Origin of the sequence: Streptomyces sp. NPDC005374 (assembly GCF_042872225.1) — a bacterium.
Classification (GTDB): Bacteria; Actinomycetota; Actinomycetes; order Streptomycetales; family Streptomycetaceae; genus Streptomyces.
In genome coordinates this window covers 620,902-661,808 of record NZ_JBIAKA010000002.1, presented here as the reverse complement: position 1 = coordinate 661,808, position 40,907 = coordinate 620,902, and the positions used below count along the sequence as shown (strand labels likewise).

At 71.7% G+C, this 40,907-nt stretch carries 40 protein-coding genes (1 of these 40 running past the window's edge); 25 read left to right on the top strand and 15 right to left on the bottom strand.

Features of this window, described 5'->3' with window-relative positions; translation table 11 throughout:
• Positions 1–121 precede the first annotated feature (121 nt).
• Genes ACFYRX_RS08520 through ACFYRX_RS08510 form a run of 3 tightly spaced genes read right to left on the bottom strand, consistent with a single transcriptional unit; the run spans position 122 to position 2,817 of the window.
• Positions 122–892 carry an SDR family NAD(P)-dependent oxidoreductase gene (locus tag ACFYRX_RS08520; RefSeq protein WP_389097565.1) on the bottom strand — a complete coding sequence of 257 codons (771 nt, stop codon included), beginning with the start codon at positions 890–892 and terminating at the stop codon, positions 122–124.
• A gap of 10 nt (positions 893–902) precedes the next feature.
• Entirely contained in the window at positions 903–1,673 is a 771-nt protein-coding gene (locus ACFYRX_RS08515; RefSeq protein ID WP_389097564.1) for an SDR family NAD(P)-dependent oxidoreductase, read from the bottom strand.
• A gap of 19 nt (positions 1,674–1,692) precedes the next feature.
• Positions 1,693–2,817 carry an acyl-CoA dehydrogenase family protein gene (locus tag ACFYRX_RS08510; protein WP_389097563.1) on the bottom strand — a complete coding sequence of 375 codons (1,125 nt, stop codon included), beginning with the start codon at positions 2,815–2,817 and terminating at the stop codon, positions 1,693–1,695.
• An 85-nt stretch (positions 2,818–2,902) separates the two neighbouring features.
• Here ACFYRX_RS08510 and ACFYRX_RS08505 point away from each other — a divergent pair, with 85 nt between their 5' ends.
• The gene (locus ACFYRX_RS08505; RefSeq protein WP_389097562.1) at positions 2,903–4,075 is read left to right on the top strand and encodes a thiolase family protein; all 1,173 of its coding nucleotides are present in this window, start codon (positions 2,903–2,905) and stop codon (positions 4,073–4,075) included.
• Between the two features lie 71 nt (positions 4,076–4,146).
• Here ACFYRX_RS08505 and ACFYRX_RS08500 read toward each other — a convergent pair whose 3' ends face one another.
• Genes ACFYRX_RS08500 through ACFYRX_RS08490 form a run of 3 tightly spaced genes read right to left on the bottom strand, consistent with a single transcriptional unit; the run spans position 4,147 to position 7,488 of the window.
• Positions 4,147–5,625: an aldehyde dehydrogenase family protein gene (locus ACFYRX_RS08500; RefSeq protein WP_389097561.1), complete on the bottom strand. Its 1,479-nt coding sequence runs from the start codon at positions 5,623–5,625 to the stop codon at positions 4,147–4,149.
• 16 nt (positions 5,626–5,641) lie between these two features.
• Entirely contained in the window at positions 5,642–6,661 is a 1,020-nt protein-coding gene (locus ACFYRX_RS08495) for an LLM class flavin-dependent oxidoreductase (RefSeq protein WP_389097560.1), read from the bottom strand.
• A 53-nt stretch (positions 6,662–6,714) separates the two neighbouring features.
• Positions 6,715–7,488, bottom strand: a complete 774-nt coding sequence (locus ACFYRX_RS08490) for an enoyl-CoA hydratase/isomerase family protein (RefSeq protein WP_389097559.1) — start codon at positions 7,486–7,488, stop codon at positions 6,715–6,717.
• 187 nt (positions 7,489–7,675) lie between these two features.
• Here ACFYRX_RS08490 and ACFYRX_RS08485 point away from each other — a divergent pair, with 187 nt between their 5' ends.
• From ACFYRX_RS08485 to ACFYRX_RS08475, 3 genes are read left to right on the top strand one after another with little or no spacing between them, the layout of a single operon-like run.
• Complete coding sequence (locus ACFYRX_RS08485; protein WP_389097558.1) at positions 7,676–7,978, top strand: hypothetical protein; 303 nt, start codon at positions 7,676–7,678, stop codon at positions 7,976–7,978.
• A gap of 17 nt (positions 7,979–7,995) precedes the next feature.
• On the top strand, positions 7,996–9,513 hold the full coding sequence (locus ACFYRX_RS08480; RefSeq protein WP_389097557.1) for a class I adenylate-forming enzyme family protein: 1,518 nt from the start codon (positions 7,996–7,998) through the stop codon (positions 9,511–9,513).
• The gene (locus tag ACFYRX_RS08475; RefSeq protein WP_389097556.1) at positions 9,510–10,511 is read left to right on the top strand and encodes a phosphotransferase family protein; all 1,002 of its coding nucleotides are present in this window, start codon (positions 9,510–9,512) and stop codon (positions 10,509–10,511) included. The genes ACFYRX_RS08480 and ACFYRX_RS08475 overlap by 4 nt, the downstream gene beginning before the upstream one ends.
• A gap of 51 nt (positions 10,512–10,562) precedes the next feature.
• Here ACFYRX_RS08475 and ACFYRX_RS08470 read toward each other — a convergent pair whose 3' ends face one another.
• The 3 genes from ACFYRX_RS08470 to ACFYRX_RS08460 form a co-directional block, all read right to left on the bottom strand.
• A complete protein-coding gene (locus ACFYRX_RS08470; protein WP_389097555.1) occupies positions 10,563–11,843 on the bottom strand; it encodes an amidohydrolase family protein in 1,281 nt (426 codons plus the stop codon).
• A 135-nt stretch (positions 11,844–11,978) separates the two neighbouring features.
• A complete protein-coding gene (locus tag ACFYRX_RS08465; protein WP_389097554.1) occupies positions 11,979–13,394 on the bottom strand; it encodes an amidohydrolase family protein in 1,416 nt (471 codons plus the stop codon).
• The gene (locus ACFYRX_RS08460) at positions 13,388–14,410 is read right to left on the bottom strand and encodes a CoA transferase (RefSeq protein ID WP_389097553.1); all 1,023 of its coding nucleotides are present in this window, start codon (positions 14,408–14,410) and stop codon (positions 13,388–13,390) included. Before ACFYRX_RS08460 ends, ACFYRX_RS08465 begins: the two co-directional genes overlap by 7 nt.
• 49 nt (positions 14,411–14,459) lie before the next feature.
• On the opposite strand from ACFYRX_RS08460, the gene ACFYRX_RS08455 reads away from it, so the two are divergent.
• Positions 14,460–15,401, top strand: coding sequence for an enoyl-CoA hydratase/isomerase family protein (locus ACFYRX_RS08455; RefSeq protein ID WP_389097552.1), 942 nt, complete (start codon positions 14,460–14,462; stop codon positions 15,399–15,401).
• Here ACFYRX_RS08455 and ACFYRX_RS08450 read toward each other — a convergent pair.
• Positions 15,398–16,150: an SDR family NAD(P)-dependent oxidoreductase gene (locus ACFYRX_RS08450; RefSeq protein WP_389097551.1), complete on the bottom strand. Its 753-nt coding sequence runs from the start codon at positions 16,148–16,150 to the stop codon at positions 15,398–15,400. The two genes, ACFYRX_RS08455 and ACFYRX_RS08450, sit on opposite strands and share 4 nt — an antisense overlap.
• Complete coding sequence (locus ACFYRX_RS08445) at positions 16,147–17,466, bottom strand: acyl-CoA dehydrogenase family protein (RefSeq protein WP_389097550.1); 1,320 nt, start codon at positions 17,464–17,466, stop codon at positions 16,147–16,149. Before ACFYRX_RS08445 ends, ACFYRX_RS08450 begins: the two co-directional genes overlap by 4 nt.
• Positions 17,467–17,759: 293 nt before the next feature.
• On the opposite strand from ACFYRX_RS08445, the gene ACFYRX_RS08440 reads away from it, so the two are divergent.
• Genes ACFYRX_RS08440 through ACFYRX_RS08400 form a run of 9 tightly spaced genes read left to right on the top strand, consistent with a single transcriptional unit; the run spans position 17,760 to position 27,719 of the window.
• Complete coding sequence (locus ACFYRX_RS08440; protein ID WP_389097549.1) at positions 17,760–18,992, top strand: CaiB/BaiF CoA transferase family protein; 1,233 nt, start codon at positions 17,760–17,762, stop codon at positions 18,990–18,992.
• Between the two features lie 27 nt (positions 18,993–19,019).
• Positions 19,020–20,219: a cytochrome P450 gene (locus ACFYRX_RS08435; RefSeq protein WP_389097548.1), complete on the top strand. Its 1,200-nt coding sequence runs from the start codon at positions 19,020–19,022 to the stop codon at positions 20,217–20,219.
• Complete coding sequence (locus tag ACFYRX_RS08430; RefSeq protein WP_389097547.1) at positions 20,213–20,710, top strand: VOC family protein; 498 nt, start codon at positions 20,213–20,215, stop codon at positions 20,708–20,710. The genes ACFYRX_RS08435 and ACFYRX_RS08430 overlap by 7 nt, the downstream gene beginning before the upstream one ends.
• A gap of 22 nt (positions 20,711–20,732) precedes the next feature.
• Entirely contained in the window at positions 20,733–21,851 is a 1,119-nt protein-coding gene (locus ACFYRX_RS08425; RefSeq protein ID WP_389097546.1) for an acyl-CoA dehydrogenase family protein, read from the top strand.
• A 23-nt stretch (positions 21,852–21,874) separates the two neighbouring features.
• A complete protein-coding gene (locus ACFYRX_RS08420; protein WP_389097545.1) occupies positions 21,875–23,368 on the top strand; it encodes a class I adenylate-forming enzyme family protein in 1,494 nt (497 codons plus the stop codon).
• Positions 23,365–24,609 (top strand): MaoC family dehydratase N-terminal domain-containing protein, encoded by a 1,245-nt coding sequence (locus tag ACFYRX_RS08415; RefSeq protein WP_389097544.1) that lies wholly within the window; start codon positions 23,365–23,367, stop codon positions 24,607–24,609. Before ACFYRX_RS08420 ends, ACFYRX_RS08415 begins: the two co-directional genes overlap by 4 nt.
• A 16-nt stretch (positions 24,610–24,625) precedes the next feature.
• Positions 24,626–25,390: a crotonase/enoyl-CoA hydratase family protein gene (locus ACFYRX_RS08410; protein ID WP_389097543.1), complete on the top strand. Its 765-nt coding sequence runs from the start codon at positions 24,626–24,628 to the stop codon at positions 25,388–25,390.
• Positions 25,387–26,577 carry a CaiB/BaiF CoA transferase family protein gene (locus ACFYRX_RS08405; protein ID WP_389097542.1) on the top strand — a complete coding sequence of 397 codons (1,191 nt, stop codon included), beginning with the start codon at positions 25,387–25,389 and terminating at the stop codon, positions 26,575–26,577. The genes ACFYRX_RS08410 and ACFYRX_RS08405 overlap by 4 nt, the downstream gene beginning before the upstream one ends.
• Positions 26,574–27,719, top strand: a complete 1,146-nt coding sequence (locus ACFYRX_RS08400; protein ID WP_389097541.1) for a thiolase family protein — start codon at positions 26,574–26,576, stop codon at positions 27,717–27,719. Before ACFYRX_RS08405 ends, ACFYRX_RS08400 begins: the two co-directional genes overlap by 4 nt.
• Before the next feature lie 5 nt (positions 27,720–27,724).
• Here ACFYRX_RS08400 and ACFYRX_RS08395 read toward each other — a convergent pair whose 3' ends face one another.
• Entirely contained in the window at positions 27,725–28,879 is a 1,155-nt protein-coding gene (locus ACFYRX_RS08395; protein ID WP_389097540.1) for an acyl-CoA dehydrogenase family protein, read from the bottom strand.
• 195 nt (positions 28,880–29,074) lie between these two features.
• Between ACFYRX_RS08395 and ACFYRX_RS08390 the strand changes: the two genes are divergently transcribed.
• The 5 genes from ACFYRX_RS08390 to ACFYRX_RS08370 all read left to right on the top strand — a co-directional run bounded on the left by ACFYRX_RS08390 (position 29,075) and on the right by ACFYRX_RS08370 (position 34,664).
• Positions 29,075–30,541, top strand: a complete 1,467-nt coding sequence (locus tag ACFYRX_RS08390) for a FadR/GntR family transcriptional regulator (RefSeq protein WP_389097539.1) — start codon at positions 29,075–29,077, stop codon at positions 30,539–30,541.
• Positions 30,542–30,613: 72 nt separating this feature from the next.
• The gene (locus tag ACFYRX_RS08385) at positions 30,614–31,762 is read left to right on the top strand and encodes an acyl-CoA dehydrogenase family protein (protein ID WP_389097538.1); all 1,149 of its coding nucleotides are present in this window, start codon (positions 30,614–30,616) and stop codon (positions 31,760–31,762) included.
• A gap of 9 nt (positions 31,763–31,771) precedes the next feature.
• A complete protein-coding gene (locus ACFYRX_RS08380) occupies positions 31,772–32,539 on the top strand; it encodes an SDR family NAD(P)-dependent oxidoreductase (protein WP_389097537.1) in 768 nt (255 codons plus the stop codon).
• Complete coding sequence (locus ACFYRX_RS08375) at positions 32,536–33,693, top strand: acyl-CoA dehydrogenase family protein (RefSeq protein WP_389097536.1); 1,158 nt, start codon at positions 32,536–32,538, stop codon at positions 33,691–33,693. The genes ACFYRX_RS08380 and ACFYRX_RS08375 overlap by 4 nt, the downstream gene beginning before the upstream one ends.
• Positions 33,690–34,664 (top strand): NADPH:quinone oxidoreductase family protein, encoded by a 975-nt coding sequence (locus ACFYRX_RS08370; protein WP_389097535.1) that lies wholly within the window; start codon positions 33,690–33,692, stop codon positions 34,662–34,664. The genes ACFYRX_RS08375 and ACFYRX_RS08370 overlap by 4 nt, the downstream gene beginning before the upstream one ends.
• A gap of 17 nt (positions 34,665–34,681) precedes the next feature.
• Here ACFYRX_RS08370 and ACFYRX_RS08365 read toward each other — a convergent pair whose 3' ends face one another.
• A complete protein-coding gene (locus tag ACFYRX_RS08365; protein ID WP_389097534.1) occupies positions 34,682–35,545 on the bottom strand; it encodes a mycofactocin-coupled SDR family oxidoreductase in 864 nt (287 codons plus the stop codon).
• A 158-nt stretch (positions 35,546–35,703) separates the two neighbouring features.
• On the opposite strand from ACFYRX_RS08365, the gene ACFYRX_RS08360 reads away from it, so the two are divergent.
• The 4 genes from ACFYRX_RS08360 to ACFYRX_RS08345 are packed head-to-tail and all read left to right on the top strand — an operon-like array spanning position 35,704 to position 38,124.
• Positions 35,704–36,849, top strand: coding sequence for an amidohydrolase family protein (locus ACFYRX_RS08360; RefSeq protein ID WP_389097533.1), 1,146 nt, complete (start codon positions 35,704–35,706; stop codon positions 36,847–36,849).
• A complete protein-coding gene (locus ACFYRX_RS08355) occupies positions 36,846–37,067 on the top strand; it encodes a hypothetical protein (RefSeq protein ID WP_389097532.1) in 222 nt (73 codons plus the stop codon). Before ACFYRX_RS08360 ends, ACFYRX_RS08355 begins: the two co-directional genes overlap by 4 nt.
• Positions 37,068–37,074: 7 nt before the next feature.
• Positions 37,075–37,887, top strand: coding sequence for a mycofactocin-coupled SDR family oxidoreductase (locus ACFYRX_RS08350; RefSeq protein ID WP_389097531.1), 813 nt, complete (start codon positions 37,075–37,077; stop codon positions 37,885–37,887).
• Between the two features lie 48 nt (positions 37,888–37,935).
• Positions 37,936–38,124, top strand: coding sequence for a ferredoxin (locus ACFYRX_RS08345; RefSeq protein WP_389097530.1), 189 nt, complete (start codon positions 37,936–37,938; stop codon positions 38,122–38,124).
• 46 nt (positions 38,125–38,170) lie between these two features.
• Here the strand turns inward: ACFYRX_RS08345 and ACFYRX_RS08340 are convergent, their stop codons facing one another.
• Entirely contained in the window at positions 38,171–39,043 is an 873-nt protein-coding gene (locus ACFYRX_RS08340) for a VOC family protein (protein WP_389097529.1), read from the bottom strand.
• 184 nt (positions 39,044–39,227) lie between these two features.
• Here ACFYRX_RS08340 and ACFYRX_RS08335 point away from each other — a divergent pair, with 184 nt between their 5' ends.
• Both ACFYRX_RS08335 and ACFYRX_RS08330 read left to right on the top strand, forming a co-directional pair.
• Positions 39,228–40,088 carry an alpha/beta fold hydrolase gene (locus tag ACFYRX_RS08335; RefSeq protein ID WP_389097528.1) on the top strand — a complete coding sequence of 287 codons (861 nt, stop codon included), beginning with the start codon at positions 39,228–39,230 and terminating at the stop codon, positions 40,086–40,088.
• Between the two features lie 102 nt (positions 40,089–40,190).
• A complete protein-coding gene (locus tag ACFYRX_RS08330) occupies positions 40,191–40,742 on the top strand; it encodes a TetR/AcrR family transcriptional regulator (RefSeq protein WP_389097527.1) in 552 nt (183 codons plus the stop codon).
• A gap of 43 nt (positions 40,743–40,785) precedes the next feature.
• Here ACFYRX_RS08330 and dmpG read toward each other — a convergent pair whose 3' ends face one another.
• Positions 40,786–40,907, bottom strand: partial view of a 4-hydroxy-2-oxovalerate aldolase gene (gene dmpG / locus ACFYRX_RS08325; RefSeq protein ID WP_389097526.1) — the 3' end only. Its footprint extends 889 nt past the window's final position; 122 of the gene's 1,011 nt are visible here — the last part of the coding sequence; its start codon lies beyond the right edge, outside the window — the gene reads right to left on this strand; its stop codon occupies positions 40,786–40,788.

Sequence of the window (40,907 nt, the reverse complement as noted above, 5' to 3'; positions counted from 1 at the left end):
CTTGGGGGGGGGGCCGCCCCCCCCCCCCCCCCCCCGGGGGGGGGGGGGGGGGGGGGGGGGGGGCGGGGCCCCCCCCCCCCCCCCCCCCCCCCCTCCTGCTGTGCCCCCCACGGCTGCCGTGTCACACCGACAGCGCGAATCCCCCCGTCACCCGCAGCGTCTCCCCGGTGACGAAGGACGACCTGGGCGAGACCAGATACAGCAGCGCCTCCACGACATCCCGCTCCGCGCCCTCGCGGCGCAGGATCTGCTCGCCCACGACCCGCTCCGCCTCGGCCGGCGACAGCTGGGCGCGGACCGTGTCGGTGAGGATCAGCCCCGGCGCGATCGCGTTGACGCGGATGCCGTCGGGCGCGAACTCCCGCGCGAACGACACCGTCAGCCCGCGCACGGCGAGCTTCGAGACGCCGTACACCGTCCGGTTGGCGTAGGCCGCCGACGAGGAGATGTTGACGATCGTGGCGCCGGGGCGCCCGCGCATGGCCTCCCGTGCGGCGAGGGAGCAGATGACGACGCCCATGACGTTGACGTCGAAGACCCGCCGTACCTTGGACAGCCCGAGCTCCGCGAACGGCTTGTTGAACGCGGCGTGCAGTCCGGCGTTGTTGACCAGGATGTCGAGGCCGCCATGGCGTCGGACCACCTCCGCGACCGCCGCGTCGACCGCGGTCTCGTCGGCCACGTCGCAGGCCACCCCGGTGGCACTCCCGCCGAGCGCGGTGAGCTCCTCGGCGGCGGCCTCGGCGACATCACCGTCGATGTCGGCGAGCACGACATGCGCGCCCCGCCCGGACAGCGCGGCTCCGAACGCCTTGCCGAAACCGCGGCCGCCTCCGGTGACGAAGGCGACCTTTCCCTCGAACTCGTTGCCGGACATCGCGTTGTCGGACATGGGGCCTCCGTCATCTGGGGCCGAACCGCTGGCCCGCGTCGAGACGCAGGCACTGGCCGTTCAGCATGGGGTTGTCGATGATGGCCAGCGCGAGCTTGGCGTACTCCTCCGGACGCCCCAGCCGTCTGGGGAAAGCGGCGTCCTTCACCAGCGCGGCCCGCGACTCCGCCGGGATCTTTTCGGTCGCCCCGGTCTCGAACAGGCTGGGCGCGACGGCGAGCACTCGGATACCGAGCGAGCCGAGGTCACGGGCCATGGTGAGGGACATCCCGGCGATGGCGGCCTTGGCGGCCGAGTAGGCGACCTGGCCGACCTGCCCCTCGAACGCGGCGATCGACGAGGTGTTCACGATGACGCCGCGTTCGCCGGTGCTCTCCGGATCCTCGGGCTCGTTGCGGCTCATGTGCGCGGCCGCGAGCCGGCTGATGTTGAAGGTGGCCACGGCGTTCAGGTCGAGAACCTGGCGGAAGGCGTCCAGGTCGTGCGGGCCGCCCCTGCCGAGCGTGCGCTGCACGGTTCCGCCACCCGCCGTGGTGATCGAGACGTGCAGCCCGCCGAGCGAGGCGACGGCCGCGTCGAGCGCACGCTCGGTGCCCTCGAAGTCCATGACGTCGACGGGGTGGAAGCGCCCGCCGAACGCCGCCGCGACCTCGGCGCCCGCCGAACCGGGACGGTCGAGTACGACCACGTCGGCGCCGCGGGCCGCGAGCAGTTCGGCGGCGGCCCGGCCCATCCCGGAGGCGCCGCCGAACACGACGGCCTTCTTGCCCTTGATCTCCATCGGTTGCCTTTCCGTGCGCTCAGACGGTCGCGGGGGCCGGACGCAGCAGGGTGCAGAGCCGGGCGCGGTGGACGCCGGCGTCGCCGTACAGGACGCCGTCGGCCTTGGCCCGGCGCAGGTGGAGATGCAGGTCGTGCTCCCAGGTGAAACCGATGCCCCCGTGCAACTGGAGGGCCCGGGCGGCGACTTCACCGGCGCAGGCCGAGGCGTACGCGGCGGCCGCACAGGCCGACCGGGCGGCGTCGGGGCTGTCGGCATCGGCGGCCATCGCCGCGTAGTAGGTGGCGGCGCGGGTGCCGTGCACACGCAGCGCCATGTCGGCACACGCGTGCTTCACGGCCTGGAAGGCGCCGATCGGGCGCCCGAACTGCACGCGCCTCCCGACGTGTTCGACGGTGAGCTCCAGAATGCGCTCCATCACCCCCAACGCGTCGGCGCAGTGCAGCACCGCCGCGTCGTCGAGCAGCCGCTGGATTGCGGCGGGACCGGCGTCCAGGCGGCGGTCGGAGGGAACACGCACGGCCTCGAAGCCGACCTCGTGCAGGGCGCGCGTCGGATCCAGGACGCGTTGCCGTCGGACCGTCACGCCCGGGGTGTTCCGGGCGACCAGGAAGGACGCGGGTTCGTTCTCGTGCAGTGCGGTGACGAGCAGCCAGTCGGCTCCGGCGGCGTCCTGCACGGCGGTCTTGACTCCGTCGAGGACGAACTCGTCACCTTCGGCGCGGACGGTGGCCCGCACCGCGTCGAGTGTCCAGGGCGCGTGCGGTTCGGCGACCGCCCAGGTGGCCCAGCTCGATCCCGCGGCGAGGCCGGGCAGCACCTCTGCCCGGAGCCGGGGTGTGCCGGTGGCGGCGAGGGCACGGCCGACGATCACGGTCGGCAGGAACGGAACCCGGCCGAGCGCCCGCCCGGCCTCCTCGGCGACGAGGGCGAGTTCGACCAGCCCCTGCCCGGCACCGCCGTACTCCTCGGGCAGGGCCAGTCCCGGCCAGCCCAACCGCGCTGCCAGCGACCAGAGTTCGGGGTCGGCGTCCTCGTCCCGGTCGAGCCGGGCGCGTACCCGGTCGACGGGGGAGTGGTCCGAGAGCAGATCACGCGAGGCCGCACGCAGCATGGCCTGCTCGTCACTGAGCTCGAAGTTCATCCGAAGAGAGTATCCTCTTTTGCTGAAGCGGTCGAGATCTCTCCGCTTCATAAGCAGTGTTGGCCAATTTGGGTATCATCAATTCATGACTGATGCCGTTCTGCTCTCCGCGTGCCGCACCGCGATCGGAACCGCTCGACGAGGAACCCTGCGGGACACCAGCGCCTTCGACCTCGCCACCGTCGTCGTGCGTGAGGCGGCGCGCCGCAGTGGCCTCGCGCACGAGGAGTTCGACGACGTCGTCCTCGGCGAATCCCTGGCCGGGGGCGGGGACATCGCCCGGTACGCGGCGCTCCGGGCCGGTCTTGCACATGTGCCGGGCCTCGCGCACAACCGGCACTGCGCCTCCGGGCTCGCGAGCGTGGCGACCGCCGCGGGGAGTGTCCGGGCCGGCATGGACCGGGCGGTGATCGCGGGCGGGACGCAGTCGTCGTCCACGGCCCCGGTGGCCCGGCGCCGGGTGCCCGGCTCGGACGACTGGCAGGATCCGTGGATGTCGCCCTCCCATGCCCCGACGCCCGAGGCACCCAACGACGACATGGGGCTCCTCGTCGGCTGGAACACGGCCCGGATCGCCGGCATCTCCCGCGCGGAGATGGACGCATGGGCGCTGCGCTCGCATCAGCGGGCCGTGCGGGCCGTCCAGGAGGGCCGGTTCCTGGACGAGATCGTGCCGGTGGAGGTGACCGACCGCGGTGGTGTGACGTCGGTGTTCGAGGTGGACGAGCACCCGCGGCGCGACACCAGCGCGGAGAAGCTGGCCGCGCTGAAGCCCCTGCATCCGGAGATCGACGGGTTCTCCATCACCGCGGGGAACGCGAGCGGGGTGAACGACGGGGCGGCCGCGGTGGTCGTCGCCTCGGCGGATGTGGCCGCGCGGTACGGGGTCGCGCCGCTCGCCTCGGTGCGGGCCTGGGCGAGTGTGGGGGTCGATCCCGTACGGACCGGACTGGCGCCGGTCCTCGCGATACGCAAGGCGCTCGACCGGGCCGGGCTCGCGGTCGGGGACGTGGACCTGTTCGAGGTGAACGAGGCGTTCGCCGCGGTACCCATCGCCGCCGTACGGGAGTTGGGGCTGGACGAGGAGCGCGTCAACCCGTTCGGGAGCGGCTGCAGTCTCGGTCATCCGATCGCGACGACCGGAACGCGCATGGTCGTGACGCTGGCGCACGAGTTGCGGCGGCGGGGCGGGGGCGTGGCTGTCGCGGCCATGTGCGCGGGAGGCGGGATGGGGTCCGCGGTGGTGCTGGTGGGGTGAGCGGGCGCGGCGCGGTCGTGGCCGGTCCGCGCCCACGCGGACAGCCGCACCTGGACGCGACGGCACCTCGCTCAACGTGCCGCCCAGTTCACGCTCTTGGTCTGCAGATACTCATCGAGCCCGAACTCCCCCCACTCCCGGCCCAGTCCGCTCTGCTTGTACCCGCCGAACGGAGTCCGGGGACTGACCCCGGCACTTCCGCCGTTGATCGTGACGGTGCCGGTGCGGATCCGGGTGGCGAGCTCGTACGCCGTCACCGTGTCGGCGCTCCAGACGGCGCCGGACAGGCCGTAGGGACTGTCGTTGGCGATCCGCACGGCTTCCTCGTCGTCCCGGAAGGGGATGACCACGCCGACCGGGCCGAAGAACTCGGTCCGGGCGATCGTCATCGCGTTGTCGACGTCGACGAAGAGCGTCGGCTCGACGAAGTACCCGCGGTCGAGTCCCGTCGGGCGCCCCCCGCCGCACACGATCCCCGCCCCCTCCTCCTCGCCGGCGCGGATCAGCTTCTCCACCTTGTCGCGCTGGGCCTCGCTGATCAGCGGACCCATCGTGGTCGCCTCGTCGGCGGGGTCGCCGACCCGGACCGCGGCGAGGGCGGTGTGCAGCCGCTCGACGAACTCGTCGTGCACGGACGCGTGGACCAGCGAGCGGGTCAGCAGCGAACAGCCCTGCCCCGCATGGGTGGTGATGCCCGAGAACGCCGCCCGTACGGCGCCGTCGAGGTCGGCGTCCGCGCGGACGATGCTCGCGGACTTGCCGCCGAGCTCCAGGATCACCTTCTTCGTGGAGCCCGCCGCCTGGCTGTGCACCATCCGCCCGACCGCGTCCGACCCGGTGAAACTCACCAGGTCCACCATCGGGTGGGTGGTCAGCTCCCGCCCGGCCCCGGCGTCGCCGGTCACGATGTTCAACACCCCCGCCGGCAGCTCGGCGGCATCGGCGAAGTCACCCAGGAGCAGCGACTCCAGCGGGGTCGCGGGAGCCGGTTTCAGCACGACCGTGCAGCCCGCCGCGAGCGCCGGGATCAGCTTCATCATGCTGAGGAAGAAAGGGAAGTTGTACGCCGGGATCAGCGCGCACACCCCGAACGCCTCGCGCCGCACCACCCCTTGGAAGACGGCCGTGCCCGGCGCGAACGTGGGATCCATCGGCCGCTCCCAGGCGAAGGCCGGCATCACCCGCTCGGCCATGTCCCGCAGATGTGCGACCGGCATCCGGGTCTGAAGGCTCTCCGCGAGCCATCGCACCGAGCCCGCCTCGGCCATGTTCAGGGCCACCAGCTCGGGCAGCCGCCGCTCCAACTCCTCGGCCAGCCGCAGCAGTACGGCGGCCCGCTCGGCCCACCTCATGCGCGGCCACGGCCCCTCGTCGAAGGCCCGGCGCGCCGCCTCGATCGCCCGTCGCACATCGGCCACCGAGGACTGCGCCACCTCCGCGACCACTTCCTCCGTCGCCGGGTTGCGCACGACGACGCGCTTGTCCGATTCCCCGTCGGCGCGCCGCCCGTCGATGTAGAGCTGCGTGGAGAACGCGTACGGCTCGGGCATGTCCGTCTCCCTCTTCTCAATCTGCGGCGGTCTCGGCGGCGGCCCGTCCCGGCAGCGCCTCGATCAGCGCGAGGCTCGAACGGGCATAGGCGGCCCGGCGTTTGCGGCCCACGAGGAAGCTGGGCGGGGCGAAGTACCCGACGTCGCGGGGGAGCGCGTCGGCGCGCGCCGCGAGAGCCTTGCGGGCCTCGGCGGTGGTGCCGCAGAGGGCGATCGCGGCGACCATCTCGTCGGTGACGGCCTTGGCCATGCCGTCGGTGTCACCCGCGCGGAAGGCCGCCCGCAGTTGTTCGACGGGTCCCGCCCAGCCGTGGTGGGCGACGAACGGGTCGTACGTCCGCACGGTGAGATAGAAGGCGATCATGCGGCGGGCGTCCTCGACGGCCCGTTCGGGAGCGGTGTCGTCGATCGCCGTGATCACCCAACCGTGTTCCAGGGGGCGGGCGTTCGTGCCCGATCCGGTCCCGACGGCGGGCCGTACCACGTCGTTCCACCAGGAACGGGTGAACAGCCCGTGGCCGATGACCCCGTCGGCGACCCGGCCGGCGGTCCTGGCCATACCGGAGTTGAACGCGGCGAGCAGGACGGGGATGTCGAGCCGGCCGAGGACGGGGGCGCGTACGTCGGCGTCGATCGCGTAGAACTCCCCGGTGTGCCGTACCTTCTCGCCGTTCTCCGCGTGCAGCCAGGCGCGGACGGCCGAGACGGTGTCGGCGATCCGGGCCACGGGGCGTTCCGGGGGGACGCCCAGCCAGTCACGGTTGATGCGGAACGCGGCGCTGCCCAGGCCGAGGAACAGCCGGCCCGGGGCCTTCGCGTGCAGCTGACGCAGTGCGGTGGCGTGCGCGTACGGGGTGCGCGAGAAGGCGTAGGCGATGGCCGGGCCGACCAGGGCGTCCCTGGTGCCCGCGACGATCTCCGCCAGGGTGACGTAGGCGTCGTGGTCGGCGAACTCCGAGGCGCAGAAGGCGCTCACACCGGCCTCCTCCGCCTCCCGCGCGACCTCGGGGCCGGGCCATGGCATGCCGAACCGCATGAAATCTCCTGGTCGAATAGAGTGCCCTCTTCGTTTGGAGAGCATGGGAGGCGTCAGCGCAGAGTCCACCGGTCCCTGGGCACCGCCGCGCGGTCGACCTCGGCCTTGCCCAGGGGGTTGCCGATCTGTGTGTAGGACAGGCCGGTGCGCAGTGCCTGGGTGCGGGTCGCGTCCAGCGACTCCCAGATCGCCCGGACCGTGCCCTGGATCGCGGCGGGCGGCTTCGCGGCGATGATCCGGGCGATCCTGTCGGCGCGCTCGAAGAGTTCCTCGCCCGGCACGACCTCGCTGACCAGGCCGATCTGCAGGGCGCGCGCCGCCGACACCCGCTCGTCCAGGCCGAGCAGGGCGATGCGCAGGGCCTCGCCGAGAGGGATGCGCCGGGCCAGGCCGATCGGTTCCAGTGCGGCGGTGAGGCCGTAGCTGACGTGCGGATCGAAGAACGTCGCGTCCTCGGAGCAGATGATGATGTCGGCCTCGTTGAGCCAGTAGAACGCCCCGCCGGCGGCCATGCCGTGCACCGCGCACACCAGCGGCTTCCACACCTGGTTCAGCTTCGGCGACAGGAACTCCCCGGGGTCCGTCTGCGACCAGACGTTGGGATGCCGGTGGATCCCCTCCCTGACGTCCATGCCGGTGCAGAAGGCGCGGTCGCCCGCCCCGCGCAGGATGACCACGCGCACGTCGTCGTCCTGCTTGACGGTGTGCCAGACCAGGGAGAAGTCGTCGAGCATCTCCTGGGTGAAGCTGTTCATGGCGTGCGGCCGGTTCAGGGTGACGGTGGCGACGTGATCGGTCACCTCGTAGAGGACGGTGCTGAGGTCCATCGGGTCACCGTAGGCGGCTCCGTTCCCGCGGCCGCCGCACCCGCCCACTCACCGGGACTGCGACTCCGCCATCTCGACGTGATCCACATAATCCGTATACGCTTTTCGGCGCCGAGACGGCATGAGACGGCATGTGACGGCACGAAACAGCACGAGACGCACCCCGAGACTCGCGGAGGAAGCCGGAATGAAGCCACGCGTGGGGCAGATGCTCGCCAGTACGGTCGACTCGACGACGGTGGTCGTCGTGCGTGTCCCGGACGACGATCTGGAGATCACCTGCGCGGGCGCGGCGATGACCGACCCGGGCGGGCCGCGGACGGGCACGCCCGATCCCGGACTGATGAGCGGAACACAACTCGGCAAGCGCTACGCCGACGAGGCGACCGGCGTCGAGCTGCTGTGCACCAAGGCGGGGCAGGGCACCCTGGCGGTCAACGGCACCCCGCTCGCCCTCAAGGGCCCCAAACCGCTGCCGGCTTCGGACTGAGGGGCGGGACCGGCCCGATGAACGTGACGATGCTGCTGGACATGGCCGCCGACGGGTTCGGCGACCGGACCGTGATCGGACGCGCCGAGGGCGGACTGAACCCGGTGCGGCTGCGCGAACTCGCCGCCGGCGGCGCGCGGGCCGTCCGTGACGCGGACGCCGACGCGATCCTGTACCTCGCGGTGAACGGCCCCGCCTTCCCGGTCGCCCTGTTCGCCGCCGCCCGCGCCGGGGTGCCGCTGGTGCCCGTCAACTACCGCCTCGGAACAGACCAGTTGGACAGCCTGCTCGCCAACCATCCGCGCGCCCTCGGCATCGCCGACCCCGAGCAGTCCGAGGCACTGCGCCGGGCCGGGCTGCCGGTGCTGAGCCCCGCCCGATGGCTGGAGACGGCGGCCGGTGACGGCGGCTCCGACGATGCCGCGCACAACGACTCCCCGGCCGTCCTCATCTACACCAGCGGCACGACCTCGGCGCCCAAGGGCGTGGTGCTGCGGCACCGCAACCTGGTGTCGTACGTCCTCGGCACCGTGGAGTTCGCCGGAGCCGGCCCTGACGAGGCGGCCCTGGTGAGTGTGCCGCCGTACCACATAGCCGCCGTGTCGAACGTGCTCACCAACCTGTACGCGGGGCGCCGTGCCCTCACCCTCGAACAGTTCACGGCCCGGGGCTGGCTCGGCCTGGTCCGTGACGAGAGCATCACCCATGCGATGGTCGTACCGACGATGCTCGCCCGGATCATGGACACCGACGGTCTCGACCGGTCGGTGCCCTCGCTGCGCGCCCTCGCCTACGGTGGCGCGCGGATGCCGGTGCGGGTGATCGAGACCGCGCTCGGCGCATGGCCGCACGTGGACTTCGTGAACGCCTACGGGCTGACCGAGACCTCGTCCACGATCTCGGTGCTGGGTCCGCGGGAGCACCGGGACGCGCTCGCGAGCGACGCAGCCGGGTTGCGGGCGCGGCTCGGATCGGCCGGAGTGCCCTTGCCCGGCGTCGAGTTGGAGGTCCGGGACGAGGTCGGCGAGGTCGTCGGGGCGGGCGCGTCCGGGCAGATATGGGTGCGGGGCGAGCAGGTCTCGGGCGAGTACGCCGGGCAGGGCCCCGCGACCGACGAGCGGGGCTTCTTCCACACCCGCGACCGCGGGCGCCTCGACGCCGACGGCTACCTCTACATCGAGGGCCGGGCCGACGACACCATCATCCGCGGGGCGGAGAACATCGCCCCGGCCGAGATCGAGGACGTCCTGCTGCGCCACCCGGCCGTGCTCGACGCCGTCGTCGTGGGGGTGCCGGACGAGGAGTGGGGCCAGCGCATCGAGGCCGTCGTCGTGCCCCGCGACGGCACTCCGGTGGACGCCGGCGAGCTGCGTACGGCGGTGCGCGACACCCTGCGCGGGTCGAGGACGCCCGACCGCATCACGTACTGGACCGAACTGCCCCGCACCCCCACCGGCAAGCTGATCCGCCGCGACATCGTCGCCGCACTGACCACCGAGGACCGAGAGCGACACCGGGCGGGTGGAGCGACATGAACAGCCCTGACCTGCTGCGCGACCTGACCGCCCGCACCGCGGTCGCCGCCCGCCGCTGGGCACCCGACGCCGTGCTGGAGGGCATCGAGCCGCTCACCGGAGGCTCCTCCAGCCTGACCTACGTGGCCGAGCTGTCGGGTGTTCCGGCCGGGCACGAGCGCGTGGTCCTCAAGGTGGCCCCGCCCGGCCTGCCGCCGGTGCGCAACCGGGACGTCCTCAGACAGGGCCGGATCATGGTGGCGCTGTGGGGGCGGCCGGGCGTACGCGTACCCCGGGTGCTGTTCCACGACGGCGGCGCTCCGCCCTTCGTGGCGATGGAGCTGGTGCCGGGGGAGTGTGTGGAACCGGTCCTCGTGCCGCGCGGCCGGGTCCCCGCCGCACATGTCCGGGCCCGCGCCCTGGACGCCGCCCGCATGCTCGCCGCCCTGCACCGGGTCGACCCGGCGGACACAGCCGACACCGCGGAGCCCGTGGTGCGCCTCACCGACGAGATCGACCGCTGGACCCGCGCGTTCACGACCGTCCCCGACGACCTGCGCACAGGACACGAGAAGGTCGCGGAGCGGCTGCACGCCACGGTGCCGCCCGCCATGGCACCGGTGTTCACCCACGGCGACTACCGGCTCGGCAACACGCTGTGCGAGGCGGGCCGGGTCACCGCGGTCATCGACTGGGAGATCTGGACGCCGGGCGACCCCAGGGTCGACGTCACCTGGCTGACCTTCTTCACCGACGAGGCCCGCCATCCCGCGTCCGTCTCCGACGAGCCGACCGGGATGCCCGGCAAGGCGGAACTCCTGGAGGCCTACCAGGAGGAGCGTGGTGAACGCCTCGCCGACCTGGGCTGGTTCGAGGCGCTGACGAAGTACAAGGAGTCCGCGGCGACCGCCCTGCTCATCAAACGGGCGCGGAAGTCGGAGGAGTTGAAGGACATGCACCGCCGCATGCTGCCCGCGCTGCCGGTGCTGCTGGAGGAGGCGCTGGAACTGCTGGGCTGACGGTGCGCCCGGGGGTGACCACGTCCACGGTCACCCCCGGCCGTGTGCCGGTCAGGTGCCCTCGGTGACCTTCACCGGTGCCAGCTTCCTCGACTTGTCGAAGTGCACGACGTCCGCCAGCGTTCCGCCCAGGATCGCCGCCCGGTCCTCGTCGGAGACCGTCGCGTCGAAGTTGTACGCGATGCAGTCGGCGCTGCTGCGGAAGGTGCCCTCGGCGTGCGGGTAGTCGTTGCCCCACATGATCGTCGAGACGCCGGTGATGTTGCGGGCCTGGACCGCGGTGGGGTCGTCCGCGAACTGCACGTGGATCTGCCGCCGGATGTACTCGCTGGGCTTGAGCGGGTAGGGCCACTTCTCGTTGATCGTGAAGAGCCGCCCCATGGCCGGCTGGTCGTTCGGCGAGCGGTCGTCGTCCCAGAAGCCGAGCCACCAGTCGGCGTCCTGGCCGATGCCGGTCCGGAACGACTTGTCCATGAAGCCCATGTACGACACCAGCCAGCCGGCGCTGAACTCGATGAGGTTGAAGTGCAGTTCGGGGTAGCGCTCACAGACACCGCCGCCGACGAGGTCGGCGATGATGCGCTGCGGGCTGGAGAACCCGGCCGCGGCGTTCTGCAGCCGGCCCGACACCATGTCGTCGGTGAGCTGGCCCTTGCCCATGTTGACGGCCATCATCATCTGGCGGACCGTCGTCGCCGTCTGCGAGGTGTGTTCCTTCGTCTTCACGCCACCGGTGGCGACGTGGATGAACACCGGCATCCCGTGCGACTGGGCGGCGGCCCACAGCGGGTCGTACACCCGGGACGCGTACGGCACGTCCGGGGTCTCCGGGATCAGGATCGCGCCGAGCCCGAGGCGCGCGCACCGCTCGACCTCGGCGACGGCGTCCGGGATGTCGGTCACGGGGATCGCCGCCGTCGGGCGCAGGCGGTCCTTGTGCGTCAGGAAGCGTTCGGCGATGTAGTCGTTCCACACGCGCGCGTGCGCCATCGACAGCTCGTGGTCGTCGGTGAACAGGACGAACAGCGACAGGTTGGGGAACATCACCGAGGCGTCGACGCCGTCGAGGTTCATGTCCCGGAGGATGTGGTCCGGCTCGCCGTCCGGGGTCGCGCCACCGAACTGGCGGTACTTGGAGATGGTCCAGCCGTCGTAACCGATGGTGTGGAGCTTCTTGAACTCGGTGTGGCCGCCCTCCACGATCGGCTCGTCCAGGGTGAACTCCTCTTCCCACAGGGCTCGTTCCCTGAGGCTCCTGGGCAGCCGGGTCTTGAACAGATCTACCGGCTCGATGATGTGCGAGTCCCCCGACACGACGAATTCCTTGAACACGGGCCGAACCTCTTTTCGAGCTGCATCCTGAGGTGACTGGTGAGATGAATTGTGAGTACCGACCGGTCGTTCTACGATTACTTCGATCAGGTCTACCCGTCTTGATTGCGTGAGTCAAGGGAATGGACAGGGCGCTCAGCGCACCGGTCGTCCGGCGACGAAGGCGGCGCGGACGGTCTGCCCGGAGAGCGTGTCCAGAACCTCGCGCAGGGGCACGTGGAGCAGACACAGGTCGGCGGCCGTACCGACCGTCACCTGCCGGGCCCGGCCGGGGCGGGTCGGCTCCCCGAGGAACAGGCCCAGGGCCGCCCGGGGCGCGATCGACTCGCCGTCGTCCCGCCCGACCGCCGCCCGCATCACCGCCCAGGGGTCGGCCGTACCGTACGGCGCGTCCGTGCCCGCGGCGACGGGGATCCCGGCCTCGGCCAGGGTGCGGCAGCGGTACAGGTGCGGCCGGTCGTCGGAGTCGGTGTCCGTGGCGTAGGCCGCCGCCCGCTCCACGGGGAAGTGCGGCTGCGTCACCACCGTCAGCCCGAGCCGCCCGATCCACTCGATCGTCTCGACCGGGATCACGGACCCGTGCTCGATCCGGTCACCGGCGACCGGACCCGCCTCGTCCAGGGCGAGCAGGGTCACCAGCAACTGCACCCGGGTCACACAGTGCACGGCGACCGGCCGGGGCCGTACCCGGGTCACCGTGGCGGCGAGGTCGCCCGGCGTCGGCAGAGTCGTGTCGTCGAGCATCAGCTTCACCGGCGGATCCACGCCCATCACGACGAGACGCTGAGGCAGCACCGACAGCAACTGGGTGAGACCGGGGCCGGGATGAGGGTCCGCGTTGGTGAACCCGGTGACTCCCAGCGCCGCCGCCCGCCGCCCCACACCCTCCAGGTCCAGCCGCACCGGCGGGACGTATCCGCGCAGCCGCTCGTCCTCCCGCCAGAACCGTCCGTCGCCGCCCACGTCCAGCCCGGCCGCGCGCAGTGCCGCGCTGTTCCACACCCACAGGGCCCCGGTGCGGTGCTGGACGCGGACGGGGCGGTCGGGGGCCCAACCGTCCAGCAGCCACCGGTCCAGCTCTCCGGCGACGCTCTCGTGGTACCCGACGGCCCGCACCCACTCACCCGGGGCCCCGGTCCGCAGAGCCGCCGCGAACTCCTCCCGGCCGCGCACGTCCTGGGGGCCCACCCGCACGGAGGACGCCTCGGCGGCGAGGGCGGCCAGATGGATGTGGTGGTCGTGCAGACCGGGCAGCAGGGCTCCGCCACGGCCGTCCAACTCGACGTGCTCCGGAGGCTGTTCACCGGGCCCGCCACTCACTCCGGGTGTTCCGCCCAGGCCCGTGTGCGTCGCGCCGGGCGTGCTGTCGCGTTCCGTGCCCCGTGCTCCCGGCGTCGTATACCGTCCCGGTTGCCGTTCCCCATGCGGCCGCCCCCGCCCGTCCGACTCGCCCCGAGCAGCCAGGCGCTCCCCGATCTCGACGACCCGACCGTCCGCGATGCGCACATCCACGCGGCCGCGGCCCTCGACCTCGACGTTCCTGATCAGCACGGCCGACGCTCCCGCACGGCGGAACCGGCGAGGGCCGCCGCGCAGGCGGCCATGGACACGCACAGCAACTCCCCGCCGCCCCGGGCGAGGGAGCGTGCCGCGGCGTGCGCGGCGAGGACTCCGGTGACGGGGTCGGCGAGCGCGTCACCGAGGAAGACGGGGTCGCCCTCGCCGTCGAGTCCGGTGAGCCCGCCGGCCACCGCCGCGTCGTCACCGAAGGCGATACGGTCGTCGTCGCGGCCGTATCCGGTGATGCCGACCCAGACCCGGCCGGGCCGGTCGGCGAGGAAGCGCTCGGCGTCGATGCCCAGCCGCCGCAGCGCCCGTGGGCGTGACGCCTCGATGACCACGTCGGCCCCGGCGACGACCTCGGTGAGCGCTTCGGAGGGGAAGTCCAGCACCAGGCTCTCGTGCCCGCCGTGCAGCCAGCCGTAGAAGCCGGGCACGCCGAACCGGGCGCCGTCCGGTCTGGTCGTGCTCTCCACCTTCACGACCTCGGCGCCCGCGAGTCCCAGCAACCGTGCGCACAACGGGCCCGCCCACAGGGCGGAGAAGTCGACGATCCGAACCCGGCTCAGGCTCCGCCGCCGTCCCGGGCGGTGGGCCAGCACCGGCACTCGTCGACCACGGGCCGCCCCGAGCTCCGCCGCCGCGATACCGAGCAACTGGGCGGCACGGGCGACCTCGGCCGCCGTAGCCCGTTCCGCGGCCTTCGAGAGTTCCGCGTCCGGTGATCCCAGCAGTGCGACGAGCGCGGGCACGGCGGCCAGGTCGTCGGGCCGGGCCAGGTTGACCGCGGCCCAGCCGTCGGCCGTACGCAGAAGACGGCAGGAACCGCCCGCCGACGTGCGGCCGGGAAGGGAGTGACCGGCCAGCTCCGCGCGCAGGAAGAGGACCGTGGGCAGGTCGACCGGTACGCCGGTGAGACGGGTGAAGTCCTGCGCCGCGGCGGTGAGCGGGCCGAGGAACGGCTCCACCGGCTCCAGCCACTGATCGAGAGCAGCATTCTTCACCACGTGAACGCCCTTCTCCGCGGAGGCGGCTTCACATTACACTCCGGTGCTCATGCAGCCGCCCTTCGAACTGGTCGATCTCGACCGCACACCCCCGCCGAGCGCGGGGGAGCCCCGGGGGTGTGTCCGGGTGGGTGTCGCGGCCGAACACCGCGACGCGCCGGGCGGCTTCGACGTCCTGCTCACCGCCACCCCCGACCCGCCCCGCCCCTGGGTCGGCGGTACGGACCCGCACCTGACCGCACGCCGTCTGGCGGACGTCGTCACGGCCCAGCCCGCGGCCGCCCTCGCTCTCGTACAGGTGCTGCGCATGGGCGCCCGGCTCACCGGACCCGAGCGCCTGGTCGTCGAATCCCTCGCTTACTCCACGCTCCAGGCCGGCACCGGATTCCGTACCTGGCTGGCCTCGGCCCGCCGCCGCACCCCGCGCCCGGCCGCCGAACCGGTAGGGCTGACCCGCGACGGCTCCCTGCTCACCGTCACGCTCGACCGGCCCGGGGTGCGCAACGCCTTCGACGCCGCGACCCGGGACGCCCTGTGCGAGGCCCTGCACGTCGCCGTGGCCGACCCCACGGTCAGCCACGTCGACCTGCGTGGCAACGGACCCGCCTTCTGCAGCGGGGGCGACCTCGCCGAGTTCGGTACGTCCCGTGACCCCGCGCAGGCCCACCTGGTCCGCGTCGAGCGCAGCCCCGCCGCCCTCCTTCAGCGGTGCGCCCACAAGGTGACGGCACATCTGCACGGCGCCTGTGTGGGCGCGGGCATCGAACTCCCGGCGTTCGCGGGCCGGGTGCGGGCCGCGCCGGACACCGTCATCCGGCTGCCCGAAGTGGGCATGGGCCTGATCCCCGGCGCGGGCGGCACAGCGAGCCTCCCGGCCCGGATCGGCCGGGAACGCACCGTCTATCTCGCCCTGTCCGGCGCCGAGTTGAGCGCCGCCGAGGCGTTCACGTGGGGACTGGTGGACGAGGTCACGAGCCACGTCGCCGTCTAGTACAGCCCGCCGTCCACCCGGATCAGGGCGCCCGTCGTATAGCTCGAGGCGTCACTGGCGAGGTACAGCGCGGTGCTGACGATCTCCTCGGGCCGCCCCGGGCGCCCCACCGCGCTACGGGTGCTCCGGCGCTTCTCCTCCGTCCAGGACCTGGAGATGTCCGTGAGGAACGGACCCGCGGAGATGGTGTTCACCCGGACCGTCGGGCCGTACTCCAGAGCGAAGACGGTGGTGAGCGCGTTGAGTGCGGCCTTGGCGCCCGCGTAGGGGCCGAACCGGGGCTGGGGCATCAGCGCGCCCGACGAGGACACGTTGATGATCGAGCCGCCGCCCGCGTCCGCCATGCGCTGCCCGACCAACGAGGCCAGTCGGAAGGGGCCCTTGAAGTTGACCCCGATCACTTTGTCGAAGAGTTCCTCGCTCGTGGCGGCCGACGAGGGCGCCAGCGGGGACATGCCGGCGTTGTTGACCAGGACGTCGACGGTGCCGAACTCGGAGTAGGCGACGTCCGCGAGCCGGGTGAGGTCGTCCCAGTGGCCGACGTGGGCCGCGACCGGCAAGGCGCGTCGGCCGAGTTCGCGGACCTCCGCGGCCACCTTCTCGCACGCGTCGGCCTTGCGGCTGGCGATCACCACGTCGGCGCCCGCCGCGGCGAAGGCGAGCACCATCTCCCGGCCCAGGCCCCGGCTGCCCCCGGTGACGAGGGCGACCCGGCCGGTGAGGTCGAACAGGTCGGCGGGGGACTTCACGCCTCCACCCGGCCGGTGAGGCCGTCGTCGTCGATGATGTGCGCGTACCGCTTGCGGGCGGCGTCCAGCTTCGGCGGGATGTGCTCGCTGGGGAACAGCCCCTCGGCGGGCCGGTACCCGCGCAGGACCTGTTTGGCGATCGTGGTGCGGTGCACCTCCGTCGGGCCGTCGGCGAGAGCGAGGTTGGGGGCGGCCATCCACCATTTGGCGAGCGGGAGTTCGCCGGTGGTGCCGAGCGAGCCGTGCAGGTGGACGGCGCGCTGGACGATGTCGTGCAGCACCTTGGCGGTGGCGACCTTGCACATGGCGATCTGGGTGCGGGCGGCACCGTGCGGCTGGGTGTCGATGAGCCAGGCGGTGTTCAGGACGAGCAGCCGGAACTGCTGCAACTCCAGCCAGGAGTCCGCGATGAACTGCTGCACCGCCTGCTTCTCGGCCAGCAGAGTGCCCTGGGTGCGCCGGGACAGCGCCCGCTCGCACATCATGTCGAAGGCGCGGGTGCACTTGCCGACGGTACGCATGGCGTGGTGCACCCGTCCGCCGCCGAGCCGGGCCTGCGCGACCTCGAAGCCCCTGCCGGGGCCGCCGAGCATGGCGTCGAGCGGGACGCGGACCCCGCGGTAGCGGATGTAGGCGTGGATGCCCTCGTCCAGGGAGTCGCGCTCGTCCATCGCGGCGACGTTGCGCTTGATCTCGATGCCCGGTGTCCCGGCCGGGACGACGAACATCGACATCCGGGCGTGCGGCGGCGCCTCGGGGTCGGTGACGGCCATGACGATGAGGAACGCCGCGTAACGGGCGTTGGAGGAGAACCACTTCTCCCCGTCGATGACCCACTCGTCGCCGTCGCGCCGGGCGGTGCACACGAACTCCTTGGGATCGGCGCCGGCTTGTGGCTCGGTCATCGAGAAGGTGGAGACGATGTCGCCGTCGAGCAGCGGCTGCAGATAGCGGGCCTTCTGCTCCTCGGTGCCGAACATCGCGAGGATCTCCGCGTTCCCGGTGTCCGGGGCGGCCGTGCCGAAGACGGTCGGCGCCCAGTAGGAGCGGCCGAGGATCTCGTTGAGCAGGGCGAGCCTGACCTGGCCGTAGCCGGGGCCCCCGAGTTCGGGGCCGAGGTGACAGGCCCACAGGCCCTGCGCGCGGACCTGCTCCTGGAGCGGGCGCAGGACGGCGCGGGACTTCTGGTTGCGGGTGTCGTACGGATCGCCGCCGTGCGGGAAGAGGAGGTCGAGCGGTTCCACCTCCTCCCGGACGAAGGCCGCGGCCCAGTCGAGCTTGGCCTGGAACTCGGGTTCGACCGAGAAGTCGAGCATCGCCCCTCCATGGATGAATGAGTATCCTCTTTGAGTCCGCCTCGTGTCGACTGGGCGGAGTGGACTGGGTGTTGCCGTCACCGTACCCATAATGAGTATCCGCAATAGCTTCCGTTCGGACCGTGCGCCGCCTACGCTTGCCGCAGACGCACGAGGTCGACGATCGCCGCCCCGCGCCACCGCCCGACCGTGCGGTCCCACTGAGCGGGCGCACCAGCTCGCCCCGGAGACGGCGCGGTCAGTCTGGAGCGGCGAATCCCCTCGACGAGTCGACGCCAGGAGGAGCGAGTCAGATGCGGAACCCGATGGACGGTGTGCGCGTTCTCGAAGTCGCGCAGTTCACCTTCGTCCCGGCGGCCGGCGCCGTGCTCGCCGACTGGGGAGCCGAGGTGATCAAGATCGAGCATGCCGAACGGGGCGACGCCCAGCGCGGGTTGGTCCGCGTACTCGGCTACGCGGCCATCAGTGAGGGCTCGTCCTTCTTCCCGACCATGGAGGGCCCCAACCGCGGCAAACGCAGCGTCGGACTCGCTCTGGAGAGGCCCGGCGCCCGGAAGGTCCTCGACGAACTGATCCGCACCAGCGACGTGTTCCTCACCAACTTCCTGCCCGAGGCGCGGGCCAAGCTCCGCATCGACGTCGAGGACGTACGCGCGGTCAACCCGGACATCGTCTACGTCCGCGGCAGCGGCTTCGGAGCCCGCGGTGCCGAGGCCGACAAGGGCGGCTACGACAGCACGGCGTTCTGGGCGCGAGGAGGCAGCGCCGCCGGAGTCACGACACCCGGCGCGGACCGCATGACCCGCATGCCGGCCGGCGCCTACGGCGACGCGATGGGCGGCATGACCATCGCCGGGGGCATCGCCGCCGCCCTCTACTCACGCGCGATGACGGGTCAACCCTCCGTCGTGGACGTCTCGTTGCTCGGCGTCGGCGCCTGGGCCACCCAGTTCTCGGTGAACATGGCGCTCATGAGCGGCGGTCCACTGCCGGTGCGGACACCGCCGAGGTACGGCTCCGTCACCAACCCGCTCATCGGCGCCTACCGCACCTTGGACCGACGGTGGATCGAACTGTCGATGCTGCAACCGGGCCGGTACTGGGCGGAGTTCTGCAAACTGGCAGGTCGCGAGGAACTGGCCGCGGACGAACGGTTCGACAGCACCGAGAAGCTGATGGCGAACGCGGCCGAGGCCGCCGCGATCGTCGCCGAGATCCTCGCGGGCCGCTCCTTCGACGAGTGGACGGAGATCCTCTCCCGGGGGGACGGGCAGTGGGCGGCCGTACAGGACGCGTGGGAAGTGGGGCAGGACCCCTCGCTGCGTGCCAACGGACTCATCGCGTCGGTCGTGGACGCCGACGGAGTCGACCGTGAACTGGTCGCCAGTCCCGTGCAGTTCGACGAGACGCCGGTGACGCTGACCCGTGCGCCGCAGTTCGCGGAGCACACCGACGAGGTCCTGCTGTCGCTCGGAATCACCCAGGAGGAACTCCTGGCACTCAAGATCGACGGCGCTGTCAGCTGAACTCGGCCACCGAAGGAGAGGACCGCGATGAGCACGACCCTCGAACCGGACGGCACCCACGAAGGCGTGCCCGCGTACCACTTCGACAACCGCCTCGGCGGCCCGGTCCTCAGCCACCACGACCGCTGGGACGCGTGGGCGCGCAGCCACTCCGGCTTCCGCAGCACCATGGCCCGCGGCTTCTGGGTCGTCACCGACGGCCCCGCCGTGCAGGAGGCGCTGCAGGACTGGCGGACCTTCTCCAACACGTCGGTGACCGTCCTGGAACCGAACCCGCGGTTCCTGTGGATCCCCGAGATGCTGGACCCGCCCCTGCACAACGCGTGGCGGCGCCTACTGGGCAAGGACTTCTCACCGAGCGCCGTGGCGGCCCGGGAGGACGAGGTCCGTCAGGTCGCGGGGGAGATGATCGACCGGATCAAGGACGACGGAACCGCGGACGTCCTCGACGAGTTCGCCCGCCGGTTCCCCACGGTGATCTTCATGCGGCTGATGGGCCTGCCCGAGAACGACCTGCCCACCTTCCTGCACTGGGTGCACGAGCTGCTGCACCTCTCCCACGGCGAGGACCCCGACGCAGCCCGGCAGATGGCCGCCATGAACGCCGTGTCGGACTACTTCGAGGAACAGATCGCCCTGCGCCGCGAGACACCCCGGGACGACCTGCTGTCGCGTGCGATGACCTGGCGGATCGACGGTGAGCCGATCGACGACCGGGACCTGCACGCCTTCTGCATCCTGATGTTCCAGGCCGGCTTCGACACCGTCCCCATCTCGATCGGCTGGGCCCTCTACCATTTCGCCGCCCACCCGGACCTGCGCGAGGCGATCGTCGCCGACCCCTCCCTCATCGCGACCAGCGTGGAGGAGATCCTGCGCGTCTACTCGTTCGTCGTGCCGGCCAGGAAGGCGACCAGGGACGTCGAGATCGGCGGCTGCCCGGTCAGGGCCGGGGAGATGGTCATGCTGCCGCTCGCCGTCACCAACCGCGACCCCGAACGCTTCGAGAACCCCCTGGAAGTGGACCCGCACCGCACGACCACCAACCACGTCGCCTTCGGCTCGGGCCCCCACCGCTGCCTGGGCTCACACCTCGCCCGCCTCGAACTGAACGTGGCCGTCGAGGAATGGCACCGGCGCATCCCCGAGTACCGGATCGCGCCCGGCCAGGAACTGGAGCAGCACGGCAACATGTACGGCATCAAGCAGCTGCGGCTCGAATGGTGAGCGGCGCCGGCAACACGGCCACTGCCGGCCCACTGTGCGCGGCGGACCTCTACCACACCGGCATCGTGGTGCCGGATCTGGAGGCGTCGAAGTCCGCGCTCACCGCGATCGCCGGCTACCGCTGGACCGAGACGATGGCCGCCGACCTGCCGGTCCGCCTCGCCGACGGCGACCGCGTGCTGCCCCTGCGCTACGCGTACTCCCTCGACGCCCCGCACATCGAACTCGTGCAGGAGATCCCGGGCACGCCCTGGACGGCACCGCCGCGCACGGCGGCACACCACCTGGGCTACTTCTGCGACGACGTCCCCGCGACGGCCGAGCGGCTCGAGAAGGCCGGGTTCGCGATGGAGGCGTGCGCTGTAGTCGACGGTGACGCCCCGTCGGTCTTCGCCTACCTGCTCGACCCCTCGGGCGTACGGATCGAGATCGTCGACCGGGCAAGGATCCCGGACTTCGCCGCCTACCTGCGGTCCAAGACGCCCCGCTGAGCCCCGATCGTGGAGGAACCAGGTGGCACTCACGCTCACCGAGGACCAGGACGAACTCCGGTCCACGCTACGGCGTTTCCTGACGGACAAGGCGCCGAGCGGGGAGGTGCGCCGCTGGACGGAGTCCGAGGAGGGCCATGACCCGGCCGTCTGGCGGCAGATGGCCGGCCAACTCGGACTGCAGGGCCTGGCGTTGCCCGAGGAGTACGGCGGCTCCGGCGGCGGACCCGTCGAACTGGGCGTCGTACTGGAGGAGTTGGGGCGGTCCCTGCTGCCCTCGCCGTACTTCGCGACCGTGGCCCTCGCCGGGCAGGCCCTCGCGGCCAGCGGTGACGAGACGGCCAGGGCCCGCTGGCTGCCCGCCATCGCCGACGGTTCGCTGACGGCGACGCTGGCGCTGGCCGAGGAGAGCGGATCGTGGCGGACGGAGGACGTCGAGGCATCGGCCGTACGCGACCCGGGAGGCTGGACCCTGTCCGGCACCAAGATGTTCGTGATCGACGGCCACACCGCCGACCTGCTGCTGGTCGTGGCCGGGGACGGCACGGGACCCGCACTGTTCGCCGTCGACGGCACCGCCTCCGGTGTGACCCGCATCCGGCTCGACACCCTCGACCCGACCCGGCGCCTGGCCCGGATCGACCTCGACGGCGCCCCGGCGCTGCGGGTCGGACCGGACGGCGACGCCTCGCTGTTCCTGCGCACGGTGACCGACCTCGCCGTCGTGGCGCTCGCCGCCGAACAGGTGGGCGGGGCACAGGCCTGTCTGGACGCCGCCGTGGCGTACGCGAAGACCAGGGTGCAGTTCGGCAGGCCGATCGGGTCGTTCCAGGCGATCAAGCACAAGTGCGCCGACATGCTGCTGGAGGTGGAGGGCGCCCGCTCGGCCGCGTACCACGCCCTCGATGTGGCCGCGGAGAACCCGGCCGGGCTGTCGGTGCCGGCGGCGATCGCGGCCGCGTACTGCGCGGAGGCCTTCAGCCACACGGCCAAGCAGAACATCCAGATCCACGGGGGCATCGGCTGCACGTGGGAGCACGACGCGCACCTGTACCTGAAGCGCGCGAAGTCGAGCGAGCACCTGCTCGGCTCTCCCGTGGCACACCGGGCCCGGCTGGCCGCCCTGGTCGGGATCCGATGACGACCACCCGAGGGGCCGAACCTGTGGGAATCCGCGACCGCCTGACCCGGCTGCTGGCCGAGGCGCCCGCCGAGACCGAGGCGATCGAGCACGACGGGGCCTGGTGGACCTGGGGCGACGTACAGAAGACCGCGCGGCAGGTCCTCGACGCCTTGGACGACCTGGCCCTGCCGCCAGGCGCGCGGGTGGGTGTCGTACTGGAGAACCGGCCCGAACACATCGCCGCGGTCGTCGCGGTGATCGCCTCCGGGCGCTGCCTGGTGATGCTCGGCCCGCTGCAACCCGCCGCGCGGCTCGCGGCCGACATCAACCGCTGCGTGCTCCCGGTCGTCGTCGCGGGCCCCGAACCCCTCGCGCGGGACGGCGTGTCCGCCGCCGTCGCGGCCCACGGAGCGACCCTGGAACTGGGCGGCGACGGCACGGTACGACTCACCGGCACTCCTGGGTCCGAGGCGACCGCCAACCCCGGTACCGCCGTCGAGATGCTCACCTCCGGCACCACCGGGCCGCCCAAACGGATCCACCTGCGCGACGGACAACTCGACCAGGCGCTCGCCGCCGGCGGCCAGAGCCCCAAGTCCGGTCGTCTGCTGTCCGGTTCGGCCTCGCTGGTCTCCGCGCCGCTCGTGCACATCGGCGGACTGTGGCGGGCGCTGGCCTGTCTCGCCACCGGCCGGCGCATGCTCCTGCTGCCCAGGTTCGCGGTCGAACCCTGGACCGACGCCGTGGAACGCCACCGGCTGCGCGCCGCGAACCTGGTCCCCGCCGCGATCCGCGCCGTGCTCGACGCCGACGTCCCCGCCGAACGGCTGGCCAGCCTTCAGGTGGTCACCTCCGGAACCGCCCCCTGCCCGGCGGAACTCGCCGACGCGTTCTTCCGGCGCTACGGCGTTCCCGTCCTGATGACCTACGGCGCCACCGAGTTCGCCGGAGCGGTCGCCGGCTGGACGCTGCCGCTGCACGAGAAGTGGTGGGGACGCAAGGCGGGCAGCGCCGGACGGGCCTTCCCCGGTGTCGAACTGCGGGTGACCGGCGACGACGGCACCGCGCTCCCGCCCGGCCGCACCGGACGCCTGGAGGTCCGTACCGAACAGAGCACCCAGGGTGGCCGGAGATGGACCCGCACCAGCGATCTGGCCCGGATCGACGCCGAGGGTTTCGTGTGGATCGAGGGCCGTGCCGACGACGCCATCATCCGCGGCGGCTTCAAGGTGCAGCCGGAGTCCGTCAAACGGGTGCTGGAGACGCACCCGGCCGTGCGGGAGGCGGCCGTGGCGGCACTGCCGGACCCGCGGCTGGGCGAGGTGCCGGTGGCGGCGGTGGAGGCCGAACCGGGCCGTACCCCACCGGACGTCGCCGAACTCCTCGCCCTGTGCCGGGCACAGCTCCTGCCGTACGAGGTGCCCGTCCACGTCGTCGTACTCGAAGCGCTGCCCCGAACGCCGTCGAGCAAGGTGAGTCGTATGGAACTGCTGGAGATCGTGCGGGCCGAAACCCTGGAGGAGAACGCGGGATGACCAGCACCGCCGAGCAGTTCGGCCGGCTGACCGACGAGGCGCTAGAACGCTCCCGGCGCCGCCTGGGCATCCCCGTGCCCCAGCGCAACCCGCCGCACAACCACGAGGTCACCTGGGACGGCGTACGGCACTTCGCGTTCGGCTACGGCGACGACAACCCGCTCTACTGCGACCCCGGCCACGCGGCGAAGTCCCGTTGGGGCTCCCTCGTGGCACCGCCGACCTTTCTCTACACCATGGGCGAGGACGCGGCTCCGGCACCGGACGCCGGCACGAAGGCCCTGCTGAAGGGCGATCCGTTCGCCGGACTGGGCTCCTATCAGGCCGTGATGGAGTTCGAGTGGTGGCGTCCCCTTCAACTGGGCGATCGCTGCCGGGTGTTGGAGACCCAGGTGGGCGTGCGGACCAAGCAGAGCCGCTTCGGCGGACGTACGGCCCATGTCGTCAAGGACTACCTCTACACGAACGGCGAAGGCGCACCGCACGCCGTACGGCGAGGCACCTGGATCAACGCCGAACGCGACACGTCGAAGCGGCGGGCCAAGGAAGTACTGACGCAACAGCCTTACACCGCCGCTGAGTTGGCCGACATCGACGCGGCCTACGCCGCCGAGACCCGGCGCGGTGCCGAGCCCCGGTACTGGGAGGACGTCGAGGTCGGGCAGGAGCTGCAGCCCCGCGTTAAGGGGCCGTTGACCGTCACGGACGTGGTGGTCTGGCATCTCGGCTGGGGCATGCAGCTCACCCCGCCCGGGGTCTTCGGCATCGCCGCCCGAGTGCGCCGCAAGGCGCCGGGGTTGTACCCGCCGAATCCGCTGGGCATCCCCGACACCGTGCAGCGCCTGCACTGGGAGCCGGAACGGGCACGGGAGTTGGGGCTGCCCAACCCGTACGACTACGGCGGCATGCGCGAGACCTGGCTGTGTCATCTGCTCACCGACTGGATCGGAGACGACGGCTGGCTGTGGCAACTGCGCTGTGAGCACCACAGGTTCAACTACCTCGGCGACACCACCTGGGTGCGCGGCACGGTCGTCGACAAGAGACAGGTCGACGGACGCGCCGAGGTGCACATCGAGATGCGCTGCGAGAACCAGCGGGGCGAGATCACCACCCCCGGCACGGCCGTCGTACTCCTGCCGACCCGTGACCGGCCCGTGGCACTGCCGGCGCCGCCCGCCGCGGATCTGGCGGGCATGGTCGCCCACGAACTGGCCCGGTTCACCGTGACCGGCCACTGAACAGCAAGGAGGCAACGTGTCGGACGAGGTACTCGTGCAGCGCCGGGGAGCGGTCCAGGTCATCACGATCAACCGCCCGTCGGTCAAGAACGCGCTGGACGCGGGGGTGGCCGCCGGAGTGGCGGCCGCGGTCGACGAACTGGACGAGTCGGACGAGTTGCGCGTCGGCGTCCTCACCGGGGCGGGTGACACCTTCTCGGCGGGGATGGACCTGAAGGCGTGGCTGAAGGGAGAGACCCCCGCGATCGAGGGCCGGGGGCTGTGCGGCATCAGCATCACACCGCCCCGCAAGCCGCTCATCGCCGCCGTCGAGGGCTGGGCCCTGGCCGGCGGATTCGAACTGCTGCTGGCCTGCGACCTCGTCGTCGCCGCCCGCACGGCACGGCTGGGCGTACCGGAGGTGAAGCGGTCACTGGTCGCCCGCGCGGGCGCGGCACTGCAACTGCCCCGCAAGGTCCCCTTCGCCCTCGCCCTGGAACTCCTCCTGACCGGCGAACCGATCGACGCCGTACGCGCGGCCGAGGTCGGCCTGGTCAACCGGCTCACGGAGACGGGCGGCGCGCTGGAAGGCGCCCTGGAACTCGCCTCGGTGATCGCGGCCAACGGGCCGCTCGCCGTCGCCGCCACCAAGCAGATCGCCCGCTCCACCGCCGACTGGACCCTGGAGGAGGGCTGGGCCAAGCAGTTCGAGATCGCCGAGCCGGTCTTCCGGTCACAGGACGCGCGTGAGGGCGCCGCGGCCTTCGCGGAGAAGCGCCCGCCGGTGTGGAAGGGACGGTGAGCGGGACGGCCGCACCCCGGGCGCTGGGCCCGTTGGCCGGCTGCCGGGTCCTCGAACTCGGCGGGCTCGGGCCCGGCCCCTTCGCCGGGATGTTCCTCGCCGACCTCGGGGCCGAAGTGGTCCGCGTGGACCGGCCCGGGCGCGGGGCCGAGTCCGACGCGGGCGGCCCCGCCGCCGTCCTCGACCGGGGAAAGCGGTCGGTGGTCCTGGACCTCAAGCTCCCGTCCGCCACCGCCGCACTCCTCGACCTCGTCGAGCGGGCCGACGTACTGATCGAGGGCTTCCGTCCCGGAGTCACCGAACGGCTCGGCATCGGCCCGCACGCATGTCTCGCCCGCAACCCCCGCCTGGTGTACGGGCGTATGACCGGCTGGGGCCAGGACGGACCCCTCGCCGCAGCGGCCGGACACGACCTCACCTACATCGCCGTCACCGGGGCGCTCGGCGCGATCGGGGAGGCCGGCGGCCCCCCGCAGATCCCGCTCAACCTCGTCGGCGACTTCGGGGGCGGCGGCTGCTACCTGGTCATCGGCGTCCTCGCCGCACTGCACGCCGTGGACCGCAGCGGGCGGGGCCAGGTCGTCGACGCGGCCATCGTCGACGGCACCACCCACCTGCTCGCCAGCACCTTCGCCAAGCTCGGCCGCGGCGAGTGGAGCGACGAGCGGGGCGTCAACCGGTTCGACGGCGGCTGGCCGTTCTACGCCGTCTACGGGACCCGGGACGGCCGGCATGTCGCGGTGGGCGCCCTGGAACCGAAGTTCTACCGGAGCCTGATCGACCTGCTCGGCCTGGACGTGGACCCGGCCGCCCAGCACGACCGAGGCGCCTGGCCGGAACTGCGCCGTCGGCTCACGGAACGGTTCGCGGAACGCACCCGCGACGAGTGGGCGACCCTGTTCGAGGGGACCGACGCCTGCGTCGCCCCGGTCCTGAGCCTGACGGAAGCGGCAGCCCATCCCCAACTCGTCGCACGCGCAAGCCTGTTCACCCGCGAAGACGTCGTACAGCCCGCCCCGGCCCCACGGTTCTCGGAAACACCCACCCGGCCCGGCCCCACCGCACCCGCCGTCGGCGCCGACACCTGTGCGGTGTTCCGGGACTGGGGCGTGGACGGCGTCGACCGACTCCTCCACACCGGCGCCGCCGTACAGACCGACCGACCGCAGGAGAGGATCCGCACATGAGGGACGCCGTCGTCGTCGACGCCGTACGCACTCCGATCGGCAAGCGCAACGGCTCGCTGGCCTCGGTCCACGCGGCCGATCTGTCCGCCGAGGTGCTCCGCGCGCTGGAGCGGCGCACCGGCATGGACCCCGGAGCCGTGGACGACGTGGTGTGGGGGTGCGTGACCCAGATCGGCGATCAGTCCAGCAACATCGCACGGTTCGCCGTCCTGGCGGCCGGCTGGCCCGAACACGTCCCCGGCGTGACCGTCAACCGTGCGTGCGGCTCCAGTCAACAGGCGGTCGACTCCGCCGCGCACGCCGTCATGGCGGGCCAGTACGACCTCGTGGTGGCCGGGGGAGTGGAGACCATGACCAGGGTCCCGCTCGGCTCCCACCGCACGACGGGCATGCCGTACGGCCCCGCGGTCCTGGACCGCTACGACGGCTTCGAGTTCAGTCAGGGCGTCGGCGCCGAACTCATCGCCGAACGCTGGGGGTTGAGCCGTCGGCAACTCGACGAGTTCGCGTCCGCCTCACATGCCAAGGCCGCCGCCGCGATCGACGAAGGCGTCTTCGACGACCACATCGTCCCGGTCGAGGCCGACGGCACGAAGTTCGCCGTCGACGAAGGGCTGAGGCGGGGCACCTCGCCCGAGACGCTGGCCGGCCTCAGGACGTCGTTCAAGGAGGACGGCGTGATCCACGCGGGGAACTCCTCCCAGATCTCGGACGGCGCGGCCGCCCTTCTGATCACGACCTCGGAGCGCGCCCGCGAACTGGGCCTGACCCCGATCGCCCGCTACCACTCGGGAGCGGTGAGCGGCGCGGACCCGATCATGATGCTCACGGGCCCGATCCCTGCGACGGAGAAGGTGCTGCGCAGGGCGGGGCTGTCCATCGACGACATCGGCGTCTTCGAGGTCAACGAGGCTTTCGCACCGGTGCCGTTGGCGTGGCTGGCCGAGACGGGCGCCGACCCGGAGCGCCTGAACCCCCTGGGCGGCGCGATAGCCGTGGGGCATCCGCTCGGGGGCTCGGGGGCCATCCTGATGACACGCATGCTGGCCCGAATGCGCAGGCAGCACCTGCGGTACGGCCTGCAGACGATGTGCGAGGGCGGCGGCACGGCCAACGCGACGATCATGGAACTGCTGGACTGAGTCGTTCACCGGCGGGGGTCCCGGGGCAGTCCGAGCCCCCTCTCCGCCACCTGGGTCCGCAGGATCTCGTTCGCCCCGCCCGCGATGGTGAACGCCCGCGCGTACAGATACGCGTCCTGCCACCACCCCTGCGCCACGGCCTCCGGGTCACCCTCGACGAGCAGCCCGTCGGTGCCCTGGAGGCCCAGGCCGAACTCCACCAGGTCATGGTTGAGTTCACTGAAGAAGATCTTGCCGAGCAGGGCGTCGGCGGCCCCTTCCGTCCCGGCCTGCATCCGGGACTGCGCGAGCGCGATCATCGCCGTGTTCACGTGGACGCGCGCGGCCAGTTCACCGACCTCGTCGGTCGCCCTCTCCCCGGCGAGCTCCAGCAGTTCGTCGAGCACGGCGACCGACTCGACGCCCCGTGCGGCGACCCCGGACCGCTCGTGCCCGAGGCTGCTCATCGCCACCCGCCAGCCGTCGTCCACCGCACCGATCACGTTCCCGGCCGGGACCCGGACACCGTCGAGGAAGACCTCGTTGAAGTCGGTCGTCCCCGTGATCTCCCGCAGGGGCCGCACCTGCACCCCCGGGCTGCACATGTCCACCGCGAACGCCGTGATCCCCTTGTGCCGCGGCGCGTCCGGGTCGGTCCGCGCCAGCAGATACCCCATGTCGGCGTGCTGCCCGTTGGTCGTCCACACTTTCTGGCCGTCCACGACGAAGACGTCACCCGCACGTCGTGCGCGGGTCTGCAGCGAGGCCAGGTCGCTCCCCGCCTCCGGCTCACTGAACAACTGGCACCACACGTCCTCGCACGTGCGGATACGGGGAAGGAATCGCGCCCGCTGCTCCGTCGTGCCGAACTCGATGAGCGCCGCCGACGCCAGCGAGGCCGCGCCCACCGGCGGCCAGGTCCGGGCCCGGGCCAGCTCCTCGGCGACGACGAACGGCTCCAGCGGATGCGCGTCGGGCCGACCGCCGTACTCCGCGGGCCAGTTGATGCCGAGGAACCCCGCCTCGTACAGCTTCGCGGTCCACTCCCGGATCGCCGGCATCAGCTCCGGATCGGGCGCGCGTACGCCCGCATGCCGTTTGACGCCGGGAGCGTGCTCCGCGACGAAGGCCCGCACCTTGTTCCGGAACGCGTCGAGCTCCGGACTGGACTCCAGACGCATAGCGGTCCGCTCCTCGTCAGCAGAGATCAGAAACCCTGTTGAGGTCACTGTAAAGGGCCCTGTTCGGCGCGCGGTAGGGGTGAGTACGGGGAGAACAGCCATAATGAGTGCACTCTCAGGACAGCGGCCGGTGATCGTCCCGGCAAACTAGACTGAGCGCCCGCAGCCCTGTCCCCGCGCCCGAGGAGCCCGCCCATGGCGACCGCCGCCGACCCAGAGCCCGCCGACGAACGGGTCGGCACCCTGGCCGCGCAGATCGCCCAGCGCATCGAGGCGGACGTGATCCGCCGCGGCTGGCCGGTCGGTGAGTCGCTCGGCTCCGAGGTGGACCTGCGCGAGCGCTTCGGGGTCAGCCGTGCGGTGCTGCGTGAGGCGGTCCGGCTGGTCGAGCACCACCAGGTCGCGAAGATGCGTCGCGGCCCGGGCGGCGGTCTGTTCGTGTCCGCGCCCGACGCGGGCCCCGCGACCCGGGCCATGGTGATCTACCTGGAGTACGTCGGAACCAGCGTCACCGACCTGCTGCACGCCCGTCTCCTGCTGGAGCCGATCGCCGCGGGCCTCGCCGCGGACCGCATCACCGAGGACGGCATCGGCACCCTCCGCGCCACGCTCGCCGAGGAGCGCGTCCACCGGGACGAGCCCGGCGTCCACTCCCAGGACCCGCTGCACCCGGTGCTCGGGCAGCTGTCGGGCAACCCGGTCCTGCACCTCTTCGTCGATGTCCTCACCCGTCTCACCGCGCGCTACGCGCACACCTCCCGCCGGATCTCCAAGGCGGACACGCACTCGGCCAAGGAGACCTCCCACCGGGCCCATCGGGCCGTCGTGGACGCCGTGATCGCCGGTGACGGCGCCCGCGCGCAGACGGAACTGGCCGCGCATCTGGAGTCGGTGGCCGCCTGGATCGAGAAGCACCGGGTGCGACGCGGGCCGCGGATCGCGGGGAACGTGGTCGAGCCCGAACTCGTCGAGGGCCCGCGGGCCAAGCTCGCCGAGGTGGTCGCCGCCCGCATCCACGAGGACATCGCCGCGCGCGGCTGGCAGGTCGGCCAGGTACTCGGCTCGGAGGGTGATCTCCTCGCCCGCTACGGCATCAGCCGCGCCGTCCTGCGGGAGGCGGTCAGGCTGCTGGAGTACCACTCGGTGGCCCGGATGCGCCGCGGCCCCGGCGGCGGCCTGATCGTCGCCGCCCCCGAACCGCAGGCCAGCGTCGACACCATGGCGCTCTTCCTGGAGTACCAGGGCGTCACGGCCGACGACCTCAGGATCGTCCGCAACGCCGTCGAACTCGGCGTCGTCGCCCGGGTCACCGCCCGGCAGGCGGAGGACGGCGCCTTCGACGAGGTCGCCGAGCGGCTCGCGCGGGCGGTGCGCCGGCCCACGGAGGGGCCGGCCGAAGACCCGCGCAAGGCCGACCTGTTCCACACCGAGCTGGCCGAACTGGCCCGCAACCCGGTCCTGTCGCTGTTCCTCGCCATCATCACGGAGCTGTTCCGCAAGCACGCCGCCGGTCATGACCAGCCACTGCCCGGAGACACCGCCGCGGCAGAGGTCCAGCACATCCACCAGCGCATCCTCGACGCGATCCTGGAAGGCGACGCCGGGCTTGCCAGGCACCGGATGCGACGTCATTTGGATGCACTCATTCCCTGGTGGCACTGATCACGTTCCGGTAGCGGTGTTCAAGGAAGGGTGATTGCGTATACTCAATCGGGTCGAATTGAAGGAGATCCGATGCGCCGGACCCTGTTCGAAGAGACCCACGAGGACTTCCGCCTCCTGGTCCGCGACTTCCTCACCCGCGAAGTGGTCCCGGCCTACGAGAAGTGGCGGCAGGCCGGACTCGTCCCCCGCGAACTCTTCACCGCCCTGGGCGAGTTGGGCATCATCGGCACGGCCGTCCCCGAGGAGTACGGCGGAGGCGGCCAGGACGACTACCGCTTCAACGTCGTCATCCAGGAGGAGTGCGCCCGCGCGATCGTGACCCTGGGCGGCCTGCGCACCCATCTCGACGTCGTCGTCCCGTACTTCACCGGGCTGGCCAACGCCGAGCAGCGGGCCCGCTGGTTCCCCGGTCTCGCCTCGGGCGAGCTGTACACCGCGATCGCGATGAGCGAGCCGGGCACGGGCTCCGACCTGGCAGGCGTCGCGACCCGCGCGGTCCGCGACGGCGACCACTACGTGCTCGACGGGGCGAAGACCTTCATCACCGGCGGCCACCACGCGGACCTGGTGATCGTCGTGGCCCGCACCGGCACCGATCCGGGCAACCGGCGCAAGGGCCTGTCCCTGCTCGTCGTCGAGCGGGACATGCCCGGGTTCACCGTCGGCCGCAGGCTGGAGAAGATCGGCCTCGCCACCCAGGACACGGTCGAACTCTCCTTCGCCGACGTCCGCGTCCCCGCCGCCAACCTCCTCGGCGAGGAGGGCGAGGCCTTCTCCCACCTGGGCCGCAACCTCGCCCAGGAGCGACTGGCCATCGCGGTCGGCGCGGTCGCCCAGACGAGGGCGGCGATCGACCTGACCGTGGCCTACGTGCGTGACCGGCGCATATTCGGCAAGGCGCTGTCCGACTTCCAGAACACGAAGTTCGAACTCGCCTCCATGTCGACGGAGCTGGAAGCGGCGCAGTGCCTGCTGGACGCGGCGGTCACCGCGCATGTCGCGGGCGGCCTGGATCCCGTGGACGCGGCCAGGACCAAGCTGTTCTGCACCGAGACCCAGGGCCGTGTGGTCGACCGCTGTCTCCAACTGCACGGCGGCTACGGCTACATCCTCGAATCGCCGATCGCCCGGCTCTACGCCGACGCTCGCGTGACCCGTATCTACGGCGGCACCAGCGAGGTCATGAAGACCATCATCAGCAAGTCCCTCGGACTGTGAGGAGTGTTCATGCACATCGACGGTTCCTCGGCACTGGTCACCGGCGGCGCCTCCGGGCTCGGCCTGGCCACCGCCCGCCGGGTCATCGACCGCGGCGGCCGCGTCGTCATCGCCGACATCTCCGAGGAGCAGGGCGTCAAGGCTCTCGCCGACCTCGGCGACCGGGCCCGGTTCGTCCGCGCCGACGTCACCGACGAGACCGCGGTCGCCGAAGCCCTGGACGCCGCACAGGAGTTGGGCACCCTGCGGGCGGTCGTGCACTGCGCGGGCCGCGGCGGCGACCGCACCCGGATCATCGACCGCGACCGCAACCCCGGTGAACTCGCCTCGTTCGCCGAGGTCGTGCGGGTCAACCTCGTCGGCACCTACAACGTGCTGCGCCTGGCCGCCGCCCGTCTCTCCGGCAACGAGGTCGTCGACGGCGACCGGGGAGCCGTGGTCCTCACCGCCTCGGTCGCCGCCTTCGACGGACAGATAGGCCAGACCTCCTACACCGCTGCCAAGGCGGGCGTACACGGCATGACCCTCGTCGCCGCCCGCGACCTGGCCAGTTGGCACATCCGGGTGAACACCATCGCCCCCGGCATCATGGACACCCCGATGCTCGGCCGCCTCCGCGAGGACATCCGCGAGGGCCTCGCCGCGTCCGTGCCCCACCCCAAGCGCCTCGGCGACCCCGACGACTTCGCCCGCCTGGCCGTGGAGATGCTGGAGAACCCGTACCTCAACGGCCAGACCGTCCGCCTCGACGGCGCCATCCGCATGGCCCCGCGATGACCGACGACGACTTCCGCGCCGACCTGCGGGCCTTCCTGAGGGGCCGGCACCCCGGCCGCCGCCCCAAGGACTCCGTCGAACGCCTCGCCTGGCAGAGGAAATGGCTGGCCACCCTGTACGACGCCGGATACGCAGGCCCCGGCTGGCCGCGCGCGTACGGCGGCATGGACCTCCCCTTCGCCCGCCAGGTGATCTACCAGGAGGAGTACGCGAAGGCCAGGGTCCCGGGACCGCTCGGCACCGGACTCGGCATCGCCGCCCCCACGATCATCACGTACGGCACCGACGAGCAGAAGGAACGCCTCCTGCGCCCGATGCTCCGCGGCGACTCGGTGTGGGCCCAGGGCTACTCCGAACCCGAGGCAGGCTCCGACCTCCCCGCCCTGCGCACCACCGCCCGCCGCGAGGGCACCGAGTACGTCGTCAACGGCCAGAAGGTGTGGAACAGTTCGGCCGACATCGCCGACATCCTCTACACCCTGGTCCGCACCGGCCCGCCCGGCTCCCGCCAGGAGGGCATCAGCTACCTCCTCGTCGACGCGCACGCCCCGGGCGTCACCGTACGGCCCCTGCGCGACCTCACCGGCGACGCCCGCTTCTGCGAGATCTTCTTCGACGACGTCCGCGTCCCGGTCGCCGACCGCATCGGCGAGGAGAACGGCGGCTGGCCCCTGGTCCGCACGAGCCTCGGACACGAACGTGCCGCCGGGGCGATGAACCAGGCCGCCCTGTACCGCCGCGTGCTGGACGAGCTGATCGAGCTCGCCCGGGAGCGCGGGGCGACGGCGGACCCGCTGGTGCGCGACCGGCTCGCGGACTTCGAGACCCGGGTGCGGATCATGCGTCTGACCGGGATGCGCACCATCGCCGACATCATCGCCAAAGGCGAGCCCGGTCCGGCCTCCTCGACCTCGCGGCTGTTCATCGTGACGTTCGAACAGGACCTGCACGAGTTCGCCCTGGACCTGCTGGGGCCCTACGGCATCCTCGGCCGCCACGACCCGCACGCCGTCCAACGCGGGCGCTGGGTCTGGGGGTTCCTGCGCACCCGGGCCTCCACCATCGGCGCCGGTACGGCCGAGATCCAGCGCAACACCATCGCCGAGCAGGTGCTGGGCCTGCCGCGCGACCCCACGATGGAGAGGACACGATGAGAGCCGCTCGCTGTACGAGGTACGGGCCGCCCGCGGATCTCACCGTCACCGAACTCGAAGACCCCCGGCCGGGCCCCGGCGAGGTGCTGGTCCGCGTCCACGCGGCCGCCGTCAACTTCCCCGACGTGCTGCTCGTGGCGAACCGCTACCAGGTCCCGGCGCCCCTGCCCTTCACACCGGGCAGTGAGTTCGCGGGAGTCGTGGAAGCCCTGGGCCCCGGAGTGGACGGCCCCCCGGTCGGCTCGCCGGTCGCCGGCGCGGCCCTCACCGGAGCCTTCGCCGAGCAGGTCGTCGTCCCCGTGGCGAGCCTGCGCCAGGTCCCCGAGGGCCTCGACATGGTGCACGCCGCCGCCTTCCACGTGACGTACGCGACCGCCTACCACTCCCTGGTGACCGTCGGGCAGGGCACCGAAGGCGAATGGGCGGTGGTGCTGGGCGCTGCGGGAGGGGTCGGCTCGGCCGCCGTCGACCTCGCGACCCGGCTCGGCCTGCGCGTCGTCGCGGCCGCCTCCAGTGAGGAACGGCTCGCGACGGCCCGCAAACTCGGGGCCGTGGCCGGCGTGGACTACGTCCGCGAGGACCTCAAGCTCCGCACCCGCGAACTCACCGATGGAGGCGCCCACTTGGTGATCGACCCGGTCGGCGGACGGTACGCCGAGGCCGCCCTGCGCGGACTGCGACGGGGCGGCCGGTTCGTGACGGTCGGCTACGCCGACGGGGAGATCCCGCGCATTCCGCTGAACCTCGTTCTCCTCAAGGACCTGGTCGTACGGGGCTTCGAGATCCGCACCGTGCGCCAGTACGCCCCGGACGCGGTGGCCGAGGCCGACCGTGTCCTGGCCCGGCTGGTGGCCGGAGGAATGCGCCCGCTGGTCTCCCGCGTGCACTCCCTGGCCGACGTCGCCGCGGCGCTGACCGACGTGGCCGAGCGCCGCACTACAGGGAAGGTCGTCCTGGACCTCGAAGGGTAGGTGCCAGAAGGTGGGCGTCAGAAGGCAGGCAGCTGCGGGCGCCGCTTCACATAGCCGCCGGCGTCCACGCGCATCTGCACCCCGGTGACGTACTGGGACGCGTCCGAGACGAGGAACAGCACCGTCTCGGCGACGTCCTCGGGCTCGACATAGGGGATACCGAATCCGGTCGTCGCCGGGAACGAGGCCAGGGCGTCCTCGCGGGTCGGGTTCTCCAGGTCGGGCCGGAACGACTGGTACATGATCTCGCTGTTGAGCATGTCGGTGTTGACGTTCGTGGGATGCACCGCGTTGACCCGGATCCGCCGGGCGGTGAGAACCGTCGCCAAGTCGTGCACGAACGAGGCGACTTGGCGCTTCGCGAACGAATAGCCCAGCCCGCCGGGCCCGTTGGCCGGGTTGTCGGTGGTGGCCGGGATCAGCCCGGCGATCGAGCCGGTAGCGACGATCGAGGCGCCGTCGGGAAGATGGGGCAGCGCGGCCTCGACGGCGTGCACGACACCGTGGAAGTCGACGGTGACGGCGTCGAGGAACGCCTGCGGCCCGCGGTCGGGGCCCAGCGGGGCGATCCCCGCCTGGGCGACCACCGCGTCCAGGCGCCCCAGTTCGGCGACCCCCTCGTCCACGGCGGCCTTGAGCGCGGCCCGGTCCCGTACGTCGGCCCGGCGGGCCATAACCCGACGGCCCAGCTTCTCCACCTGGCGCACCGTCTCGTCGAGGTCGTCCGGTGTGGCCAGCGGATAGCCGTTGGAGGCGATGTCCTCGCACAGGTCCACGGCGATGATGTCGGCGCCCTCCGAGGCGAGCCGCAGCGCATGGGCACGTCCCTGTCCGCGCGCGGCTCCCGTGATGAAGACGACCTTGTTGTCCACTCGACCCATCGTGGGACTCCTTCTGTCGGCAAGGCGCTGTGAAAAGTAGCCCCGATACGGTGCGGAACTGCGCAAGATCCCGCTCAGTGGGACCTGATCAGTGCACGCAATAGGACGCCGGTCCTAGAGTCCGGGGGCCAGAGCCGAGCGGACGAGGGAGCGCCACGATGCCGTTGCAGCCGTGGATGAAACTGCTGTCGACCGACGACCACCTCATCGAGCCGCCCCGGCTGTGGTCGGACCGGCTGCCGGCCAGGTACCGGGAGGCGGGGCCGCGGATCATCGAGCGGCCGAGGGGCGAGGGCGAGGCACCCGCCGAGGTGTGGACGTACGAGGACCGGATCTACCCCTACATCGGCCTCAACGCCGTCGCGGGCAAGCAACCCGAGGAGTTCGGTCTCGAACCCACCCGCTACGACGAGATGATCCCGGGCTGCTACGACCCCAAGGCCCGGATCCGCGACATGGACCTGGACGGGGTGTGGGGGGCGCTGTGCTTCCCGTCGTTCCCGGGGTTCTCGGGCCATGTGTTCCTTGAGGGCAAGGACCCGGCGTTGGCCCTGCTGTGTGTGCAGGCGTGGAACGACTTCGTCCTCGACGAGTGGTGCGCCACCGCACCCGGCCGGCTCATCCCGCTCGTCATCCTGCCCCTGTGGGACGTGCCCGCCTGCGTCGCGGAGATCCACCGCACCGCGGCCAAGGGCGCGAAGGCGATCTCCTTCCCGGAGAACCCGGCCCCGCGCGGCCTGCCGTCCTTCCACACCGACCACTGGGACCCGGTGTTCACGGCCGCCGAGGAGACCGACATGCCCCTGTGCCTGCACTTCGGCACCTCCGGCAAGCCGCCGAAGACGGCCGAGGACGCCCCGTTCGCGGTGACGATCGCCCTGTTCGGCTGCAACGCCATGTTCGCCACCGCCGACCTGCTCTTCTCACCGCTGCTCCACAAGCACCCCAGGCTGAAGATCGGGCTGTCCGAGGGCGGCATCGGCTGGATCCCCTACCTCCTGGAACGCAGCGACGGCACCTGGGAGCGGCACCGCTTCTACCAGAACGTCAACCAGAGCGTGCGGCCCTCGGAGCTGTTCGACAAGCACTTCCACGGCTGTTTCATCGACGACCGGTTCGGCGTGGAGATACGCCACCACGTGGGCGTCGACAAGATCACCTGGGAGTGCGACTACCCGCACTCCGACTCGTACTGGCCCAGGAGCCGCGCCTACGCCGCCGAAGTGCTCGCCGACGTACCGGACGACGAGGTCCACCGGATGGTGGAGCTCAACGCCCGCCGCCTCTACAACCTCCCCGCGTGAACAGGCGCCCGGAGTCCGAGCGTTCGGACTGGACCGACATCGACCTGCTGACACGCGACGAGGCGTACGGCAGGCTGCGGGAGGAGATCGCCGCGGTCGACGCGCGACTCGCCGAGATCGGGGAGACCGGGGAGGGGCCGGAGCGGGACCTCCTCACATCGCGCCTGAGAGCTCTGCGTGAAGCCGCCGAGGAACTGACCGACGAGCCGGAGAACTGAGGTGCACATGGGGCGGGTAGCGGGCAAGGCCGCACTCATCACCGGAGCCGCCCGCGGTCAGGGCCGCTCCCACGCCGTACGTCTGGCGGAGGAGGGCGCGGACGTCGTCGTCACCGACGTCTGCCACGACATCAGCGACGAGCTGCCCTACGGGCTCGCGACGAAGGAACAGCTCGAAGAGACCGCCGAGTTGGTGAGGGCCACGGGCCGAAGGTGCCTCGCCGTCCAGGCCGATGTCCGTTCGGTGACCGAGATCCGCGCCGCCGTCGACGCGGCGGCCTCGGAGTTCGGCCGGCTCGACATCGTCGTGGCCAACGCCGGCGTCATGAGCATCGGAGCCGCCTGGGAGCTGTCCGAGGAGGCCTGGGACGTCGTCATGGACGTCAACCTCAAGGGCGCCTGGAACACCGTGCGCGCGGCGGTCCCCGGGATGATCGAGGCCGGTGAGGGCGGCTCGGTCGTCATCACCAGCTCCGCCGCCGGAATCCGCGGCCATGTGCCGTACGCCCACTACGTGGCCAGCAAGCACGGCGTCGTCGGCCTGATGAAGGCCCTCTCCAACGAACTCGCCCCGCACCGGATCCGGGTGAACACCGTCCACCCCACCGGCGTCAGCGACACCGGTATCACCGTGGGTGTGCCGGTCGAGGAACTCGCCGAGCGGGAACCCCTGTTCAAGCTCGCCGCGATGAACCCCCTCGCCCCGTACGTCGAACCGCGGGACGTCTCCAACGCCGTCCTGTTCCTGGCCTCGGACGAGGCGCGGTACGTCACCGGCCTCCAGTTCACCGTGGACGCGGGGTCGACGAACAAGCCGTAGGAGACGGGCAGTTGCGGACCGATCGACCTGTGAGGACGGAGCAGTTCCATGAAGATGACCATTGACCCGGCGACATGCTCGGGGCACGCGCGCTGCGCCGCGGCGGCCCCGGAGCTCTTCCGTCTCGACGACGCCGGATACGCCCTGCCCGTCGAGGGCGAGATCCCCGCAGAACGGCAGGAGGCGGCCCGCGACGGCGAACGCGCCTGTCCCGAACGGGCGATCACCCTTCACTGATGTACGGGCGACGGCCACCGACCGGGGCGGGTCGGTGGCCGTCGGCTCAGCTCGCCGGCATCGGCGGGGGCGAGAAGTGGTGGCCCCAGAACGCGCCGTCGGTGATCTCGTAGACCGGCACCGGCTCGGGGACCTTCAGGCCGTTCCAGCCGAACTCGACCGCGTAGTTCTCCGGCGACCACACATAGAAGGACACCATGTGGTCGTTGGTGTGCTTGCCGAGCGAGTGCATCATCGGGATCTCGGCCTTCGTCGCCCGGTCGAGGGCGAGGCCCACGTCGTCCAGCTCCGCGCCCTCGACCATGAAGTGCAGCAGCCGCCCGGGACCCGGCATCGGCGTGACACCGAGCGTGTGATGGCGGGGGTTGCAGCCCATGAACCAGGTCGTGCCGCCGGGGGAGCGCATCGTGTTGCGCTCGATGAAGCCGAGGACGTTCACATAGAAGTCGAAGGTCCCCCGGGCGTCCTCGGCCGAGATGATGGCGTGCCCGAAGCCCATGTCGCCGGTGACGAAGCCCGACACCAGCGGCGTGCTGACCGGCACATGGTCGAGGATCGGGCCGTAGAACAGTTCGACCGGGTTGGCGCCCGGGTCGTTGAAGCGGACGAACCCGCCCACCCGGCGCTCCTGCGCCTCGGCCTCGGTGCCCGCCGTCACCTTGATGCCGGCCTTCTCGACGGCGGCTACCAGGCCCGCGAGTTCCCGCTCGTCGAGGACCTCGAAGCCGAGCGCCGTCATCCTGTCCTGCGCGCCCGGCGCGACCACGATCCGGGCCGGGTAGCTGTCCATCCGGAAGTACAGCGCGTCGGACGACGGGCCCTCCACGGGCATCAGCCCGAGGAACTCCCCGCCGAAACGCCTCCATTTCTCCAGGTCGGTGGATTCCAGCCGCAGATATCCGAGCGAGCGAACGCCCATCCGTCTCTCCCATCACAGTGATCACATAACCGCCGGCGCGGCCCCCGGTCCCGCGCCTGGGGCGACGGTAATCAGCCGGTCACGGCGGGCGCCCGGCCTCGTCCCACTGATCGGGAGCCGACGGCCCGCCGACCGGCCCGGCCACGGAAACCTGGGGCTCACCTGTCGACCGGAGGGCACAGTCATGACACTCACCCGCGAGGACACCCTGCGCGAGCTGGAGACCGACGAGGGCGTCCTGCGCTACCACGAGGCGGGCGACGGACCGCCGTTGCTGCTGCTGCACGGATCGGGGCCGGGCGTGACCGGCTGGCGCAACTACCGCGGCAACCTCCCCGTGCTCGCCGAGCATTTCCGTTGCCTGGCCCTGGAGTTCCCCGGCTTCGGCGTGAGCGATCCGACCGCGGAGAACCCCATGGCGGCGGCCCCGAAGGCGGTGCTGCGCTTCCTCGAAGGCCTCGGCCTCGGGCAGGTCGACGTCGTCGGCAACTCCATGGGCGGCTTCGTCGCGATCGGCCTCGCCGTCGCCCGCAAGGACCTGTTCCGAAGGATCGTCACCGTCGGCGGTGTCGGCCGCAACATCCTCACCCCGGCGCCCAGCGAGGGCCTGAACCTTCTCGTGGAGTTCGCCGAGAACCCCACCCGGGACAACCTCGTCCAGTGGCTGCGGTCCATGGTCCACGACCCGGCCCTCCTCACCGACGAACTGATCGAGGAGCGCTGGGAGAGCGCCACCGACCCCGCCACCCTGGAGGCCTCCCGCCGGATCTACGGCCGTGCCGCGATGGCCGCGATCGTGGCCGCGCAGGCCCAGTCGGACCAGCCGATCTGGGCCGCACTCCACAAGGTCGCCGCACCCACGCTGCTAACGTGGGGACGGGACGACCGGGTCACTCCCCTGGAGAACGCGCTGCTCCCGATGCGCACCATCCCGAAGGCTGAGCTGCATGTGCTGCCGGACTGCGGGCACTGGGCGATGATCGAGCAGAAGGCGGCCTGGGAGAGCGCGGTCCTGGCGTTCCTGACCCGCCCCGAGGCCTCCTGAGTGCCTGTGGGAGCAGCCGACGACCTGGGGGACGGTGTGGCGAGGACCGCTGAACCGAGGCAGCCCGCCGCACCCGTGTCCCACCGCCAGCACGCCCGCAGGGTGGCCATCCTCCGCGCCGCCGGCGAACTCGCCGCACGTGAGGGCCTCGCCGGCGTGCAGATGCTGGACGTGTCGAAGGAAGCGGGCGTCGCGATCGCCACGCTGTACCGCTACTTCCCGTCCAAGACGCACCTGTTCACCGCGGTCCTCGAATGGCACATCGAGATGTTCCTGGAGGGCCACCGCGACACCACCGTCCCGCCGGCCGACCGGGTCACGGAGATCGCCGAGACACTCATCGCGCTCACCGTGAAGCTCCTGGACAACCCACTGCTCGCCTCGGCCGTCGCCCTGTCGTCCTTCACCGAGTACGCGAGCGCGGCCCCGACCCGCTACGACATCGCCGGCAGCCACCTCGGGCGGACCATGCTCGGGCTGCTCGGCATCGACGAACCCGGTGAGGACGACCGCAGTACGGTACGGCTGCTCATCTACTGCTGGTGGGGCCTGTTCGTGGCGGCCCAGACCGAGGAGATCTCCGTCCAGCGGGTGGAGGCGGACCTGCGGATGGCCGTACGGCTGATCCTCGCGCCGTACGCGGAGCAGCGCTGAGAAAGGGCCTCCCGGAGTTCCGGGAGGCCCTGTGCGCGGTCCGTCAGGCGGACGCTGCCGTCAGGTCGAGCGCGATGTCCACGATCATGTCCTCCTGCCCGCCGACCAGCCCGCGCCTGCCGACCTCCAGAAGGATGGTGCGCGCGTCGAGCCCGTACTGCCTGG

Excerpts from the sequence above, each read along its gene's own strand:
- ACFYRX_RS08335 (WP_389097528.1), top strand. The coding sequence starts at position 39,228 with ATGACACTCACCCGCGAGGACACCCTGCGCGAGCTGGAGACCGACGAG.
- ACFYRX_RS08360 (WP_389097533.1), top strand. The coding sequence starts at position 35,704 with ATGCCGTTGCAGCCGTGGATGAAACTGCTGTCGACCGACGACCACCTC.
- ACFYRX_RS08445 (WP_389097550.1), bottom strand. The coding sequence starts at position 17,466 with ATGCTCGACTTCTCGGTCGAACCCGAGTTCCAGGCCAAGCTCGACTGG.
- ACFYRX_RS08415 (WP_389097544.1), top strand. The coding sequence starts at position 23,365 with ATGACCAGCACCGCCGAGCAGTTCGGCCGGCTGACCGACGAGGCGCTA.
- ACFYRX_RS08495 (WP_389097560.1), bottom strand. The coding sequence starts at position 6,661 with ATGCGGTTCGGCATGCCATGGCCCGGCCCCGAGGTCGCGCGGGAGGCG.
- ACFYRX_RS08400 (WP_389097541.1), top strand. The coding sequence starts at position 26,574 with ATGAGGGACGCCGTCGTCGTCGACGCCGTACGCACTCCGATCGGCAAG.
- ACFYRX_RS08370 (WP_389097535.1), top strand. The coding sequence starts at position 33,690 with ATGAGAGCCGCTCGCTGTACGAGGTACGGGCCGCCCGCGGATCTCACC.
- ACFYRX_RS08350 (WP_389097531.1), top strand. The coding sequence starts at position 37,075 with ATGGGGCGGGTAGCGGGCAAGGCCGCACTCATCACCGGAGCCGCCCGC.
- ACFYRX_RS08380 (WP_389097537.1), top strand. The coding sequence starts at position 31,772 with ATGCACATCGACGGTTCCTCGGCACTGGTCACCGGCGGCGCCTCCGGG.
- ACFYRX_RS08455 (WP_389097552.1), top strand. The coding sequence starts at position 14,460 with ATGCAGCCGCCCTTCGAACTGGTCGATCTCGACCGCACACCCCCGCCG.
- ACFYRX_RS08340 (WP_389097529.1), bottom strand. The coding sequence starts at position 39,043 with ATGGGCGTTCGCTCGCTCGGATATCTGCGGCTGGAATCCACCGACCTG.
- ACFYRX_RS08345 (WP_389097530.1), top strand. The coding sequence starts at position 37,936 with ATGAAGATGACCATTGACCCGGCGACATGCTCGGGGCACGCGCGCTGC.
- ACFYRX_RS08435 (WP_389097548.1), top strand. The coding sequence starts at position 19,020 with ATGAGCACGACCCTCGAACCGGACGGCACCCACGAAGGCGTGCCCGCG.
- ACFYRX_RS08395 (WP_389097540.1), bottom strand. The coding sequence starts at position 28,879 with ATGCGTCTGGAGTCCAGTCCGGAGCTCGACGCGTTCCGGAACAAGGTG.
- ACFYRX_RS08500 (WP_389097561.1), bottom strand. The coding sequence starts at position 5,625 with ATGCCCGAGCCGTACGCGTTCTCCACGCAGCTCTACATCGACGGGCGG.
- ACFYRX_RS08385 (WP_389097538.1), top strand. The coding sequence starts at position 30,614 with ATGCGCCGGACCCTGTTCGAAGAGACCCACGAGGACTTCCGCCTCCTG.
- ACFYRX_RS08485 (WP_389097558.1), top strand. The coding sequence starts at position 7,676 with ATGAAGCCACGCGTGGGGCAGATGCTCGCCAGTACGGTCGACTCGACG.
- ACFYRX_RS08430 (WP_389097547.1), top strand. The coding sequence starts at position 20,213 with ATGGTGAGCGGCGCCGGCAACACGGCCACTGCCGGCCCACTGTGCGCG.
- ACFYRX_RS08510 (WP_389097563.1), bottom strand. The coding sequence starts at position 2,817 with ATGAACTTCGAGCTCAGTGACGAGCAGGCCATGCTGCGTGCGGCCTCG.
- ACFYRX_RS08390 (WP_389097539.1), top strand. The coding sequence starts at position 29,075 with ATGGCGACCGCCGCCGACCCAGAGCCCGCCGACGAACGGGTCGGCACC.
- ACFYRX_RS08505 (WP_389097562.1), top strand. The coding sequence starts at position 2,903 with ATGACTGATGCCGTTCTGCTCTCCGCGTGCCGCACCGCGATCGGAACC.
- ACFYRX_RS08520 (WP_389097565.1), bottom strand. The coding sequence starts at position 892 with ATGTCCGACAACGCGATGTCCGGCAACGAGTTCGAGGGAAAGGTCGCC.
- ACFYRX_RS08475 (WP_389097556.1), top strand. The coding sequence starts at position 9,510 with ATGAACAGCCCTGACCTGCTGCGCGACCTGACCGCCCGCACCGCGGTC.
- ACFYRX_RS08440 (WP_389097549.1), top strand. The coding sequence starts at position 17,760 with ATGCGGAACCCGATGGACGGTGTGCGCGTTCTCGAAGTCGCGCAGTTC.
- ACFYRX_RS08515 (WP_389097564.1), bottom strand. The coding sequence starts at position 1,673 with ATGGAGATCAAGGGCAAGAAGGCCGTCGTGTTCGGCGGCGCCTCCGGG.
- ACFYRX_RS08480 (WP_389097557.1), top strand. The coding sequence starts at position 7,996 with ATGAACGTGACGATGCTGCTGGACATGGCCGCCGACGGGTTCGGCGAC.
- ACFYRX_RS08375 (WP_389097536.1), top strand. The coding sequence starts at position 32,536 with ATGACCGACGACGACTTCCGCGCCGACCTGCGGGCCTTCCTGAGGGGC.
- ACFYRX_RS08490 (WP_389097559.1), bottom strand. The coding sequence starts at position 7,488 with ATGGACCTCAGCACCGTCCTCTACGAGGTGACCGATCACGTCGCCACC.
- ACFYRX_RS08365 (WP_389097534.1), bottom strand. The coding sequence starts at position 35,545 with ATGGGTCGAGTGGACAACAAGGTCGTCTTCATCACGGGAGCCGCGCGC.